We start from the raw sequence: 57,671 nt of genomic DNA on the forward strand, positions 1-57,671 counted from the left end.
GGTGGAAAAAGAAGCGTACGACTTGCATGTATTAGGCACGCCGCCAGCGTTCGTCCTGAGCCAGGATCAAACTCTCATAAAAAGTTCGAACAATCTTGCGATTGTTAAGCTCAATTTGTTTGCTAGCATATTGCTTGCTTGTTAAAAAATGTTTGTTGTCTTGAATTGAATCAAGACGCCCTACACATTTGGTTTGTCTTACTTTGTTCAGTTTTCAAAGGTCTAATCTTTTTGTTTCAACAACTCTTTAATCTTATCAGATTCAGAAGAGAATGTCAACAACTTTTTTGTTTATTTTTTCTAAATGTCTTTATCGCTCATTAGCAGCGACTTGATTATCATATCATTTCGATTGTTATTTGTCAATAACTTTTTTAAAGTTTTTTTCGATAAAATCAAGCTTTATAAGCTTTCTCATCTAAGCGACTTCGTTATTATAACATGATATCAAAAATGCGTCAACACTATTTTTTATAATTTTTAGCGACACCTTAAAGGAATCATTTAGAACAAATAATAATATAGCAATCTCTTTATAAAATTGCAATAGAAAATTTCCTATTTTTCTTTATTATTTTTAAAGACGAATATTAAAGTATTTTTATTGTTTTTTGTTCACCTAAAAGCTATTTACAATTTACCAACGAATGTTATTCTATTTTATTGTTCGCTAAATTTCTTTATAATAACCATCCCAAATTTCTTATCTGCTTGTATTTGGCTTCTTCTTTCTTAATGGATAATATAAAAAAACAAGCAAAGCACATGCTTTACTTGTCTTCTGTTTTTGCGATAGGAATAAAAATTCTAAAGATAGTCCCTTGCCCAACTACGCTTTCTGCTAAGATACGACCTTTGTAGTTTTCAACCAATTGTTTTGCGATAGACAATCCCAGACCATTTCCGCCCTTCGTTCTAGCCCTCGCTTTATCCACACGATAAAAACGATTGAAGATCTTATTAAGGTCTTCTTTGGGTATTCCTTCACCAAAGTCCTGTATAGCAATCTCAAATTCATTCAGAGTAGAAGAAATAGAGATATGGACTTCTTTTCGTGTAGTTGAATATTTTACTGCGTTATCCAATATGATAATGATTAATTGCTCAAAGTGATTACGATAAATTTGCAGGGTCACTTCTTTTGTCAAATCATCATCTAAAGTAATCACATAGTCCGGGTATAATATCTTGAAATTATTATAAACTTGATAGGTGACTTCTTTTCCTTTAGTTGTTTCATTTGCATAATGGACATCTACTTGTTCTGCTCTAGATAAGTCTAGCATCTCTTGAACTAAGCTTTTCATGCGGCTGATTTCTTGCATGCTGGCGCTTAATGATTCTTCCAATATTTCAGGATCATCTTTCCCCCAACGATTTAGCAGACTAAGATGCCCTTCAATAATTGCTACAGGAGTTCTTAACTCATGAGAGACGTCTTCCACGAACTGCTCTTGTTGTTCGATATACAAACGCATGCGGTCAAGCATCTCATTGAATATTTCAGCTAAATCTGCCAATTCATCATTCGTGTCGATTTCAGGCATGTGGATATCTGATTGCGGATCTTTACGTATAGTATCCATTGTATCTCTGAGTACCTTGAGTGGTTTCAAGAAGTAAGAAGATAAAAAGAAACCTAAAATACTACTTAAAATCAAAGAAACGACTTCTAAAACAATAAGAGTCAATAATAGCTTATTTCGGATATCATAGAAAGAAGATAATTCATAGAAGCTTTGCGCATAACCAATCTTTTCTCTTGTTCCTTTAGAATATATAGGCTGTATAGATAAAAAGCCAGTTTTCCCTTCTAGTGTAACAATCGTTGGCACTTTACGTGTTGTTTGGATCAAGTTTCGACTGTTTTCGTGAGTTTTGAAAATCAAGTTCTCATCTAAATCATACACATAAAGCTCCATCGAAGGCTGCCCTAGCTCAGCTATAAAGGAATCAATCTTCATTAAGTTTCCTTCGACCAGTGAAGTATGATCTATGACCTCATCTCCGTCATTTGTCGCTTTTGTCAGATTACGATACGTATTCACTAATGTCAGTTCTTCATCCGAGTTAGCCAAACGAGAGGCTACTTCTGAAATCGTACGTTCTACATTGTTTCTTTCTTTTGCAACAATCAGATTGATAGATGATTTATAGGTAATGACCGCAAAAATTGTAAACACGACGAATATGAAGAAAGAACTCGCAAAGGCCCACTTGATTGTCAAGGAGGGCCCTTTCAGTTCTCTTTTTTCCGATTTTTTCGGCTTTATCACGAGCGCATCACATAACCTGTTCCGCGGACAGTTTGGATATAGCTTTCCTCCCCTGGAACGTCAATTTTATTGCGAAGATAACGAATATATACATCCACTACGTTTGTTTCAACTTCCGTTTCGTATCCCCACACTTTATTTAGTAAAACATCACGTGCTAATACCACGTTCACGTTTTCCATTAAAGTAAGTAGCAATTCGTATTCTCTTTTTGTTAGTTCAATTACTTCGTTTCCGCGACGTACGACACGGTTTTCTTTTTCGATAGTCAAATCACGATAAGTAATAGTGGTTTGTTTTGCCACATTTTTGTCACCTTCAATATCGATTCGACGCAACAATGCTCGAAGACGCGCTAATAGTTCTTCGATAGCAAATGGTTTGACGATGTAGTCATCTGCTCCATGGTCAAGTCCCGATACACGATCGATTACAGAATCTCTTGCAGTCATCATAATGATTGGTGTATTTTTGACTTGGCGTACGCGTCTGCAGACTTCTAAACCGTTCAATTCTGGAAGCATCAGGTCCAACAATATGGCATCCCACTCATTATTTAATGCCGCATCTAAACCAGTACGACCGTTGTAATGGACTTCTGCGTTATACCCTTCATGCTTCAACTCTAGCTCGACAAATCGAGCTAAGTTCTTTTCATCTTCAATGATTAGAATATTACTCATTTATTATTTTATCCTTTCTATCTACTGGCTTTTTAAAAACTCTATCATTATACCGATAATCTGCTTAAAAATCTATAGTCATTTTATCATGAATAGCAGTTTTAAAAAAGAGCTGAAGTCTACTCATAACAATCGACTTCAGCTCTTTCGTCCTCTTTTTATTTTCTCATTTCCTAACAGCCGAAAGACTATTATTCTTCATGGTACCATGAGTAATGGAAGATTCCTTCTTTGTCGACACGTTCATATGTGTGTGCGCCAAAGTAATCGCGTTGGGCTTGGATTATATTTGCAGGCAGACGTTCTGCTCTGTATGAATCGAAGTAAGCGATGGCTGATGAGAAAGTTGGTACAGGTACGCCAGCTTGGACAGCCAAGGCAACGACGTCTCGGACTGATTGCTGATATTTTTTCGTGATTTCAACGAAATAATCATCTAGCAATAAATTTTCGATCTCAGGATTTTTGTCATAAGCATCCGTGATTTTTTGCAAGAATCGAGCTCGGATGATACATCCAGCACGCCAGATTTTTGCGATTTCGCCAAATGGCAAATCCCAATCAAATTCTTTTGAAGCGACACGTAATTGAGCAAATCCTTGGGCATAACTCATGATTTTACTGAAATACAACGCTTCTCGGATTTTTTCGACCAATTCTTTTTTGTCTCCTGTGAACTCAAAATCGTTCGTACGAGACAAAATTTTACTTGCTTGTACGCGTTCTTCTTTATAAGCAGAAATGTAACGGGCAAATACAGATTCAGTAATCAATGGAAGTGGCACGCCTAAGTCAAGCGCACTTTGGCTTGTCCATTTACCTGTTCCTTTATTTCCAGCTGCATCAAGGATCACATCTACGACTGGTTTACCTGTACCTTCATCGTCTTTTCGAGTCAGGATGTCAGCTGTGATTTCGATCAGGTAGCTGTCTAATTCGCCTTGATTCCATTCTTTAAAGATATCAGCCATTTCTTCTACTGAAAGGTCTAAAATATTCTTCATCAAGTCATAAGATTCAGCAATCAGTTGCATATCTCCATACTCAATACCGTTGTGTACCATTTTCACATAGTGTCCGGCTCCGTTTGGGCCAATATAGGTAACACATGGTGCTCCATCTTCTGCTTTTGCAGAAATTTGCTCTAAGATTGGTGCAACTAGCTCATACGCTTCTTTTTGTCCACCAGGCATGATTGAAGGTCCTTTTAAAGCTCCTTCTTCACCGCCGGAAACGCCTGTACCGATAAAGTTAATACCAGAGTTGGCTAATTCTTCATTACGACGCATCGTATCTTTAAAGAATGTATTTCCTCCGTCAATCAGAATATCGCCTTTATCAAGGTGAGGAAGCAACTCTTGGATTGTTGCATCTGTTGCCGGTCCTGCTTTGACCATCAGAAGAATCCGACGCGGTTTTTCGATTGATTCTACAAATTCTTCGATTGTGTACGTTGCTTTGAAATTTTTATCTGGGTGTTCTTCTACTATAGCGGTTGTTTTAGCCCCTGTACGGTTAAATAAAGCCACTGAATAGCCGCGGCTTTCTATATTCAAGGCTAGATTTTTACCCATAACGGCCATACCGACAACGCCGATTTGTTGTTTTGACATATGAACTCCTCCTACATACGGGATTTCTCCCTAATCTCTTACATTATAGCTTAACACGGCTACATTGCAAACTAAAGAACAACATATTTTTTATTTACCGCTTATAAAAAAATAAACCTCAAGGCTCCATGGTTAGCCTTGAGGTTTTACATTTTCTAATTAAAATGTATTAAGCTTCTTTTGACATTACGTCCTTACCATCATAGTAACCACAATTTGCACATACGTGATGGCTTTTTTTCATTTCACCACAGTTTGGACATTCGTTTAATCCTTTGATTGTCAACTTGTAGTGTGTACGACGTTTTGCTTTTTTAGCTTTTGATGTTCTTCTAGCTGGTACTGCCATTTTGCTACACCTCCTTGTAAAGTCTTGCACCTATAATAGATACAATATATTCCAATCTTACTTGTTATCGTCGTTTTTTGATTCAGAATCAAAAAGTTCAGATAGTTTTGCAAGACGAGGATCAATTTTATTCTCGGCTTCTTCCATTTTTCTGCGTTGGTATTCTTCTTCGGAAACAACTTCCCAATCATTGCCTTTTGGAAGTTCTGTCGCTGCTTCCTCTTCTTTTGTCAATACCCGCATCGGAATCGCCAATAAGATGTTGTCTTCAATTGACTCTGCTAAATTCAATAACGGACCTTCAATCAGCAAAATCTCATCTGCAGACATTTGCTCATCTCTGCTTTGGAATTGTTCTTCTGTCATGAATACTTCGTCTACAGAAAAATCCATCGGCAGTTCAACAGGTTCTAGCGAACGTGTTGAAGGAACTGTCAAAGTCGTCTGCACAGTGTAATGAACGATATAGCCTTTCTTATCAACTGAGACCAAACCTTCGACTTCCACTGGCGCAACATCAAGTATTAAATTGTCTCGCTTCATGAGAGCGGCTTTCAAGTCGAGCGTCTCATGAAAAGTTAACGGTGTCTCCTGGTATTTTCTCAATTCCAATAAAGACCATTTCATTTTTCATCACTCCTAAGCAACAAAAGCAATTATACAGGGCAAAAACCATGTTGTCAATGAAATTTTCTTGACACCTTGCAGTTCATAAAAAAACAGAAATATCTTTAACAGAAAGCCTCTGTTTGCTATCATCTTCAGAATCATTTACAATAATCATTATTCTATCAAAGGAGCGGATGATCTTTATGAACACGAAAGATATTGAATACTATGTCCAAATCGTCAAACAAAAAAACTTTACGAAAGTGGCTAATTATTTCCGTGTGAGCCAACCTACTATTACATATGCATTACAACGTCTTGAAAAAGAGTTTGACGCCATACTTATTACAAGAGATCGTTCGCATCACGAATTAATCGTCACACCTTCTGGAAAGCAGCTGTTTCTCCATGCACAAGCTATTCTCCAAGAGATTTCTACTGCAAGGGCTGAAATCACTCAGTTACAAAAGAAAAAGCTGCGTTTTGGCATGCCGCCTATTATCGGCAATGAGTACTTTCCAAAACTGTCAGGTTACTTTATCAAGCATGAATTGATGAATCAGATTGAAATCACCGATGGAGGCTCTCGGGACTTATATGGAATGATTCGTCAAGGGAGGATCGATTTAGCCGTATTAGGCTCAACACAGCCAATCGTAGATCAATATTTAGAAACAGAATTACTTTTGGATAAACGTTTCATGATCGTCGTTCCGCCTACTCACCCTCTTGCCCAGCAGAAGGCAGTCTCTTTCAAAGATATATCAGATGAACAGTTTGTGTTATTGAACGAACATTATGTCCACCCAGCAGCATTCACTAAACTTTCTAAACAAACACATACTCAACCAAAAGTTGTTTATCAAAGCAATGATTTGACGATTTTAAAGAGTATGATCCGTGAAAATGTTGGTATCGGTTTTTTGGCAGAGATTGCTGTCCATCCTGAAGATCATTTAGTTTGCCTGCCACTTTCAGATGAAGTTCAGCCTCGCTTCTTGATTTCATTGGCAAAACGAACACAGCAGCTTGTCACACCGCTTCAAGAACAAGTAGTCCAAGTCATCCATGAATTCGTTACAGCACAAAAAACAGCTCTTCGTAAATGAAGAGCTGTTTTTATTTTGTATTAAGCTAAATTAGATAGCTGTTGTTTCGCCACGGTAAACGATGCCGCGACGTGAATCAACAGTAATCAATTCGCCATCAGTAATTGTTGTTGTTGCGCCTTTAGCACCAACGATTACAGGAATATCTTGTGCAATTCCTACAACTGCAGCGTGAGAAGTCAATCCGCCTTCTTCAACGATAACAGCAGCTGCTTTTTCGATTGCAGGCATGTATTCTTTGTCAGTTGATGGTACAACTAGAACCATTCCGTCTTTTGCTTTTTTTACAGCTTCTTCAGCAGATGAAGCAATAACTGCATTTGCAACGACAGATTTTTGTCCAACGCCTTGAGCTTCTAATAATTTAGAACCAATCATTTGAATTTTCATCACGTTAGTTGTTCCGCGTTCGCCAACTGGTACACCAGCAGTGATCAAGATTAAATCACCTTCTGATGCGAAACCTAATTCAACAGCTTTTTTAGCTGCTAGTTCAAACATTTCATCAGTTGTTGATGGTTTTTCAGCAACTGTTGGGTAAACACCCCAGTTTAACATCAAACCGCGTTTTGTGCGTTCGTCAAAAGTAACAGCCAAGATATCTGCATCTGGGCGATATTTTGAAATCATTTTTGCAGTGTAGCCTGATTCAGTTGCAGCAACGATTGTTTTGACGCCTAGATTTTTTGCAGCACGAGCTACAGATAAACCGATTGTTTCAGTTACATCTGTTTTATCGAATTCGTTCAATTGGAATGTACCTAATTCTGATAATGCATTTTCAGCTTCTTGGTCGATACGTGCCATTGTTGAAACAGCTTCAACTGGGTAGTCTCCGTTTGCAGATTCACCAGATAACATTGTTGCATCTGTTCCGTCAAATACAGCATTGGCAACGTCAGAAGCTTCCGCACGTGTTGGACGTGGGTTTTCTTGCATTGATTCTAACATTTGTGTAGCAGTGATAACTGGGATACCAGCAGCGTTACATTTTTTGATGATACGTTTTTGAACCATTGGTACTAGTTCAGCTGGGATTTCCACACCCATATCTCCACGGGCAATCATAACACCGTCAGAAACTTTGATGATTTCGTCAATGTTGTCGATACCTTCTTGAGATTCGATTTTAGGGAAGATTTGAACATGAGTCATGTCTTTTTCTTCTAAAATTTCGCGAATATCTAGAACGTCTTGTGCTTTACGTACAAAACTTGCAGCGATAAAGTCGATATCGTTGTCTAAACCAAAACGAATATCGTCCGCATCTTTTGGAGTAATACCTGGCAAACTGATAGAAACGCCTGGTGCATTTACCCCTTTACGTGATCCTAGCATACCTGCATTTTTAACTTCTACGACTAATTCACGGTTTGCTTCGTCTTTTTCAATGATTTCCATGTCGATCAAGCCATCATCGAATAAAACGTGTCCGCCTACGTGAACATCGTCAAATAATCCTGGGTAAGTAACCGCGATTTTTTCTTTTGAACCTACATGTTCAGGATCCATAGAGATGCGTGTTTGATCTCCTACTTCAAATTTGATGTATCCTGCACGACCAAAATCAGCTTCTGTTGTGCCTTGAACAGTTGTACGGATTTCAGCTCCTTTTGTATCTAAAAGAATACCGACATCTTTTCCTGTCTTTTTAACTGCTTCACGGACCATAGTCATACGTGATAATTGTTCTTCATGGTCACCATGAGAAAAGTTAAAGCGGAAGACATTTGCCCCAGATTCAATCAATTGAGAAATAATTTCTACTGAGTTACTTGCTGGTCCTAATGTACTAACGATTTTGGTTTTTTTCATTTAAAAAACTCTCCCATTCAATTTTGTTTATTTAAAGCTGTACACAGCTTAAATAGCTTGGTTTCTTTCACTCTTAAAATGAAAGTGAATTATTTAGATCATATAATGATAAGTCTGGTTTATGCTTGTTGTTTTCTAGTGTATCAATGATGTCAGCTGCAACGATTTCGTTGTCATGGATACCGACACATAATCCACCTTTTCCTTCTTGAAGCAATTCGACAGCGTAAGCACCGAATTTACTTGCTAAGACGCGGTCGCGTGCGCTTGGTGCTCCACCACGGACAACGTGTCCCAAGATAGATACACGTGTATGATAGTCGCCAAATTCTGAAAGTTTTTCAGCGAATTCATTTCCGCCCATTACACCTTCAGCCAAGATGATCAAGCAATGTTTCTTCCCACGATCACGGCCTTCTTGGATTTTTTTAGCAACTGAAGCCATATCAAAATCATGTTCTGGGATGATGATTTCATCTGCTCCGCCAGCTACACCTGACCATAAAGCGATGTCACCTGCATTGCGTCCCATTACTTCGATAACGAATGTACGAACATGAGAAGTCGCTGTGTCACGAATACGGTCAATTGATTCTAGCACTGTATTGATTGCTGTATCAAAACCGATTGTGAAGTCAGTACCAGGAATATCATTATCGATTGTTCCAGGAATACCTACTGCTGGGAATCCACGTTTTGTCAAAGCCATTGCGCCATGATAAGAACCGTCTCCTCCGATAACCACTAGACCTTCGATCCCGAATTTTTTCAATTGTTCGATTCCTTTTAATTGACCTTCTTCAGTTGCAAATTCTGGATAACGTGCAGAATACAAGAATGTACCACCACGTTGGATCTTGTCACCTACATCTGCCACATCAAGACGACGAATATCTCCAGCAACTAAACCGGCAAACCCATAATTGATCCCGTATACTTCCAGTCCTTCGTAAATACCTTTACGAACAACGGCACGAACAGCTGCATTCATTCCAGGTGCGTCTCCGCCACTGGTCAAAATTCCGATGCGTTTCATAATAAACATTCACCTCATTAAAATACTTTATCCTAAGTATAACTTAGGTTTACAACCATTTTTGCGTTAACCACGACTAACATTCTAACATTATTTTTCTCGCTTGTCTTGATTTACGGATAAAAAAATGAAAAAAAATGAAAGCAAGTAGTATTTTTTACCGTAAGTTATTTGAAAACCACATTATCTTCGCCAAGTAGAGAAACAAGTTGCCCCTTTATACTCTTGCTGTCATCCACCCAATAAGCATCCGACAGAACAACTTTTCGTTGTGTTTTTTCGTGGTACATAATTACTGGAATATATCCTGGGTGTTTCTGAAAAATCCCTTGTAATTGTTTCATTATCTCAGGATCTTCCCGTTCTTCTGTAATACGCAAATAGCACGTTTGTGAAGGATACTGTGTTTCTAACTGACGAGGATCAGCAAAGCTTTCTCCAATCAATTGTAGTTCCTGGTTATATTTGCTGATTTCGCTACGCCCTTGAACAAAGATCACTTGATCAACTGCAAACAGGTTACGATATTTTCGATAAAGAGTTGGAAAAACCGTGACAGAAATTTCTCCGCTACTATCGGTTCCTTCCACGAAGGCCATCAGTTCGCCTTTTTTTGTCCGAATCTCTCTAACTTCCTTTATCATCAATAGTAAATTGACTGGTTGATTAGGAACGATATCTGTAATCAGCTGAACCTGTTTAGCTAAACGAAGCCGGTCAAACCCTTCTGCAGGATGACCTGACAAATAAACACCTAAGTATTCCTCTTCCAGCTTCAGTCGTTCTTCTAGTGTATAGTCAGCGACTTCTTCTTCTTTTAATGCCATGATTCCTAGCAAATCTAGACTGCCACCACTGTAAACGATATTTTGGATTTTTCCTTCTAGATCAAGCATCAATTGTTTCCTGTTAGGAGATAATTCATCAAAAACGCCTACTGCTGTCAGTGATTGCAGCAACTCTAATTTCAGCCACCGCTTATCGATCCGTATGAGGAATTGATCTACTGACTTGAACGGGCCATTTTGTTTTCTTTCATTCAATACATCTTCTACAAAATCACGTCGAATGCCTTTTATCGCTGTCAGCCCGAATCTGATTTCTTCCTTATTGACCAACTCAAAACTATAATTGCTTTGATTGATGGATGGTGAAGAAAGTTTGAGTTTATTTTTACGTGCTTCAGCAATATATTCTTTCAATTTCGTTGTGTTATGCCGAACAGAATTCATTAGACTAGTGAAGAAAGCCCCTGGATGATGAGCCTTTAGATATGCCATTTGGAATCCCACGAAGGAATAAGCAAATGCATGCGACCGATTGAATCCATAGTTTGCAAATTTTTCAATATATTCATATACAGTCACTGCTGTTTTTTCCGAATATCCTTGTTGTAATGCTCCTGATACAAAATGCGACTTTTCTTCATCTAATACGTCTTTTTTCTTTTTACTAACTGCCCGCCTCAAAATATCTGACTGTCCTAATGTAAATCCAGCCATAGTCGAGGCGATCTGCATGATTTGTTCCTGATAGACAATCACCCCGTATGTGTTTTTCAAAATCGGGATCAGTGAATCATCGGGGTAGCGAATAGCTTCTTTTCCTTTTTTTCTGGCAATGAAGGTATCGATATTTTGCATAGGACCTGGACGATACAACGCATTGACTGCGGCAATATCTTCGATGTTTTCTGGTCCTAATCTTCGTAAAACGTTTCGAATACCAGCAGATTCAAATTGAAATACTCCTGAGGTTTCGCCTCGTTGAAACAAGAGTAGCGTTTTTGCATCATTTAATGGAATCTCTTTTAATCGGATTTCCTGCCCTTCTACTCGCTTAACAGCCTTTAAAGTAAAATCAATAATCGATAAATTGCGTAGTCCTAGAAAGTCCATTTTCAAAAGACCGATGGCTTCTACCTCATTCATCGTATACTGGGTCAGAAAAGCTTCATCAGAACCGCGTTGGAGCGGTACTAATTCAAGTAGATTCCTATCGCTGATAACTACCCCTGCTGCGTGAGTCGAAACGTGTCTTGGCAATCCTTCTAAAATCACTGCGGTTTTGAATAAAAGCTGGTTTTTTTCGCTTGCCTGAACTAATTCTACTAGTTGACGCGATGTTTTATAGGCTTGGGTCAATGTGATTTTCAGCTGGTTTGGTATTGCTTTTGACCAGCGGTTTGCTTCACTTTGTGACAGACCAAACACTCTAGCGGCATCTCTAAGAACCATTTTTGCAGCCATTGTACCAAATGTCGCGATTTGCGCCATGTGATATTGTCCATACTTTTCTCGAACATAGTTCAATACTTCCTCACGTCGGTTGTCAGGAATATCCAAATCAATATCCGGCATCGTAAAACGTTCAGGATTTAAAAATCGTTCGAATAGCAAGTCATACTCTAATGGATCCACATCTGTGATTTCTAACACATAGGCTACTAATGAACCAGCAGCAGAACCACGGCCTGCACCGGTAACGATTTTATTTCTATGAGCAAAAGCCATTACATCCCATACGATCAGGAAATAATCATCGAATCCCATTTGATGGATGACAGATAACTCATAGTCCAAACGTTCTCGGTACTCCTTTGTATAATCAACAATCCGATGTTCTACTTGCGAGTAGCATAGCTCTCTTAAATATTCTCCAGCTTGTTTTCCTTGAGGGACAGGATAGTGTGGGAGTAATTTCTGATGAAACTGAAATTCAAATGAAATCGATTCGGCTAAGCGCTGAGCACCTATTACAGCTTGTGAAAGGCCTGCTTCTTCGAATCGTTTGATCATTTCTTGTTCTGAAAGCAGGTAACCATTTGCTGATGGTAAAGATGCAGATAAACTTTCTAAAGGCATCTGACTTCCCTCTTTGATATGCTTCATCACTTCAAGCGCAAAAAGGTCTTCTTGCTGTAAACTAGCGATTGGATGCAATGCACAAAGCGGATAATTTTCTTTTGTCACATACTGATACCATTCAGGCAATTGATCAGGCGTATTTTCTGACAATCCGATATAAAAATCTTTAGCGAAAACATTTTCAAGCAAAAACTGCCAATGACTGAAAAAATGTTCCTCTTTATTGAAAGCCTCAGAAACAGAATGATTTGCCGGAACGACAAACACTAGATGGTCGGTTTCTATCATATCATCAAGTGCCATTTTTTCTTGGATCATTTTTCGACTGGAAAGTTTCATCAGCTGCTGATAACCTGTCTCATCTTTTGCGTACGCAAGCAAACCATAATTTTTTTCTTCATAAGTATAACTAAGATGTAATCCAATGATTGGCTGTATTCCTTCTTCTACACAAATACGATAGAATTCAGGTGCACCGTATAAGACATCTTTATCCGTTATGGCTAATGAAGTGTAGCCTTGTTTTTTTGCTTCTTGTACATATTCTCGAATACGGATCGTACTTTGTAAAAGAGAATAAGAAGTAATTGTATAAAGTTGTGGGAAAAACATCTTGCATTCCGCCTTTTTTTTCGTTAAAATTCACTAGCGTTAAAAGGTCTGATCCTTTTACTTTCATTAAATAACAAGTGCTGAAGTTGATTATTCTACTTCATTTGCTTGCTTCTAGTCTGTAGGAATGAGTTCTTTCACAAGAACTCGAATTTTATTGAGATTTAGTCTCGTTTCTTTACATTCAAAGAAAATCTGGTAAAATTAAGATAGAAAAGAGGTGTTCTTTATGCGATATATCGTTACATTATTCTGGGCTGTCGTTCTAGGTCAAGTAGTCGGTTATATTGGTGCTGCATTAACAAGCGGAACATATGATTTTACTTTGACAACAATCATTTCATTAATTGCGGGTGTCATTATCCTTTTGATTGGTGCAGTTGCGCCAAGAAAAGAAACCTCTGCCCATTCGTAAAAAACCAGCCAAGAGCTTGAGATATCTCAAGCTCTTTTTTATTTCCAATTTTCACCACTATTATAATCTACTGCGAAGAACTTTACGAAAATTGAATAGAGAAAGAAGAATATTTGACAGGACGAATAAACTTGTCACAATAAAAACAGCACTGTAATTATAAGCATGCGCAACTGTCGACCCCAGCATTGGTCCTAGAACCTGTCCAAAGTTACTGAACATCTGATTATAGCTATAGATTCGGCTAACCCCTTCTTGTGGCGTGATCTTACTGATCAGTGTATTGACAGAAGGCATCAAAGCACCAGTTGAAAAGCCTAAAATAAAACGAAGTATACCTAATTGGAGTGGTGTCGTGACAAACGCCATGGGCAAATAACAGCAAAATGATAAGATGAGTCCGCCAATTAAAACTTTTTGATTCCCAATCTTATCCCCTAGTTTTCCTAGTTTTGGTGAAGAAAAGACTGCAGAAACACCAGCTATCGAAACAATCAAGCCGCTGACAAACAGGATATTTTCTGTACTTCCGCTTAATTCACGAATATATAAGGTCAAAATAGGGCTGATCGTAGTGATCCCTATCTGTAAAATCAAGGTCGTGATGAAGAGACCAATCAAAATAGAGAGATGATCCATTTTTGAAAAAATTTCTTTGGTGCTTATCAGATCTTTTTTCTCGATTGGATGGAAATCTTCTTTGACTAAGAAGATGGTCAGCACCGTTGTGATCATCAACAAAGCCCCTGTGATCAAGAATACATTTTCCATACCAAACCACTGAGCCAATGCACCGCCCATTGAAGGTCCGATCAGATTCCCAGCAATCGCTCCGGTGGATAATGTTCCTAACGCCCATCCGCTCTTTTCTCTAGGCGCTTGTGAAGCGATCATTGCTGTTGCATTTGGAATATACCCAGACAAAATCCCGTTCCAAAAACGCATGATCAAAAGCCAATACGCGTTCGGCACAAAAGCTAAAGAACCCATCGTCAACGTCATCCCAGCTGCTGCACGGATCATCATGAGTTTTCGACCTTTTCGATCAGCTAGATTTCCCCAGATTGGTGCAACCACGGCAGATGCAAAAGCAGTAACAGAGATTGCTAGTCCCGAAAACAATTCGATTTGATCTTTTGGTGTTCCTAGTTGCTCAACATAAACTGGTATGAATGGCATAACTAAACTAATACTTGCACCAGTGAAAAAACAGCCAATCCACGCAATCACTAAATTTTTTCTCCAATTAATCTCCATCTATCATCCCTCTTTCGTCTCTTTTATCATACCTATTTTCGAATAAACAAGCAACGATCTCGCTAGTAAAAAGAGAAAAATCCCGCAAAGATCATTTTATATGTAACGTTCTTTTTATGTAAAACAAAAAGAGACCAGAACAAATGCTGTTCCAATCCCTTCTCTTTATTTAAATCGTTGCTAGAATGATGAAGTTGATGATGAATAAAATATCAACAATCCACAAAGCAACAGAAACTTCATTGAATTTTCCTTTGATTACTTTGACAATTGTATAGAAAATAAATCCTGCTGCAATCCCATAAGAAATGCTATAGCACAATCCCATAAAGATCGATGCAAAGAAGGCTGGTAAAGCTTCTTCCATATCTAGCCATTTGATGTCTGCAAAAGAAGCCATCATCATTACCCCGACCAAAATCAGTGCTGGCGCAGTTGCTTGATTTGGTACGATAGCGATCAGCGGGGAGAACAAACTACTTAATGCGAATAGCACTGCCACTACTACTGAAGTCAAACCAGTACGTCCACCGGCCCCGATCCCAGCTGCAGATTCGACATAAGTTGTTGTATTCGATGTACCAAAGATAGCACCTACGGAAGTAGCGATTGCATCGGCAAATAGCGCTTTATCCATTTTTGTTTTGAACCCGCGACCATCTTCCAATGCGATCTCGTCCTCTTTTGAGAAAATACCTGTGCGGCGTCCTGTACCGATAAATGTTCCGATCGTATCGAATGTATCAGATAAACTGAATGCGATGATTGTCATCAATACTTGAGGGATCTTGGAAGAATCACTGAATAAAGATTGCATTCCTTCAGAACCAAATGCTGCACCGAACGTTGTTCCTAATTCTTTAAATGAATTGCCTAACGAATTCGTTTGCCAATCAATGGAACTTAAATCAACCACACCCATAAAAATCCCAAGGACTGTGGTCGCTACGATACCGATAAGAATAGCACCACGGACGTTTTTTACAACTAAAATGGCTGTCAGTACCAAACCAATCACGGCTAACAAGATAGGTGCGTTGTCAAAATTGGCTAACGCGGGAACGATTCCGCCATTTATCGTAACATTTGTTGCTTTTCCACCTTCAACGACAGAACTCGAAATAGCAGATTGGTCTGCTGAAAAAGATAAGAATCCTGCATTTTTGATCCCGACATACGCAACGAAAATACCGATTCCGCCACCAATCGCATGTTGAAGACTTTCAGGAATCGCCCGAATGATCATCTTTCGGATATTTGTAACAGTAATAAAAATATTGATTAATCCGCAAATAAAAACCATTGCCAGGGCTTGTTGCCAAGAATAGCCAAGCCCGAAAACGACCGTAAAAGTGAAAAATGCGTTCAATCCCATACCAGGTGCCTGAGCATATGGGACATTCGCGAACAATCCCATGACTAGCGTACCAATGATTGATGCAATGATTGTGGCTAGAAATACTGCTTGGAACGGCATACCTGATGCTGATAAAATCGTCGGATTTACGAATAAGATATAACTCATGGCAAAGAATGTCGTTACTCCCGCCATTATTTCAGTTGATACATTTGTATTGTTTTTCTTTAAACCGAAAAACTTTTCCATAAAAAGTTCCACTCCCTGAATTTTTTTCTGATGGAAAACTATAATAATAATAAATATGCAAAATATGGCAAATCCATCGAACAATTTCAAATTATATAGACGTTTCATTCGTTTTTCAACGTTTTTTTAACAAAAAAACCAAAAACAATACTTAATGTTCGTGTTTAGCTCGTATTCATTTATTTACATAGCCATAACTGTATTTTTTGTTAGGAATAACTGATTGCTCTTGTTAATTACCTAAAATATGCTAGACTAAAACAAATGCTAGTTGAGGAAGGAAGGACCTTTATTGAATAAAAAATTAATTGCCATCGATCTGGACGGAACCACCCTCAATCAAGATTCGATGATTACCTCTAAAACAAAAGAGACCCTGAAAAAAGCAATCAATGCTGGTCATCATGTCAGTATCGCTACTGGACGCCCATTTCGAATGAGCCATCAATTTTACCAACAATTAGAGTTAACAACACCGATGGTTAATTTTAACGGCGCACTGGTGCATATCCCTAATCAACATTGGGATGGCGAAAGAGAAACGTTGATTAATCGTGAAATTGCTTTTGAAATCTTATCGCAAAAAAAACAATTGAATCTAGACTTTATCGCTGCTGAAAATCGGGATACTTTTTTTATCGACAGCTTTGACTTCTTTGATGAAAAAATTTTTGCTTCTTCACGTCCTGGAGAGAAAAACTTGCTTTCTCCTAAAAATCTGACGACAAATCCTACATCTTTGCTTGTCCGAACAGACAAGCGTTTTGCAGAAGCTGTATCTGCTGAATTAACACGTCAATTTGGCAGTTATGTGGATGTTCGTACATGGGGCGGTCCCACGGCGATCTTAGAGATTGTTTCAAAAGGAATCCAAAAAGCAAAAGGTGTGCAAGAGATTGCTAACTACCTATCGATTGATCAACAAGACGTGATTGCTTTTGGTGATGAGCATAACGATTTGGAACTGCTGGATTATGCAGGATGGGGAGTGGCTATGGCTAATGGTACTGATCAGCTCAAAGGCATCGCAAATGATGTCACTCCTTTGAGCAATCAAGAAGACGGTTTAGCTGTTTATCTGGAAAAATTACTTAAACTACAATAGAGAATTAGATTCCACTAAAAAAGGTTGTGACAATTTTTGTCACAACCTTTTTTGCCGAGTAAACGGTGCTCAATCAGCTGTCCTTCGGTATTAGCTCAAAAACGGCAAAATATGAGAAGCTATTTTGCCGTTTTGTTTCTCTAATACTCAGGTCAGGGCGCTAATTTCACAACCTCTTCTTTAAACGGTGTTCAAAAGCCAGTTTCTCGGTATGAAGTCAATTTTAAGCAAAAATGTGAGAAGCTATTTTCACAAAATTTTTCTTCATACTCGAAACTAAGCTGCTTTTTCACGACCTCTTTTTTATTTTGCCATGAACATATCATAATACGCGTCCATTATTTCTTTAGCAATCGTCAAGTTCATGTGGTCTTGTTCATCTAATAAGTTCGGCAAGACAACACTGATTGCGATTTCCGGATTGTCTGTTGGTCCGTATGCCACAATATTACTATTGACTGTCGTAATATCTGGGTGACCTTCCGCAACCGTTTCTGCAGTCCCTGTTTTTGCAGAAAGGTCCATTTTCGCACTGGCTAATGGTTTAGCTGTTGTGTAAGGGTCGGTACCATGAACAACCTGATGGAATCCTTCACGGAGGATTGCCATATTTTCTGCAGATATATTGACCGTATTTTCTGCTGTCGTGCCAATTTCTTTTTTCACTTCACCCAAATTCCCATTTTCGTCATTGCCATAGATTGCTTTGACTAGGTGAGGCTGTACTCGTTTCCCGCCATTAGCGACTGTTGAAGCATATTGAGCTAATTGGATCGGTGTATATGTGTCAAACTGTCCAAATGCCAAATCGGTAAAGTTACCTGGAGTATACCATTCTTTGCCATTATCCGCATTGAACTTCTTCATATACTCAACAGAGCGTGAAATCCCAGGAGATTCATTCGGCAAATCGATCCCAGTCGTTGTACCAAGACCAAACTCTTTGAAAGAGTCTCTCAATTGTTGATAAGCTTTAGCTTCTTCGTCTAAACTAGGTAGTCCCATTCCAGGAGTATAGTCTAGCCCTAGCATCTTTAATGCCACTTTGATCATATACGTATTAGAAGACAATTCCAATGCTTTGACTGCATCAAGAGCAACTTGTCCGTTTCGGTTAAAGACAGAGCTTTTTTCTGAAGCACCTTGTAGACGAATCGGTTCATCAATCAACACTTGATTTCCGCTGATCGCGTTACTTGCCCAACCTGCTGTCAAAGTACCGGCCTTGACTACAGACCCTGGAGCAAAAGCGCTAGTGATTGTGCCCAAAGCATTCTCGGTGATTTCCTTGGAACCTTGCTCATGACTGAAACCAGTCATGGCTAACACTTCTCCTGTCTGAGGATTCATGGCTACTGCATAAGCACCAGGCGAGTACTGTGCTTTACCGTTATTGATCAATGTTTGATAATTTCTTTTTAAGATTTCTTCTACTTTCGATTGGAATTCTGCATTCATCGATAACATTAAATTAGAACCTTTTTCCCCAGAGAAGATTTCTTTTTGATTCGAAACATTGCCTTCATTATCAAGAGAAACTTCATATTGGGTTTTGGTTCCTTGTAGGACATCTTCATATTGTTTTTCCAAATAACTTTGTCCCACACGATCATTTCGAGAATACCCTTTTGCTAAATACTTCTCTGCTTCATCTGCCGGAAGACCTTGTTTTTCAGTCGTCACACTACCTAAAATACTTTTCAGTGAATCTGCTGCGTTATATTCGCGTGTCCAGTCTGTGCCTGTCGAAACTCCTGGAAGCTCAGAAGCACGTTCCGCCACAACAGCTAATTCTTGGTCAGTAACACCAGAGTTCTTGATATAGACTGTGTTTAATTCGTATGCACTGTTCATCCGTTTAAAGATGGTAGCAATCTTTAATTGTTCCTCGTTCAAGTTGATCTCATCATCTGTTACTTTATTGACCATCGCGCTGTATTGTTCGCTGTTTCCTAATTGCTTTTCTTTTGCCGAAAGTCTTTTTGTGGCTTCCTTCAAATGTTCCGGATCAGCCAGCCAAAAATCTTTTTTATCTCTATCTGTCAGATTTTCATCTGCCGGCACATCAATCAGCGAGTTCAGCTTCGTTGCGATTTCAAGTAGGTCTTTAGCCGTCACTTGTGTGCCCCTCGTATAGGTGATTGCCTGATTCGCTTTATTTGTGACTAACGCTTTTCCTGTGGAATCGTAGATCATTCCACGAGGGGTACTTTCTTGGACTGTAATCGTAGAAGTAGATTTCACTCGCGCTTCCATCTCTTCACCATTCACGATCTGCAAATAGCCCAATCGAGCAATCAACGCAACAAATAACGTAAATATAATGAAAAAAAGAAAATTTAAGCGAAAAGGAACATGCGACCGACGAAACGTTTTGTTTTTAGGCTCTTGTGCCCCTTTTCTTATTTTTTCTATCCAAGAAGTATTTACTATTTTTTTCATAAAATCTTTCATCATTTCCTATCCTTCCGCCTATTTACATTCATGCTTCATTGTACCCAAAAACTTCTTAATAAAAAAGAAAAAATGAGCGGAGCAAGAAATTCTTTACCTAATTTCAAGATAAAATCAACTTTTTGTTTCACAGCAAACCTCTGAAGTTGCATATCCAACTATTTTTTTCATTAAAAACTAAACTTATTTTTGAAAATTATGCTTTCTAAAGTCGTGAAACACTTTAATAGAACATTTCTTTGTGGAAAACTATAAGTTGTTATTCTAAAAAAACTTATATCAAAAATAGTAAGGTAAATTTAGTTTTTTTATTTTGAATCCATAAAATAGTCTTGGATTGCTTCTCTTGTTTTTTTCACTTTTTCACTAAGTGATTCGTTTTTAGCCATATAAAAATAAAAAATGATATCAATCGTAGCGAATTGGGCCAAAAGTGAATTGGTTGCCGCACTTCGATTGGTGATTTCTTTCGGTCTTGATGTTTGTACGAGTACATCGGCTATCTTGCTAAGTGGGTTATTTCCAAATTGCGTCAACGCAATGATCTCGATATTCATATTTTTTGCTAGCTCAGCTAATGCAACTACATCTGCGCTTCTCCCTGAGTTCGAAACAAGCCAAAGTACTTTCTTCTTCTCATTGCTGACAAGTTGTGGGAGCAAGACATGGATATCTTTTTCAAAAATGATTGGCTTACCGACACGAGACCATTTTTGCAGAATGTCTTCTACCACTAAAGAAGAGGCACCAACACCATATAAAAAAACAGACTCAGCCGATTCCAAACATTCTACGACTTTTTGGATCGTTTCTTCTTCCAGAATATCTACTGTTTCTTTTATCGCTACTTGCGCATTGTTCCCAAGTTTGTTTTTGATAGAGTAAAAGGACTCATTTGCTTCGATATCGCTAAATCCTTCATCGATTCCAGTCTGTAGTTCTGTTGAAATTGTGATTTTGAAGTCCGTCAAACTTTGAAACCCGATTTTTTTTGAAAAACGTACAACTGTCGGCGCACTCAAACCTGAAGCTTCCGCTAATTCATTAGCTGTCATTGTGGGGACCTTCTCAATATTTCCAATAATGTAGTTGGCCAACTTTTTTTCTGCTGAAGAATAATCTTCCATCATACTTTCAATACGACTAATTACGCTCATAAGTTCCTCCATCCTTTTAATAATCGTCTATGTAAGTATACCATATCAGTTCCTTGTTAACGGTCGTGTACTGGATAAAAAAACAAAAAAACAATCCGCACGATAGGATAGCTCATTCCATCAATCCCACAAATTCTATTGACCATCTGTGGGATTGTGGAATATCTGTTCTCTATTGTTTGGATTGTTTTTTATTTAGTGCTTTTTTATAGATGTTTTATCTATTTGTTTTCTCTGCTGTAATTTTTGACTTCTGCTTCCATAGCATCAATAAAGATATTCAAATCTTCTACAGCTGTTTCTTTGCTTCCGTAACGACGTACATTCACTGTTGCATCTTCCAATTCTTTATCACCGACAACTAATTGGTAAGGAATTTTTTGTGTTTGAGAGGCACGAATCTTATAGCCCATTTTTTCATTGCGGTCATCGACTTCTACACGTAAACCTTTCATTTGCAAGCGTTCTTTGATTTCATAAGCATAATCGCCATGTGCATCAACAGAAACAGGGATGATTGTCGCTTGTATTGGTGCTAGCCATGTTGGAAAAGCACCTTTGTATACTTCTGTCAAATAGGCGACAAAACGTTCCATCGTAGAAACGATTCCGCGGTGGATAACTACTGGACGATGTGTATTTTCCCCATCTTCTCCAACATATGTCAAATCAAAGCGTTCTGGCAATAAGAAGTCTAATTGTATAGTTGACAATGTTTCTTCTGTCCCAAGAGCTGTTTTGACTTGGACATCTAATTTTGGTCCGTAAAAGGCTGCTTCACCTTCTGCTTCAAAGTAATCTAGCTCTAATTCATCCATAGCAGCTTTCAGCATTGCTTGGGCTTTTTCCCACATTGCATCATCATCAAAATATTTATCTGTATTGTTTGGATCGCGGTAGCTTAAGCGGAAACGATAATCTGTAATATTGAAGTCAGCATATACTGCGACCATCAATTCAAGCGTACGCTTAAATTCATCTTTGATTTGGTCAGGACGAACAAATGTATGACCATCGTTCAACGTCATTTCTCGTACACGTTGTAAACCTGACAAAGCACCTGATTTTTCATAGCGGTGCATCATTCCTAATTCAGCGATACGAATTGGTAATTCACGGTAAGAATGGATGGCGTTTTTGTAGACCATCATGTGATGAGGGCAGTTCATTGGACGAAGAACAAGCATTTCGCCATCTCCCATATCCATTGGCGGGAACATGTCTTCTTGATAATGATCCCAGTGTCCAGATGTTTTGTACAACTCAACATCTCCCATGATCGGTGTATACACATGTTGGTAACCTAGACTAACTTCTTTGTCTACGATATAACGTTCGATCGTACGTCGGATTGTTGCCCCTTTTGGAAGCCAGAATGGCAAACCAGAACCAACTTCTGGAGAAACCATAAACAAGTCAAGTTCTTTCCCTAGTTTACGATGATCTCTTTCTTTTGCTTCTTCACGCAGACGGATATATTCTTTCAAAGCTTTTTTATCAAAAAAGGCTGTTCCGTAAACTCGTTGCATCATTTGATTGTTTGAGTTTCCACGCCAGTAAGCACCTGCCACTGATAATAATTTGAATACTTGTATACGACCAGTAGACGGAACATGTGGTCCACGGCACAAATCGATGAATTCACCTTGTTGATAGGCAGTAATCACTTCTTCTTCTGGCAATTCACTAATCAGTTCTACTTTGTACGGGTCACTTGCAAAAATTTCTAATGCTTCTTGTTTCGAAAGAACACGGCGTTCGATTGGCAGATTTTCTTTGACGATTTTCATCATCTCTGCTTCGATTGCGGGAAGATCTTCTGCAGTTACTTGATTTTGTCCATTGTCTGTATCATAGTAAAACCCTGAATCAATAGCTGGCCCAACACCAAAGTGGATATTTGGATAGAGGCGGCGCATTGCTTGAGCCATCAAATGAGCTGCTGAATGTCGGACTAATCCAAGTGCATCTTCATGGTCTGGTGTGACGATCTCAATACTTGCATCTTCCTCGATTGGACGAGTCAAATCAATAAGTTTGCCGTTCACTTTACCAGCTAAAGCTTTTTTTGCTAAGCTTTTTGAAATACTTTCAGCGATTGCCAATGTTGTTGTACCAGCCTCAAATTCTTTGACTGCACCATCTGGAAAAGTAATTTTTATCATAATAGTTTCCTCCTTGAAATGTTTTGATTGATCAGATCATCAAGCTGAAAAACAAAAAATCCTAGCATCTCTTGAAAAGAGATACTAGGACGAAAAGTTCGTGGTTCCACCTAATGTTCAAACGCACATGCGTTCCTCAAACGTTGTAACGGTCCGACCGCCCTTGCTTCAACAAGGGTTTCGAAAGTGGTCATCCTTTGGTTTTCTCCTGGAAAAGTTTCAGCCTAGCTTTTCCTCTCTTATCGAAGACTCTCAAATTCAGTTGGCTTTCTCATCAATCAATTATGTGTTTATTTAACCACTAATAAATAGAAAAATCAAGTGTGAAACCAAACTTATTTTTTCCATTCCCCATTTACACCGTATGTTCCTTTTTTCATCTCGTTGATGATAACATGGATGTGTTCTTTTGGTGCTTGCGTGTTTTTATGAACAGCTTCCGTGATATCTTTCATCATATTTTCTAATTGTTCCGGACTGCGACCTTCTACTAATTCGACATGTACGAATGGCATAATGTTCTCTCCTCTTTCTGATCGTTCTTTTTTCATCTCGATTCTATCATACTATGTTTGTCTTGGGTACTGAATCCGGAAAAATGGCTGGGTCTTTTTTTGCTCTCAGCGCACTCAGGATAGAGACCGTATCCACGACTTCTTGCAAAACAGCCCCGAATAACGCAGGAACCAGACCCGTACTTGCAATTAACATCAAAAAAATACAAATAAAGATGCCAATCAGTACAGATTGTTTCGCTATTCTCATCGTATCTTTTGAGATCACTACTGCTTTTGCTACACGTAAAAGATCATCTTTCAAGATGACCGCATCTGCACTTTCACTAGCAGCTGTAGAACCATGAGCGCCCATTGCAATGCCGATATCTGCAGCAGCAAGTGCTGGTGCGTCATTCACGCCGTCTCCTACCATCGCCACAGGTCGTTGATCTTTAGGGATACTTTCTAAAATAGTCAATTTGTCTTGAGGCAAGCAATGAGCATGTACAGAATCTAATTTGACTTCCTCTGCAATCGCTTGAGCAATGGCTGATCCATCTCCGGTAATCATCATCAAATTTTTCACACCAAGATTTCTTAGCTCTTTGATTGTCCTTGCTGCTTCTGAGCGAATCTGATCCGAAAATAGGATGGTTCCTGCAAAGGATTGATCAATGGCTACATAGATTGCTGTTTCAGAAGTCTCGATTTCTTCCACTGAAACAAAAGAAGCGCGTCCAATCTTTACGTCATGATTATTGACTACTGCTTGGATTCCTTGACCTGTCACTTCTTTCAGTTGACTAACAGGATACAGTTGGCTGTTTTTCACGTTGTTCACTAACGAACGAGCTAAGATATGGCTAGATTCCTGTTCTGCACTTGCTGCATACATAAGTAGCTCTTCTTTTTTCATTCCATTGACTGGTTGAATCGCCTCTACTTCTAATATTCCTTTGGTAAGCGTTCCTGTTTTATCAAAAGCAATCGTTTTTGTACGTGCGAGCTTTTCAATCGTTGTTCCAGTTTTAACAACAATCCCGTTTTTACTTGAACGGCTCATCCCAGCAACTAAAGCGATCGGCGCAGCTAAAATCAATGGACAAGGCGATGCTACGACCAATACTTCTGCAAAACGCAAAGGATCTTTTGAGAACCACCAAGAAATACCGCCAATCAAATATGCGATCAATGTAAAGGGAACCGCATAACGATCAGCTAAACGGACGAATCGGGCAGGTTTTTCTTTTGATTCTTCGACTAATTTAATGATCATTTGATATTGGCTATCTGCAGCGCGTTTTTCAGCAATCATTTGGATTGATCCGTCTCCATTTAAAGACCCAGACATGATCTGATCTCCAGGTTTCTTTGTTTCTGGACGAGACTCTCCTGTCAAAGAAGATTCATCGACTGATGATTCTCCTTTGATCACTCGACCATCAACTGGTACAAGCTCGCCAGGCTTGACTAGCAGCTGATCATCCACATTTATTTCATCAATTACTATATCCTGCCATCTTCCTTCTTTGAATCGATGGGCGATTCTTGGGGTGTTGTCTAATAAAGATTGCAATTCTTTACCTGCTCGTTTATTCGCGTAATCTTCTAGACTATCTCCACCTGTAAGCATGATCAATATCATCAAACTAGCCCAATATTCTTTGACGGCTAATGTTGCAAGGATTGCGGTAATCGCTAATATATCTACACCATATCTTCCTGAACGCAATGTTTTGATCATTTCCAAAAACATCAAGAAGGCGAGAATCCCTCCAGTAAATGCAACAATCATAAAAGCAAGTCCCGGCTGATGGAAAACAAATTCACTTAACAAAGCTACTCCGCCAATAAATAAAGTAAGTAAAAATTTTTTAAAATGTGTCATAGTTTCTTCTCCTCTTTTTTGTGACTTAGAGGTTAGTCATCCATCTTCAATTGCCTCTCTTTCTCTTAAGCTTAGTCCTTGCTTAACACTTTTTAAAACAATAGGCCTTAATTGAAAACAACTATCACTATCAGCGTTTCCAATAGTCGCCAGTCCGACAAACGAATCTATCGAGCAAAGAGGACTTTTTTCGATTCATCCGTTAAAAAGTACCTTTTTTCGAAAAACTGTGCTATACTTTTAATTCGTTATTTACGGCGGAAGGAGCAAACATGTGATGAATGAGAAACAACTAGAACAAACGCACGTGGATGAAACGATCGAACTAATCCAGATCGAACAAAATATGCTGGATACAAAACAACGAGAATTGACTCAAGAAATGAATCATTCGACAAAAGACACAGCTAATCACAAGATTCGAGCTGGTTCCAATGAAACTTTTTATGAATCTGCTGTTGAATATCGCCAACATGAGCAAGAATTGCTTTTAAAATATCATACTCTTGAGGCGCAGCAAAAACGCCTACAAACGTTGTCTGTTATGAAAGACAGTCCTTACTTTGCCCGTATCGATTTTAAAGAAGACCGTGAAACAGAAACATTGTATCTAGGTATCGCTTCTTTAAGAGATCTAGCAGAAGAAACAATTGTTATTGACTGGCGCGCACCAATTGCCAACCTTTATTATGAAGGTGAGATTGGTCCCGCATTTTATGAAACTGAAACAGATAGAATAGATGTCGATCTGCAGTTGAAACGACAATTTAAAATCCAAGAAGGACGTATTTTATCTATGGTAGATACGTCGGAAGTAATCAACGATGACTTTTTGCTAGAGATATTGGACGAAGCATCAAGCAACCATATGAAAAATATCGTCTCTACGATACAAAAAGCACAAAATGCAATCATTCGGGACACAACAAGTAAAGTGATGCTGATTGAAGGAATCGCCGGAAGCGGAAAAACGTCTGCTCTGCTTCAACGTATTGCTTTTCTGTTGTATCATAATCGCAAATGGCTAGAGGCAGAAAACGTGCTTCTATTTTCACCAAACCATTTGTTTTCTGATTATATCTCGACTGTATTGCCTTCATTAGGTGAAAGCGGTGTGCCTACACAAACATTCAAAAATTATATTTCACAGCTGTTGCCAGAGTTTTCTTTATTAGACGAACAGCAACAAGAAAGTGGTTTTTTGCTAGGCGAAAAAGATCCGATACAAGTGATGAAAAGCGGATTGACCTTAGTGGATCAGATTGATCGCTATATCCAAAGCATCACAAGCTACGGTCCCTTGTTCCGTGATATGAAAATAAATGGCCGTACGATCCTATCAAAGGAATCGATTCGCCAATGGTATAAAGAAACAAATGAACAACTTCCCTTGCATCACAGACTCTCTCTATTACAAACAAAACTACTGAAAAAATTAGGCGGTCTGCAAAAAGATGAAACACGTCAGCAATGGGTCAAAGATCTCGCGGAAGAGCAGCTCCAAGAACTATACGCAACAGATCCTAATCTTGAATATACAGAACAAAAGGAGCGTTCCTTACGTAAAAAACTGGCTAACCAAATCGTACGTAAACGATTCCGTCGAATTCATCGAGGAATCATGAATTATCAATTTGTCAATATAACGAAACAATATCTCCACTTTTTACAAACTGTGCCACTTTCTCTTCTGACACGGCATAAAATCAGCGAGACCAGATGGCAAGAACATTTAGCAACTATTCGTACACATTTGCGTCAAAGAGAGTTGCCCCAAGAGGATGCTGTCCTATTCTTTTTACTGATGCGCCGAACGTATCCGGTGACGGTCACACACAAAGCTCGCTATATCTTTATTGATGAAATGCAGGATTTCGCACCATCACAAGTCGCATTGTTGCAAGCCTTGTTCCCAAAAGCAAATTTGACTTTCTGTGGAGATCTAAATCAAAATGTCTTTGGAAATGAAACAATCGTGGGATCATTGGAAGAACTTTTCGTGGACCGTGAAGTCACCCGTTTCCAATTAACGACAAGCTATCGTTCCACAAAAGAAATCACTGATTTTGCTAATCACTTTATTGCAAAAGAACATCAAGTAGAGACTACAGCAAGAAAAGGCGATTTGCCTTTGCTCATCCAAGGAACAACTGATGATGTCAAACTGAATTGGTTAGCAGATACCATTCGAACGACTCAGGGAAAAGCCCGGTATTGGCGTACAGCAATCATTGCTAAAACCCAAGAAGAATGCGAGACTCTTTATGCTCAACTGCCAGACGAGTTGAAACAACAAGTCCAGCTGATTTTAAATGAGAGTGATTTTATGAAGCGTTCCATTATTTTACTTCCGGCCTTTTTAGCAAAAGGTCTGGAGTTTGACCGAGTTTTCTTGTGGGATGTAGATGCAGATCATTTTTCTTCTCAACAAGACAAATTGATCCTTTACACCATGTGTACACGTGCGATGCATGAATTGACACTTTTTACCTCCAATAATGAAAGTCCTTTGTTAAACAATATGGATATTTCATCTTATGAGAAAAAAGTATTGTAACTAAAAAGACAACTGCTATCGTTAATGTTAGCAGTTGTCTTTTTAGTTACAGTAATAATTGCAGAAAAAGTAATTCTATCATTTATTCTATATATAAATCCAAATCTGTTTCAGGATATTTTAATTTGACAAGCGAAATAATCATTTTCAGTTCTTCCATGTTTTCTGGATATTCTGGGTCAAATACCTTACTATGACGTCCAATACCGCCATTGTCGATCAATCGGTAAATTCGGTTCCATTCAATGAACTGATCGATTGATTGGAAATTGCTGATTGGATACCCCCCACAATCCAAAATTTCTGATACACGAAATGCTAGGTATGCACTATCGACCACTTTATTTTTTTTCGTATCTATCTTCTCATTTCTTTCGATGAGAATTTTTTCAGGATGATGCTTTAAGCTCCACTCCAATAGTAGAAAGAAAGCCTCCATCCGATACTCTTCTTCAAATAACCGAAAGGCTGAATCAGAACGACGAAAAAGCAGCGGAATCAAATATTTTTGTCTATAAATCAGCATTGGTGCGCGGTCCACCATACACTCTAAATAACGGTTCAGATACCCTGTACCGACATAGTTTCCTAATCGATAGCCTTCAACGCCGAATCTTGCGTATTTTTGCGCTAATTTTGAACAATCAGTTACGTTCACTGCTAACTCTTCTACTTTGCGGTAACCGCTTAAGATACGTTCAAAAGGTTCTAAAGTGATTTTTGCTTCCATATTCTTCCCCGTCCATCTTCCACATACTTCATATCATTTCATATGATACTTATGCTCTCATCATACCACAGGTTGAATTAGAATAGAAAATAAATCACACAAAAAAACAAGACAATCTGTTAGTGAGATTGTCCTGCTTTTTGAAAAAGACTGAATGCTTTTCGTTAAAACTGATTGCTTAGTCTTCTAATGCCACATTATGGAACACATGCTGTACATCTTCTAGATCTTCTAGCGCATCAATCATTTTTTCAAATGTTTCTTGGTCTTCTGAAGATAATGTAACTTCGGTTTGAGGAATCATTTGGATCTCAGCAATTGAAAAATCAGTGATTCCTTTTTCTTTTAATGCTTCTTGGATACTATGGAAATCCGCTACTTCACCGTAAACGATGATTTGTCCATCTTCTTCTATCACATCACGAACGTCGATGTCTTTTTCCATTAGATATTCAAGGATCTCATCAGCGTCTTCTCCTGCAAATGCAAAGATCGCTGTATTGTCAAACATATAAGAAACCGCTCCAGAAACACCCATGTTCCCGCCATTTTTCCCAAATGCTGCTCGTACGTCTGCTGCTGTTCGATTCACATTGTTTGTCAATGTATCAACGATCACCATTGAGCCGCTTGGTCCAAATCCTTCATAACGTAATTCAGAGTATGTTTCATCTCCTGCACCTTTTGCTTTTTCGATTGCTCGGTCAATAATATGTTTTGGTACATTATAAGTTTTAGCGCGATCAATGACGAAACGTAGTTTTTGGTTTGCATGCGGATCAGGATCACCTGATTTTGCTGCCGCGTAGATTTCAATCCCAAATTTTGCATAAATCCGGCTATTATTAGCATCTTTAGCAGTTTTCTTTGCTACGATATTTGCCCATTTACGTCCCATATTTTCACTTCGCTTTCTGATTTGATAGTTTCATAACGCAAAAACGTCCTGTTCCATTATACTTGTGAATCACGATTCTGTGAAGCTTTTTTTCTTTCTTCCTTCATTCTTCTCATTTTCAGTCAAAGGTCTATACTTGGATTGGGATTTGTCCGAAATTCTGTTCTGGAATATTGCCTCCCAATTGATAGATTTGATCACTTCTAACTAACAGTTCCGCTTCTTGTGCCTCTTTTTTTCCGATTCGGGAATAAATAGAAATCTCTTTTTTTTCTTTTAAGAATCTTCTTCCAGCATCGGTAAATCCAAGTAGTCGAAGATAATTTTTATTTTGTTGGATAGGAATCTCTTGCTTTTTGATATTCAGCAAGACATAACAAGATAATCGTTGGATCCGCGTCCATGTATATCTCTTTGTTTTTACTTTTGATACAAAATCTGCAAAACCGTTAGCTGTTGCAGCTGCTGTCTTCATGCGAGTTTCTATTCCTTCGGTCATCTGATAGATATCTGTCAATTCCATCAAAGTAGAAGATAACAACCGATAACGCAAATACGGCCAATAGGATTCCCAAGTCTGTAACGAACAAGTGGAAAGATCTTCTTCTGTCTGAAATGGCACAAGTCCAGCGATCCTTTTTCCTTCTTCTAACGCATGGCGAATGGCTGTTGCACTGGCTATTGTTTGATCTTTGATTGTTTTTTCATGATAGCCTGCACTTTTACGCTGGATCGGATGTAACTCCATAGGGTGGATATACTTAGCATTTTCTTTTGCATAACTTAATCCTAAAATATGATTGGGTGAAGAAAAATCAAGCGCAATATCGGGATACAGACTGCGAAAAACTGCAGTCATTTTTTGCGGATAACTATACGTTTGATCAGACAGTTCGTGAAAAGACTCTTCTATCTTATCTTGATTCTGTTGAACAAATCGGCCGAAACTACCATAGTCAAACGAGGTCTCTTCTTCTGTTCCAAAACACAAACTGTCACAGTCCAATGCTTGCAAGATTTTCACTGCACCTTTAGCGAAATAATCAGCTGACTGAACCGCCCATTCGACAGGAAGCTCTACTACTAAATCCACACCATTTTGCAAAGCTTCATTCGCACGATGCCATTTATCGATGATAGCCGGTTCGCCTCGTTGCAAAAAATTCCCGCTCATTACAGCAATGACGACCTCTGCTCCTGTTGTTTTTCGTGCCATTTCAGCATGATAGCGATGTCCATTGTGAAATGGATTGTACTCTACGATAATCCCGCAGCTTTTCATGTCCGTCCTCCTTCATAGTTTATCGATAAAAAAACACTAGAGACAAGTAAGGAAAAGTCAAAAATCAGAAAAAATACCCGAACTATATAAACTATTCTCGCAAACACAATACTTCTGCGAAGAAAAGCTGCACCGCAAGAGCAATGCCTATATCGTTCGGATATATAATTTATGTTGAAGATTTATTCTTTTTCTTGTTAACTCGAGCAGGCAAAATTGCTAGTCTTTGTATGCTACGAAGAACCAGCGCTTTGATTTCTCTGATGCTGCTTCGTCTGTAAAATCAGAAAATGCTTCGACTTTCGAAAACCCACTGTTTTCCAGCATTCTTAAATAGCTTTCCAATGGATAGGTACGCTCTTCATGTAGTTCATCTTCACGGATAAATCGCCCAGATCCTTCTGGTTCCTCAACGAAAAAAGTCAAAAAATGTTCGATGCTGTGTTTCTCACTTCCTGGATAGCTATCCCATAAAAAAGCAAAATTATCCCCTTGATAATGATAGCTATATTCTGGAAAAACCTCGTCTACTTGATAGGTGGAGTGCACGTCAAATAAAAATCGGCCATTTTCTTCTAACGCTTGATAGACTTCATCAAAAACTTGCTGTACCTCTTGTCTATTTTTCATGTAGCACAACGAATCAGAAAAACAAGTAATTGCTTGATATTGACCGATTTCTGATAAATCGAGCATATTGCCTTCTACAAATTGGATCGATGCGTCTTCTTCATATGCTCGCTGGCTTGCGATCATCAACATCTCTTCTGAAAGGTCTAACCCTGTCACTTCATATCCATCTTTTGCAAAGGCAACCGCTAATGCTCCAGTACCGCACGCCAGTTCCAAAATATTTTTTGTGTCTTCTTGCAAATGACGTTTCGAAAAAGCTAACCACTGCTGGTAAAGCATTTCGTCCATCACTTCATCGTAAATGAAAGCAAATGTTTCATAAGCCATGTTAATCCAACCATTCATTAAGATCGACTAACGGCGCATCTGACCATAGTTTTTCCAAATTATAGAAGCTTCGTTCTGGCGCATGGAAAACATGTACGATCAAATCTCCAAGGTCGATCAATACCCATTTTCCGCCTTCTTTTCCTTCAATACGTTTTACTTCATATTTGTTTTCTTCTTCTTTATCAATGATTTCTTCTGTAATTGCGTTGATTTGACGTTCACTATTTGCTGAACAGATCATAAAATAATCTGCTAACAAGGAAACATTTCGAACGTCTAAAGCGATAATGTCTTCTGCCCGTTTTGAATCTGCTGCTTTAACCGCAATTTTTAATTGTTCTTTACTATCTATGATGATTTCCTCCTAATATTGAGTGGCTTATTTTTTTGCTACCCAGTAATTATATGTTTCGATTGTTTTTGGATAAATCTGTTGTTCTTGTGCAAGTAGATGGGATAGCGTATGTTTTGTTTCAAATGCTACTGCTTCATCTAGATCAACCCATGCAATTGTCCGTGCATCTTGCACCCCAGGAAAATCCCGACCTGGTTCAATATAATCTGCTACATAAATGATTTTGTCCAGGAGACTCATTTTAGCAGCGCCAGTCGTATGCACTCGTATCGCGTGAAGAATCTCTGAATCAGTGATTCCTAATTCCCGTTCTACAAATGAAGCACCAACAAGCCCATGCCAGATAGCATTATTATAATTCAATAATTCTGGATCAAAACCGTCTCTTACGATCACCATTTTGAACTCCTCATCTGGTCGTTCTTTCGCATAATCGTGTGTCAATGCAGCGATACTAGCTTTTTCAGGAGAAGCACCGTATTTTTTGGCAAGAGCAACAGCTGTTTCTTCTACTCCAAGCACATGCTTGAAACGTTGTTCGCTCATTCTCATCTGTATTTTTTGCATCAGGTTTTCTCTAGAATAAGCAGTATATTCATTACTATAGTCCATCTTCATACAACCCTTCATTTTGGATATAATCAATTACTTTATCTGGAACAAGATAGCGGATAGAACAGCCTTCTTTGATCTTTTGACGTATTTTTGTGGAACTTATGTCGATTTCAGGTACATCTACCCAAATCACAGGATATGGCGTATCTGTTGTGTAACCTGGTCGACGTATGCCCACAAAATTGACCATCGAAGTCAACTCATCAATTTTATACCATTTTGGCAAATATTCTACCATATCCCCGCCGATAATAAAGTAATAATCTGTATCCGGATTGTTTTGTGTCAATTCCTTCATCGTATCATAGGTGTAGCTTTTCCCACCACGAGCTAATTCAATCGTTTCAATCTGCAAAAAAGGGTTGTCTTCCACCGCTAATTCCAACATGTTGAGTCGGTGTTTTGCATCAATCGTCTCTTTCTCATCAACATGAGGCGGCTGATAAGAAGGCATTAAAAATACGCGGTCAAGACCTAAATTCCGGCCAGCTTGTTCAGCCATCACTAAATGAGCAAGGTGAACGGGATTGAACGTTCCACCTAGGATCCCTACTTGCTTTTTCTTCTCTAAGAATTGAGGCATTTCTTTAGGAAATAGTTGTGAATGAACAAATGTCTTAGCTTGCGTATTCATCATGGTCACTCCTTATATTGCTTTTACTTCATTTGATAACCTTTGATACTTTTCTTTTGTAGAAGGTTTGTATAATACGATCACTCGTCCAATGATTTGGACGATTTCACAATCGATTTCTTTTTCTAATACTTGAGCTGCTTCTTCTGCAACCTCATCTGTATTTTGAAGTAGAGATACTTTGATCAGTTCTCTTTTTTCTAAAGCTTCTTCAATTTGGACGATCATTGCTGAATTAATTCCACCTTTACCGATTTGAAAAATCGGCTGAAGATGATGCGCTTTGCTACGTAAAAAACGCTTTTGTTTTCCTCTTAAACTCATAATTTTCCTTCTTCCTTAAATCAATGCTTTGCGTTTCAATACATCTACACCCTTTGGCGCCCAGCCCGCAATTACTGCTGGCGCTGTTACAGTGATCCAGCCTAGACCGGCAAAAACGATGTCTGTTTTTTCTTTCACAGAAAACTCAAAACGAACAAGCTCCGGAAATGCCTCGACTTCATCAGGACGAGGAGGCTGTAATAATCCACCTACATGTTTTTGATAAAATTCGTCTGCTTTTTCCAGTTTCGTTCGATGAATATTTACATCATTTGACACATAAGCAATAAATGAAGCACGATTGCCGCTGATAAAATCAAACCTTGCAAGTCCACCCAAGAAAAGTGTTTGCCCTTCATTCAGCTGATAAACTTTAGGTTTGATTTCTTTTAACGGGGCAATGATCCGCAAATCTTTTTTACCTAAGTAGTGCGCCATTTGATGTCGATGGATGATCCCCGGTGTATCAATCAAAAAATGTCCATCATCTAAAGGAATCTCGATTTTATCCAAGGTCGTTCCGGGAAACTGTGAGGTTGTGATCACATCTTGTACTCCCGCTGTATTTTTGATGATTTGATTGATAAGCGTTGATTTCCCTACGTTTGTTACTCCGACGATATAGACATCCCGTCCATCGCGGTATTCTTCAATTTTTTCTAATAGTTCCGTCATCTCATGAGATTTCTTAGCACTAGTTAGTAATACATCTACTGGACGAATCCCTGCTTCGTGAGCACGTTCCTTCATCCATTGTGTTAATTTAGGTTTTTTCAATGATTTCGGTAATATATCCACTTTGTTTCCCACTAAAAGTACTGGATTATCACCGACAAAACGGTGTAGTCCTGGAATCAGTGAACCATTGAAGTCAAAAATATCCACCACATTGACAATCAATGCATCTTTTTGCCCTAATTCATTCAGTAAGCGTAAAAAGTCGTCATCCGTCAATGAGACATCTTGGATCTCATTATAATGGCGTAATCTGAAACAACGCTGACAATAGACTTCCCCGGAAGCTAACCCTTTTTCCAAAGCCGTTTGCGGCGTGTATCCTAATTCACCGGGTTTGCTTGTTTGTATAACGGCACCACAGCCGATACATTGTAATTCTTCTGTCATTCGATTCCACCTCGCCAGCCCATATCAGGGTATTTTGCTAATAGATAGGCCATAATTCTTTTTTCCCAAAAACGATTAAATTGTGTCTTCCAACTATCTGTTGCGATGATGGGTTTTACAAGGATGCTACGTATCCCTGCACGGTTGGCTCCACGTATATCAGTCATGATCTGATCGCCTACCATTACTATCTCATCATCTGCTAAATCCAATTGTTTCTTTGCTATGTTGATCCCTCTTGCTAAAGGTTTCATTGCTCGTGCAACATACAAAAGATCAAATTTTTCAATCGCTCGCGCGACACGTTTTGAATTATTGTTTGAAACAACAACAACAGGGATTCCTGCATTTTTCATTTCTAAAATCCACGTAAGCAACTCTTCTGTTCCATCTGGATTATTCCATGCAATCAACGTATTGTCTAAATCTGTCAATACTGCTTTGATGCCTAGATTCTTTAATTGGGCAGGTGTAATCTGATAGATGGCTTCTACCATCCATGTTGGTTTGTAATTTGAAAACATGTTGTCTCCTCATCTGCAAAAAATGAAGGAGCACATAAAGTACTCCTCAACCCCGTATTATACTGCATATCAGCAAAAAAAACTACCTCTATACTCGTTCCTCTTTCAGAAAAAGCATTTCTTTACAAAATGACCAAAAATAAAGATTGATCACAGAAAAATTTAGAAACAAAAAACAACTAAGCGAGCAAGAATCATTCTTTACTCTTTGCTTAGTTGTTAAACACCTAATATTGGCGGAACCTCTTGTATCGTTTTCCCAGTAGTTCATGCTGGTCGAATCGAACAAGTTCCGTCAATTTTTCAATCAACGCTTTTTTCATGATGTGAGCAACTTTTTGCCGTGGCAACTGCTCGCCGTTGAACGTTTCAGGAATCACTCGATCCACGATTCCTAGCTCACGTAGTTCTGGTGCAGTAATTTTCATCAACTCGGCTGCTTCTGCAGCGCGACTGCCGTCTTTCCACAAAATCGAAGCAAACCCTTCTGGGGAAAGTACAGCATAGATCGTTTCTTCTAGCATCCAGACTTCATCCGCTAAACCTAGAGCAAGGGCACCGCCACTTCCACCTTCACCAATGATGACGGCGATGATTGGTACTTTTAAATCAGACATTTCGAGCAGATTTTTGGCAATTGCTTCTCCCTCGCCACGCTCTTCTGCTCCTATACCGCAATAGGCACCTGCTGTATTGATCAATGTAATCACCGGTCTATTGAACTTTTCCGCTTGCTTCATCAGTCGTAAAGCTTTGCGATAGCCTTCAGGATGAGGAGAACCAAAATTTCTGCGGATATTTTCCTGAAGATCCCTTCCTTTTTGAATACCTATCACTGTTACTGGTTTGCCATCTAATCGAGCGATGCCACCAACAATCGCTTCGTCATCTGCAAATAAACGGTCACCATGGCATTCCTCGAAAGAATCGAAGATCTCTTCAAAAAAGTCCAAGCTAGTCCATCGTTCTTTAGCTCTTGCTAACTGAACGACATCATGTGCTGTTTTATCCACGATCTATCCATCCTTTCTGTGTATGCAATTCAAGAAGCGTATGGATTTTCTGCTTCAATTCCATGCGGGGAACAATCTGATCGACGAAACCATGAGACAATAAGAATTCGGCCTTTTGAAAATCTTCTGGAAGTTCCTGCTTGATCGTCTGTTCGATGACACGTCTTCCAGCAAAACCAATCAAGCTTTGGGGTTCTGCTAAAATGATATCACCTTCCATTGCAAAACTGGCAGTTACTCCTCCGGTCGTCGGGTCTGTCAAAACAGTTAGATAAAAAAGGCCTTCATTACTGTGCCGTTTGACAGCAGCAGAGATTTTCGCCATCTGCATCAGAGAAAAGATGCCTTCTTGCATCCGAGCGCCTCCTGAAGCCGTGAACAAAACGACTGGGAGTTTTTCCTTTGTTGCTCGTTCGAATAACCTAGTGATTTTTTCTCCAACAATCGTGCCCATACTTCCCATGATAAAATTGGGATCCATCACTCCAATAATGAAGGGGATTCCCTGAATGGTTGCTTTACCAGTGAGGACTGCTTCATGGAGCCCCGTTTTATCTTGCATTTTTTTTATTTTTTCCGTATATTCAGGAAATGCTAGCGGATCTTCGGTTACAAGATCCGTATCCCATTCTTCAAAACTTTTTTCATCAATGATCAAAGCTAGACGCTGCCATGCACCGATTCGAAAAGCGTATCCGCAATGGGGGCATACTTTTTCTTCACCGATGTCTTTCGTATAAAGGATATGTTTGCAATTTGGACACTTCGCCCACATGTTATCGGGAACAGATGGCGAGTTAGCAGGTTTGCTCTCTCTATTAGGATTGATCCGAATATATTTCTTTTTCTTAAACAGAGCCATCTATGCGCCTCCTATCTCCGTTTCTGGTGTCCAATTCGGTAAAAATTCTTCTTGTAAAAATGCTGTGCTGTAATCACCTGCTATTACTGCTGGATGACTAATCAAATCCATCTGAAATTCTGCGTTCGTAATGACCCCTTCTGTGATAAATTCACTTAAGGCTCGCTGCATCTTCATCAATGCTTCAAAACGTGTATTTCCATGGACAATAATTTTCGCAATCATTGAATCATAATATGGCGGGATCGTATAGCCTGGATAAACCGCACTGTCTACCCGCAACCCCATCCCACCTGCTGGAAGTAGCAAGTTTTGGATTTTCCCTGGTGAAGGAGCAAAATGAAAAGCGGGATTTTCTGCATTGATTCGGCACTCGATGGCGTGTCCTTGGAATACTACTTCTTCTTGACGCACATTCAAAGGTTCGCCGGCTGCTATCTCCACCTGTTTTTTTACTAAATCGATCCCTGTGACCATTTCTGTGACGGGATGTTCCACTTGGATTCGAGTATTCATCTCCATGAAATAAAAATCGCCTTCTTCATCCATCAGAAACTCGATCGTTCCGGCATTTTCATAATTGACTGCTTTAGCTGCTCGAACAGCAGCGTCTCCTAGTGCTTCTCTTTTTGATTGTGAGATCACTACAGAAGGAGATTCTTCCAGTACTTTTTGATTGTTACGTTGCAAAGAACAATCTCGTTCACCTAAATGAATGACATTGCCAAAATGATCACCTAAAATCTGAACTTCTATATGGCGAGCAGGATAAATGATTTTTTCCAAATACATATCATCATTTCCAAATGCCGCTGCTGCTTCTTGCTGAGCTGAAGAAAAATGCTGTGGAAGTTCTTCTTTTGATTGAACTTTTCGAATGCCTTTCCCGCCACCGCCTGCAGCTGCTTTCAGCATCACTGGATAACCGATCCTGTCTGCTATTTCCAATGCTTCTTCTACAGTAGATAATACACCAGTACTTCCTGGGATGACCGGGACATTTGCTTCTTGCATCAATTGACGCGCATTGATTTTATTCCCCATTGCATCAATTGTTGCGCTTTTAGGACCAATAAATGTGATATTGCACTCTTCACACATGGAGGCAAACCGGCTATTTTCAGATAAAAATCCAAAACCTGGATGAATTGCTTCAGCTTTTGTTACGATTGCAGCGCTCAGTACTTCTTGAACATTCAGATATGAATCAACCGCTTTTGCCGGACCAATACAGATTGCTTCATCTGCTAGCTGTGTATGAAGTGCTTCGGCATCTGCCTCTGAATATATCGCTACGGTTTGGATCCCTAATTCGCGGCATGCACGAATGATACGCACAGCGATTTCGCCACGGTTAGCTATCAAGACTTTAGAAAACATATTTCACCTATCCAATCATAAAGGTTAATTCCGCTTCGGCTACTTTTTTACCGTCAACCTTAGCGATTCCTTTGCCTATTCCGGCTGAGGCTTTCACTTTCAATATCTCAACTTCAAGATATAAGGTATCGCCCGGTGTAACTTTCTTACGGAATTTTGCTTTGTCTAATCCGCCGAAGTAAGCCGTTTTACCCTTGAACTGTTCAAGAGAAAGTAATGCGACTGCTCCTGCTTGCGCCATTGCTTCAACAATCAGTACCCCTGGCATAACAGGCTCTTCTGGAAAATGTCCTTGAAAAAAGGGCTCGTTGATCGTTACATTTTTCTTAGCAATGATCCGTTCTCCTTCAACCATCTCTTCCACTCGATCAATCAAAAGCATTGGATAACGATGCGGAATAATTTCTTTGATTTCTTGTATGTTCATTTATTTCCCTCTTTCCTGCTTTGCTTATTTTGGCTGGATCCTAAAGAGTGGCTGCCCATATTCAACAACTGACTCGTTTTCTACAAGGATTTCTGTGATTACTCCATCGGCCTCACTAGTTATCTCATTCATTAGTTTCATCGCTTCAATAATGCAGATAACTTCTCCTTTGGCAACTTGATCACCTTCTTTTTTGAAAGCTGATTTGTCTGGTGCCGGTTGCAGATAAACGATTCCCACGATTGGCGAAACAACCTCGATTCCATCAAATACTACCGATTCTTTTTCCTTCGTTGGTTCTGGAACAGTTGTTGCTTGTTCAGGCATGGCGTTAACTGGCTCCGAAACTGGCAACGTTTCGTTTGTTTGAACCATATTCATGCCTCGACTTGTTTTATTTTTATTCATGTACAATTCAAATTGACCTTCACGCAAGTCAAATTCCGTTAGCGAAGATTGATCAAATTGACTAACTAATTCTCTAATTTCATTGATATCCAAAATTATTCCTCCCAGCGTTTCATACAAAGAACCGCATTATGTCCGCCAAACCCTAATGAATTGCTCATTGCATAAGTAAAGCTTGCAGGTTTGCTTTCGTTTTTGACAACTGTCAAATCAATCTCAGGATCTTGTTTTTCTACATTGATCGTAGGTGGGATAAATTGATGTTCCAATGCCATCAGAGTGGCTAATGCTTCGATCCCGCCGGCTGCTCCCAATAAATGTCCAGTCATTGATTTCGTACTGCTGACATAAGTATCTCTGAAATTTTCACCTAGTGCGAGTTGGATTGCTTTTGCTTCTGCCTGGTCATTAGCTGGCGTACTCGTTCCGTGCGCATTGATATATCCAACTTGCGCCGGCTGTATACCAGCTTCTTCCATCGCAAGCTTCATTGCTTTAGACGCACCAGAACCATCTGGAGTAGGGGCTGTCATATGGTAAGCATCACAATTTGAACCGTATCCAACGATTTCTCCATAGATTTTGGCACCGCGAGCTTGTGCATGCTCTAAAGATTCAAGAACTAGAACACCTGCTCCTTCCCCCATCACAAAACCATTTCGATTTTCATCAAACGGGATCGAACCACGATTAGGATCAGTTGATTCCGAAAGTGCAGTTAAAGCTGCAAATCCAGCAATCCCCATCTCACAAATCGTTGCTTCTGTTCCTCCAGCAAGAATGACATCTGAATAGCCATGTTTGATGTTACGGAATGCTTCACCGATTGAATTCGTTCCGCTAGCACAAGCTGTTACGATAGCTGTACAGATACCTTTTGCGCCTACTCGTAAAGCAATATTTCCAGCTGCCATGTTGGCAATCGCCATTGGCACGAACATTGGAGAAACTCGTTTTGCGCCTTTTTCATGCAGACGGATAACTTGATTTTCGATTGTCGGAAGACCACCGATTCCTGATCCGATGATGACACCAAACCGGTCTTGATTCATTTTTTCTTTATCTAAACCGCTTATCTCCATTGCTTCTAAAGCAGCGTAGATCCCATAGATCGAAAACATATCCATTCGTTTGCTATCTTTTTTAATAAAATATTTATCGTAAGGGAAATCTTTGACTTCACCCGCTAAGGTAATCCCTGTTTCTGAAGCATCAAATTTAGTGATCGGTGCGATGCCATTCGTACCCTCTTTTAAGCTATTCAAAAAGCTGTCTGCGTCATTTCCAATAGGTGAAGTGACTCCATAGCCAGTAATTACCACTCGATTCATTTATTTGCTCTCCTTTTCTTATCCGTGCATGACCAATCCGCCATCGACATTGATGACTTGGCCGGTGATATATGGATTTTGTGCTAAGAAAACTGCTGTTTGTGCAACATCTTCTACTTGTCCGAAACGTTGCATTGGAATTTGCTTTTCCGCTTGCTCCTTGACTTTATCTGCTAAAACTTCCGTCATATCAGTTGTGATGAATCCTGGTGCAATGGTGTTGCATGTGATACCTCTAGTCGCAGCTTCTCGTGCAACCGATTTTGTCAATCCTACGACACCAGCTTTGCTAGCTGCATAATTTGCTTGTCCGATATTTCCAATCAATCCAGATACACTAGAGAGATTGATGATGGCCCCTTCTCGCTGTTTCATCATTTTTTTCAAAACGTGCTGCGTCATATTGAAGGTACCGATCAAATTGATATCCAGACATTTTTTGAAATCTTCTGCATCCATCCGCATCACAAGTTTGTCATTTGTGATTCCGGCATTGTTTACTAAGATATGGATCGATCCAAGCTTTTCTTCTGCTTCTTTGATCATTTGTCCTGCTTTCTCATAATCAGAGATATCGCCGGAAACTCCTACGCATTTTACACCGAATGCTTCAATTTCTTCTATCTTTTCTTTTGGAATCTCTCCGCGCCCATTCAAAATAATATTTGCTCCAGCTTTTGCAAAAGCTAAGGCCATCGCTTTGCCAATTCCTCTTGTGCTACCTGTGATAAATACATTTTTCCCTTTTACATCCATAACCTTCCTCCTTATAATTTTGCTATTGTTTCATCAAATGTCTGCTTATTCTCAACACGCAGAACTGGTATCGTTTTATCAATTTTTTTCATAAATCCGCTTAATACTTTTCCGGGACCGACTTCAATGACTTGCTCGATACCGATTGTTTTTAATTTATGGATACTCTCGTAGAAACGAACAGGTTGCATGACTTGCTGTTCAAGTAGTCCCGCTATCGTCTCTTTCTTCATTATTTCCGTTGTTGTGTTGCTGATGACTGGAAAAGAAGGGTCAGAAAATTGAATATGACTTAGATCCTTCGCCAGTTTTTTTGATGCTGGTGCTAAAATAGCTGTATGGAAAGGTCCACTGACATTTAGTGGGATCATCCTTTTGATTCCTTTTTCTTTTAAGAGCAAAACAGCTTCATCTACGGCTTTTTCTTCGCCACCGATCACGATCTGCTGAGGTGTATTGTAATTAGCAGGAGACACGATGCCGTACTTGCTTGCTTCATGACAGCTTTCCTCAATCGTCTCAATCGGTGCATTCATTACTGCGACCATTTTTCCGCTTCCAGCTGGGGCAGCTTCCGTCATATAAGCGCCTCTCTTCGCTACTAGTGCAACGGCTTCAGTGAAGGATAACGCATCACTGGCTACTAATGCCGAATATTCTCCTAAACTCAGTCCTAAAGCTGCATCTGGGACGATTCCATGCTCCTTCAATAAGCGATAATACGCAATGCTGACTGTTAGAATAGCTGGCTGTGTATATTGTGTCTGATCCAAACGTTCATTTTCTGAAAAGCAGAGGTCGGCCATATAGTAGCCGAGAATCTCACTTGCTTCATCAAATGTCTGCTTTACAACGGCTTCTTCATATAAATCTTTTCCCATACCTTGATATTGTGCACCTTGGCCACTAAATAAGAATGCTGTTTTCATGTTTTTCTCCAATATATCCAGAATATATGTTTGATTCTTCTTATTCAAAAAGGCCGAGACATCCCTATTTCAGGAAATGTCCCAGCCCCCAACCTAATTTTAATGATTATGCAGTTTGTTTTTCTACGTAAGTCACTAAATCTTGAACCGTTTTGATTCCGTCTTCTGTTTCGATTTTTACATCAAATTCATCTTCAATTTCATTGATGATTTGGAATAAATCCAAGCTGTCAGCTTCTAAGTCTTCTTGGATGTCAGTAGTCAATTTGATTTCTTCAGTTTCTTTTCCTAATTCTTCTGCAATGATTTCTTGAATTTTTTCGAATACCATAATAATATATTCCTCCGATATTGTTTGCTTTTTTATTTTTATAATTTAACAGTTTACAGCTCCATGAGGATACTTCCCCACGTTAAACCTCCGCCATAGCCTGTAAATATTACTTTCTGTTGTTTTCCCAAGGTGATCTTTCCGCTAGAAACTGCTTCATCCAATAAAATAGGGATACTTGCAGCAGAGGTATTCCCGTACTTATCCATATTGGTCAGGAATTTTTCTTGCGGCATCTTTACTTTTCGGGCGATTTTCTCAATGATCCTGAGATTTGCCTGATGCAAAAGCAGATAATCAACTGGCGTGTCTATCATAACTTCTTGGATATTGTTTGCAACATCTCGAACGGCGAAATCAAAAATATCTCTGCCGGTCATTCGCAAATAATACGAACCTTCTGAATCTTCTGAATAGAACGGGTTTTTATTTTGCTGGTAGCCAGCAGTCAGTGAGGTACTTCTGGTACCATCAGTTGCTAATTTTTCTTTCAGCAATTTTTTTTGTGGGTTTGCTTCTAAGAGAACCCCGCCTGCTCCATCACCAAATAATACAGCAGTCGTGCGATCAGACCAATCGATTAGCTTAGACAGTGTTTCACCACCAATTACCAATCCTTTAGTTGAGCCGCAGCGGATCATTTTTTCAGCCATGCTTAACGCATAAACAAATCCTGAGCATGCCGCGCTGATATCGAAAGCAATAGCATTAGCTGCTCCCAATTTTCCTTGTACTTGTGCTGCTACAGATGGTGTCGTGTAATCGGGCGACATTGTTGCTACTAAGATAAAATCCAAATCTTTAGGGTTCAGCTTTTTTTGTTGCATCAATTTTTCCGCCACTAAGATGCATAAATCAGATGTCTCCTGATTTGTTACACATCTTCGTTCACGAATACCCGTCCTTGATGAAATCCATTCATCCGAGGTATCCATCATCTTGGAAAGATCATTATTCGTAATGATCTTTTCAGGAAGGACGCTGGCTGTTGCAGTAATCATTCCAAATTGTTCCATTAAATATCCTCACTTATAGTCTTGCAAGAAGTCATGCAAGTTTTTCAGTGCATCCAGCAAGGCATGCTGTTCTTCCGTAGCCATTCCTTCTAAGATGTTCTTGACCATTTCACGATGAAAATGCTGATGGACCCGAAACAGTAACTTTCCTTTTTTCGTTAGTCCCAACTTTACAACACGACGGTCATCTTCACTGCGGATACGTTCGACATAGCCTTTTTTTACTAACTTGTTAATAGCAGTGGTCAAGGTCCCAACAGTAATTGATAGTTCTTTGGCTACTTCTGAAGTTGTTTTTTTCTTGTACATCCCGATTGCCTCGATCGTGTGCATCTCTGTGATTGACAGATCTTTGAATTGAGATTTTTTCAACTCAGACTCTTCGATTGTCAAAATATCATTGAAGACACTAACAAGATAATCATTTACTGTTTTTAAATCTGGTTCCATGTTCCACCGTCCACTAATTAGTTTGATTATCAAATCTTTTGATGTTCAAACTATATCTTAACTTTTTTCAAAATGCAACCGTAAAAGTTCATTTTTTTGCTATATGAGTTTATTTTAAGATTTTACTCATTTAAAAAAACTGATAGATCAGCATTTTTTATTTACTTTATTAGAAAAACTATTATACTGACATATTTTGATTATCAAAGTATTTCTTGTTGATAGAATGATCCAATTTCCTAAAACTTGTCCATTATTTCAAAATTTGTTATAGTCTTTTTATTCAAAGCGTGAAAGGAGACCCTATGTTAAAAGAAAAAATAAAAAATCTCCCCATGCTGCCGGGTGTCTATCTTATGAAAAACCAAGAAGGGATGGTCATCTATGTTGGTAAAGCAAAACGGCTCAAAAATAGAGTAAGCAGCTATTTTCATCAGAATAAACAGCATTCAAAAAAAGTATTACGTATGATTCATCATATAACAGATTTTGATTTCGTCGTAGTAGATACAGAATTAGATGCTTTGTTGCTTGAGTGTCAACTGATCCAACATTACCGTCCTTTTTATAACCGACAAATGAATTATTTCAGTAACTACAATTATGTACATATTTCCAATAAGGGATTTGTATTAACAGATACTCCTACGGCTCGAACATACGGGCCTTTTCGTCTCTATAAAAAAATGCCGTCTATTTTGCGTATAATGGAAGAAACGTATCAAATGCCTTGGTTGTCTGAAATCAGCTTATTAGCTTTGCGAGTCCAGCTTCCTGACTTACAGGAAATGACTTTTGAACAGAAAAAGAAGGAGATCCAAGGACTGTTTCAGGGTCGCAATAAAAAACTGCTGACTTACTTGAAAAAGAGACAACAACATTTCATCTATCAGCTGAATTTCGAAAAAGCTGGCATGCTTCAAAAAGATATCGAATTAGTTACTTATTTCATCAGACGGATCCAAGAACAAAAGCAGTTTTTAAGAACACCATCCCTCACATTCAGCATGCCACTGGCAGCGGATGAAAGTCAGAAAAAGCACTACCTTATTTGTTACGGACAGCTTGCAGAAACAATGATTGCTTCTGGGGACAATCCACCTGACTTTTATTATGAAAAAAAAGAAGCTCATTTATCTTTGAAACGCCAATTATCAAAAGAAGAAATCGATCCTGTACAAATTTTGATTAGTTACCGCAAAAAATTAGGAAAGGAACAGATCGAAATGGAACAATTAAACAAAAAAGAAGCTGAAAAGCAACTAAATTAGCTGCTTCTCGGCTTCTTTTAGGCATCTTCAACTTCAAATGTCAATTATCCTAAAATTTATTGGATTAAGTCATAGATTTCCATCGCTACGATATCGATATTATCGAATTCGTATTGCTGATGAGTATCTGTTTCAGTTAATTCAAACGTATCGGTCGCTTTATCATAAGTTACTGTACACTTTTCTACGCCTTCTTTTTCAAAACGGCGAACTTGCAGTTCATTATCTGCTGACTCGACCATAGCCTCCAGTCGTTTTATGATTGCGACTAATTGTGAATGTGTCATCGGAGGTCCTCCTTTTCTTATTTCTGTTATATTGTATCAAAAGCATAGCCTACTTGCATTGATTTTCTCTAAAAAAACTCGTTTTTTATGATTTTTTTTCTGGTATTTTCCCTTCAGGCCACCAAAGTTTGATCAACGCTTGTGTTCCGTCATTCTCAAAACCTTTATCTGCCAACTCTTCATATAGTTTCAATGCTTGGATGGTTGCTGGCAATACAAGGTTCATTTTTTCTGCTTCTTCTAATGCAATCTTTAAATCTTTGATAAAATGTTTGACAAAAAAACCAGGCGTGTAGTCTTCTTTCAAGATACGTGGGGAATAATTACTTAAAGACCAGTTAGCTGCACTTCCTCCCGAAAGTGTCTCAATCACTTTTTCTAAATCGAGACCGTTTTTTTGTGCATAGACAAGCATTTCCGTCATTCCTGTCATCGTGCCTGCGATCATGATTTGATTGGCCATTTTCGTATGCTGACCTTTCCCAGCAGAGCCATGCAATGTAAATGTCGTACCAAATTCCTTGAATAAAGGAAGTACTTGATCATAGACCGATTCTTCTCCACCTACCATGATTGTCAGTGTGCCATTCTTTGCTCCTAAGTCACCGCCTGACACCGGTGCATCTAACGCATCTGCACCTTTTTCTTTTGCTGTTTTTGCAATTTTTTCTGCCAGAGTTGGTGTACTTGTAGTCAAATCAACTAAAATACGTCCTGAGACATCTGCAGAAAAAATCTCCGATTCTCCATAGTAGATTTCTTCTACATCTTTAGGATAACCTACCATTGTGAACAGAATATTGCTTTGTTCTGCTACAGCCTTTGGTGTATCCGCCCAGACAGCTCCTTCTGTTACTAAAGGATCAGCTTTTGCTTTTGTCCGATTATAAACAGCGACTTCGTGACCTGCTTCTAGTAGATGGCGTACAACAGCACTTCCCATAACGCCTGTTCCGATAAAACCTAGTTTCATTCTTTCGACCTCCTAAAAATCAAAAATCCTTGCTTCTATGCTAGTATACGCTAGAAACAAGGATTTTTTTATAAAAAATGTTTGAATTTTATCTTTTAAATGAATTTAATTTGATTTTGATTCGTTCAATCGAATCTTCTTCTTCTTTTCTTCGCATCTCTTCTTCATGGTAAACAACCATATCTTGATAAAATTCGATCATGGCTTCGCCGAAATGAGTAGACGAAATGTCATAAAGTTTGGCTTCTAAAACCTTCGAATCTCTAGGGACTTCACTGGAAATATAATCAATAAGTGCGGGTGCAAAGTCTTCATCGGTTTCAAAAGTTTTCCCTAATGAAGGATGATCGAACAATCGGTTCAAATAAGCATTTCCTTCTACGACACAAGGCGTGCCGGCTGCCATCGCTTCGGTATAAGTAAGCCCTTGTGTCTCTGAAGTAGAAGCACTGACAAAATAATCTGCCGCTTTATAATAAAGGGCTACATCATTATTGTCCACTTCTCCTGTGAACTGCACAAATTCTTCTAACTGCAGTTCGGAAATCAATTCCTCTAACTCTTCTACATAAGGACCTTTTCCTACAATAACTAATCTGGCATTAGGGTAAGCCGAGATAACCTGAGGAAATCCGTTAACCAATGCTTGGATATTTTTCTCATAAGAAATCCTGCTTAAAGAAAGAATCATCAGATGATTTTCCTGAAGTCCTAACGACTCCCTTAACTTGTTGATATCCTCCTGAGTGATATCAGAACGTTTGAACTTCTCAATGTCGATACCAGTAGGAATCACACGAAGCGGTGCTACTACACCATAGCTACGTAATGTATCAATAACACGTTCACTTGGACAGACTACACCTGTCGTATGATTGGCAAATAATCTGGATAAGTATTTTACATGGGATTGCCTGATCACTTTTCCTTTACCGATATAATGAAGGTAATCTTCATACATCGTATGGTAAGTATGGATCAGGGGTAATTTCAACTTCTTAGCTACCATCTTCCCGAGTATTCCTGCTCCGAATTCTGTATGGGTATGGATCAGATCTAATTCTAGTTCTTTGGCAACCAAATAAGCATACCACATGCCTCTAACAACAACTCTTCGATCCTTGAAAGAAATAAACGGTACACTTGGCATTCGAATCACATCTTTTTCCAACTTGTCCGCATTCGGATCGGTTGTCGTAAAGATATAGACTTCATGCCCATGTTTTTCTAATTCTTGTTTTAATGTTTTGATCGATGTAGCCACTCCGCTGACTTGCGGAAAGTAGGTATCGGTAAAAAAGCCGATTTTCATGTTTTTCGCCTCCAAACTAGTCCTTTGTCTGATGTACTTTTTTTAATTTGCTAGAGACTTTTTCATTCAGCACACTTTCATATACGTTTTTTAGTTCTTCACCGATTTTATTGATACTTCGTTCTTTTGCTGTTTGATAACCGGCTTGTGTCAAACTCGGTAGCTCTTCATTGGTAATCTGTTGAATCAGTTGGATAAACGCTTCGTTTGTCTTCCCCATATAGCAGTTCTTGCTATCTTCTAACCAGCCATTATACACTGGAATATCTCGAACAAGTACATTTTGCTTGCTTGCTAAAGCTTCTAAAACAACGATTCCTTCCGTCTCTTCATAAGAAGGAAAAAAGAATAGATCTGCACCTGAATATGCTCCTTCGATGATTTCCCCTCGTATATATCCAGGAAACAGAACATTCTCAGGATGGTCTTCTTTTACAATTTTTCGAATGTTTCGAGGAATCGAGTACATCGGAACATGACCAAACCAAATGAATGTATAGTCGGGCATCTTCTTAGCAATTTCTACGAAATCAATGATTCCTTTACGTTCGAAAAACAAACCGACACAAATGATTACTTTTTGATCCGGAGATAGTTTGAAATACTCTCTGAACTTTTGTTCTTTCATTGGATCAGGGCGATATTTCTCTAGGTCGATCCCATTGGAAATAGCTTGAATCGGTACACGGATACCATAGCTTTCCAACAACTGTTTTGAATAAGGTGTTGGCGTGATCAAATAGTCCGCTTTTTGGTACAATCCAACCAAATATTTTTTTACAATAGGAGAAAGCTGGTTCGATCCGATAAAGGAATTTCGGAAGTCTTCCTCTGTTGAATGCGCATGATAGACAACTTTTTTACCTTCTCTTCTGGCTTTATTGACCATATTATGACTATTGATTCCGTATGTATTGATGTGCAGGATGTCATAATCATCTTTGTCGTCTAGTGTATAAGAGATACCGACTTCCGTCAGAGCACGTTTTTGATGATCAAGCGCACGCCCGATGCCAGATTTTGCAAGCATCTTTTCACTTTCAAAATATAATAATACCTTCACCTTACGTCCCCCTTCATTTATATAGTATAACATAGCCTCCAAACTGTCACTCAAACTTAAGCCCTATTTTTGTCTAATCTTGCTGACAAAAACGTTTTCTTAAAAAAGAACAGAAAACAAAAAAGCTGGCGTAGCTCTTTTACAAGCTACACCAGTTTTTGATACGTTGTTTATTTTACATATTCATGAACAAGTTCAACGACTTCTTCCATCGTATCGCATTCTTTCAATGCACGATCAGCAAGTTCAGCCATTTTCGCTGTGTCCAAGCGTTTCATTAAACTACGTGTTTTAAGAATAGATGTCGCGCTCATTGAGAACTCATCTAGACCCATACCTACTAGCAACGGAACAGCGGTTTGATCTCCAGCCATTTCTCCACACATACCTGCCCATTTTCCTTCAGCGTGTGCTGCATCAATTACATTTTTGATTAAACGTAAGATTGATGGGTTATATGGTTGGTACAAGTAAGAAACGCGTTCATTCATACGGTCTGCTGCCATTGTGTATTGAATCAAATCGTTCGTACCTACGGAGAAGAAATCCACTTCTTTTGCAAACTTGTCTGCTAAGACTGCTGCTGCTGGAATCTCAATCATGATGCCGACTTGGATTGTATCAGATACTTCCTTGCCTTCACTGATCAATTTTTGTTTTTCTTCTTCAAAGATCGCTTTTGCTGCGCGGAATTCTTTGAGCGTAGCTACCATAGGGAACATGATACGTAAGTTACCATGAACAGATGCACGAAGTAATGCACGCATTTGTGTGCGGAACATTTCGTCACCTTGTTCAGATAAACTGATACGTAATGCACGATATCCTAAGAATGGATTCATTTCATGAGGTAATTGCAGATATGGTAGTTCTTTATCCCCGCCGATGTCCATTGTACGAACAACAACTGGTTTTCCTTCCATACCTTCTAATACAGCTTTGTAAGCTTCGTATTGGTCATCTTCTGTTGGGAAGTCCGGAGAATCCATATATAGGAATTCAGTACGGTACAGACCAACTGCTTCTCCACCATTGTTATGAACACCAACTAGATCTTTTGGTGTTCCGATGTTTGCAGCTAATTCAAAATGCTTGCCGTCAGCTGTGACAGTTGCTGCATTTTTTAGTTTTTCCCATTCTGCTTTTTGTGCTGCGTAATCCGCACCTGCTTTTTCAAATTCAGCTTTTTGTTCCTCTGTAGGATCGATGATCACATCGCCTTCGATCCCGTTAACAGCCAACATATCGCCTTCTTTGACTTTAGCAGTGATTTCTTTTGTCCCAACAATCGCTGGGATTTCTAAAGAACGTGCCATGATAGCAGAATGTGAAGTACGTCCACCAATATCTGTTACAAACGCTTTTACAAAATTGCGATCTAATTGTGCTGTATCACTTGGAGTCAAGTCATGTGCAACAACGACCACTTCTTCGTTGATCATTGATGGATTTGGTAAAGTAACGCCTAATAAGTGCGCTAAAATACGTTTAGCAACGTCACGAATATCTGCAGCACGCTCTTGCATGTAAGCATTGTCTTCCATTGCTTCGAACATACCGATATACATATCCGTTACTTCTTTTAGCGCTGATTCAGCATTTACGCTGTTGTCTTTAATGTTTTGCTTGATTTGACCTACCATTTCTGGATCTGAAAGAACCATCAAATGGGCATCAAATACTTGCGCTTCTGCTTCACCTAAGCTTTGCGCTGCTTTTTCACGAATTTGCTGCAATTCTTCAGTAGATTTAGCTAATGCAGCATCCAAACGAGCTTCTTCAGCCGCAGTATCTTCTACTGTTGCCTTACTGAATGTTAAATCCGGTTGAACTAGCAGGTAAGCTTTTGCAACGGCTACACCGTCACTAGCGGCAATCCCTTTTAGCATTTCAACCATTATTCAGATAAGCCTTCTTTCTTCATTGTTTCAACGATTGCTGCCATTGCGTCAGCTTCGTCAGCACCTTCTGCAGTGATAGTAACATCAGAACCTTGACCTACACCTAAAGACATAACGCCCATGATTGATTTCAAGTTTACTGATTTACCTTTATACTCTAAGTTTACATCAGAGTTAAATTTGCTTGCTGTTTGTACTAATAATGTAGCTGGACGTGCGTGGATCCCAGTTTCTGCTACTACGTGAAATTCTTTCTTTTCCATATTAATCGGTCTCCTTTAAGTGAGTGTTGTTTTTATGTGAGGGTTTTCTTTTTTAGTAATTCAGAGAATCCTAACAAGTGTCACCCTTTCATCTGTAAAGATTAACATTTTTTTTCGTTAGATACAACAGTTTTCATTCAATTTCAGATAAAAGTATTCAAATTATTCCGGATTCTTTTTCATCCTTTTCTTCACATTTTATAACAAACGTGTTTATTTTCTTTTTCTTGTCGCTATCTCTTCTCCTGACGTTCATCATTCTTTCCTTTGACCTTCTTTGTTTTTATATGAAACGAATTACTTGCTTCCCTTTCGATTTTTAGTATAATAAGAATCAAAGGTCAGGAATGGTCAATAGGCATTTTACCTTTACTACCTCATAAATCCCTAAAAAATAGGGGTTATTCTTTTACCTCATGAAAAACGAGATGTAAAATATGGATGTACCCATTTTTGTGAAAGGACGTGAATGATTCATGCTTTGTCAAAACTGCGGCAAGAATGAGGCAACGATTCACTTGTATGCCACTGTCAATGGTCAGCGGACACAACTTGATTATTGTCAGAGCTGTTATCAAAAAATCAAAAATCAGCAAAATGGAGGTCTAACTAGTATGGCCCAAAACGACCCATTTGGATTTGGCAGTTTGGACGATCTTTTCCGTTCCATGTCTCGCCAAATGCAACAGCAAGGAAACTATGAGCAAACACCGCCAACACAATTTGGTGGAAACAACAACTTCAATGGTGGACAACCACCTCAAGGAAATACGGAAGGTTTACTAGGAGAATACGGAATCAACATCACTGAACAAGCTCGACAAGGGGATATCGACCCTGTGATCGGTCGTGATGATGAAATCAAACGTGTCATCGAAATTTTAAATCGCCGAACTAAGAACAACCCTGTCTTGATTGGTGAACCTGGTGTTGGTAAAACAGCAGTTGTTGAAGGGTTAGCACAAAAAATCGTAGATGGCGATGTCCCACAAAAATTAATGGACAAAGAAGTCATTCGTTTAGATGTCGTATCCTTAGTCCAAGGTACTGGTATACGAGGTCAATTTGAAGAACGTATGCAAAAATTGATTGAAGAAATTCGTCAAGCAGAAAATGTGATCCTATTTATAGATGAAGTGCATGAAATCGTCGGCGCTGGTTCCGCAGGCGACGGAAACATGGATGCTGGTAATATTTTAAAACCTGCTTTAGCTCGAGGAGAATTGCAGATGGTTGGTGCTACTACCTTAAACGAGTACCGCATCATCGAAAAAGATGCTGCCTTAGAGCGTCGTATGCAACCGGTACGAGTAGATGAACCAACTGTCGAAGAAACGATCAGTATCTTGAAAGGACTGCAAAAACGTTATGAAGACTATCATCATGTAAAATATACTGATGAAGCCATCGAAGCAGCCGCAACTTTATCCAATCGTTACGTCCAAGATCGCTTCTTGCCGGATAAAGCCATCGATTTGCTAGATGAAACAGGTTCTAAGAAAAATTTAACGATCCAAATCGTTGATCCTAAAACGATTGAGAAAAAACTGCAAGAAGCGGAAGAACAAAAAGTTCTTGCTTCTCGAGAAGAAGATTTCGAAAAAGCGGCTTATTACCGTGACCAGATCAACAAACTTCAAAAAATGAAAGAACGCCAGCTCACTGAAGAAGAAACACCTGTCATCACCGAAAAAGATATGGAAAAAATCGTTGAACAACGAACAGGTATTCCAGTGGGTGAATTAAAAGAAAAAGAACAGACACAATTGAAAAACTTAGCAGATGACTTGAAGGCTCATGTCATTGGTCAAGATAACGCTGTAGACCGTGTAGCGAAAGCGATTCGCCGAAACCGTGTTGGATTGAACAAACAGAATCGTCCAATTGGCTCCTTCTTATTTGTCGGACCAACCGGTGTAGGTAAAACAGAACTTGCCAAACAGCTTGCCTATGAATTATTCGGTTCACAAGATTCAATGATTCGTTTCGATATGTCTGAATATATGGAAAAACACAGTGTCTCTAAATTGATTGGTTCTCCTCCAGGTTATGTTGGATACGAAGAAGCTGGTCAATTAACAGAAAAAGTTCGGAGAAATCCTTACAGTCTTGTCTTATTAGATGAAGTTGAAAAAGCTCATCCAGATGTTTTGCACATGTTCTTGCAAATCTTAGATGATGGCCGATTGACGGACGCACAAGGAAGAACCGTCAGCTTTAAAGATACGATCATCATTATGACAAGTAATGCCGGTACTGGTAAAGTAGAAGCAAATGTTGGCTTTGGTGCGGCACGTGAAGGTGTTACTCGTTCGGTATTAAATCAATTGAATAATTACTTTACACCAGAGTTTCTAAATCGTTTTGACGGAATCATCGAATTCAGTGCTTTGTCAAAAGAAAACTTGATGACCATCGTTACACTGATGCTAGACGATGTCAATCAAATGCTGGCAGCACAGCAACTTCATATCGAAGTTCCTACGAATGTCAAAGAAAAATTAGTTGACTTAGGTTATGATCCATCCATGGGTGCTCGTCCCCTTCGACGAACAATCCAAGAACAAATCGAAGATGGCATCGCTGAATTTTACCTTGACCACCCTTCTATTCACGAGCTGAAAGCAAAATTGGATAAGGATGGAAAAATCATCGTGACTTCTAAACCAGAACGTTTAGCAAAAGAATCAACCGAAGAAACGGCTGAGTAAACCTAGTATGTATATAGAGGCTGGGACAGAAGCGTTTAACTCCAAGAAATAAGAAGGAATTCACGAAAATTGCTTTTCAAATTTTTGTGAATTTCAGCTTATTTCAGAAGGAGTTGCTTCTGCTTCCGCCGTTTATACGTGTTTAGAGCGTGAGACAAAAGTGTTATTTACTTTTGTCCCACGCTCTCTTTTTTCAGAAAAGTCAAAATACTGTTCATTTTATAAAAAAGAAATTATAATAAGAGAAACAAGCAATTAAAAATACATAAAAGAGGTGAGCGCCATGAAATTGGTAAATGTAACAAACAGCCATTCCCGTCTTGTATTGAACCAGCTTGAAAACACTGATGCCCATCTGGTCAAAGTCTACACAGCCGGAAATACCACTATTGTCTACACTGAAGCCCCTGAACATAATGAAATTTTGTTAATCAATGATAAACGTAAAATCCAGCCGAAAGAAATCGAAGAAGCTAAAAATTATTTCTTGGATAAAATCAAAGATGCTGTTTACCACGAGGATGAAATCAAAGTAATCGAATTGGCCGGGCTTGTTGAAATCTCTATTCCAAAACACGAATTAGGCGCGACGTTAGCCGTTTAATCAACTTTTTGAACATAATTAAAGAAGCAAATGAGACGATTCACGCCTCATTTGTTTCTTTTGCTTTCTGGCTCTTTATTTTTTTACGCTTCTTTTGTGTCTTTCTCTTTTCATTTTTTGATCTACTCGTATCTTTATTTTTTACTTTTTCTTCTTTCTGGATGATTGATCGCACTTCTTGTGCAATCTGCTCGTTTTTGTCCCAGTCTTTTACATCCAACAATCGACATAATCGTAACATTTCTGCTTTTTTCTGTTTTTTTCTTTGACGCCTTTGCCATTCTGTTTCCATTTCACAAATCCTCCTCTCTTTAATAGTATGTACGCAAAGTAATTTTTATATTTTTTTAGATTAGATATTTTTTATAGTTTTAAACGATAAAAAGAACCGTAACGGAAAATCCGTCACGGCTATCAACAAAGTATAAGAATGTATTTTCAAAATTTTTATTTGCACTTGAAACTGAGTGGCAGACTCATGGTTTCTTGGTAAACGGTATTCAACCAAATCCAAAACAGGAGAAGCTGTTTTTGTTTGGCTTTCCTTATTACTTGATGCAACGCAATTTTTTTACAACCTCTTTACATCAAACTTTTTAATTTTACATTAGGATATTTATCCGCAAACCACCGTTCTGCGAATTGGTTTTCAAATAAGAACAACGGCTGATCAAAACGATCACGCGCTAAGATATTACGGCTTGAACTCATCTTCTCATCCAAATCTTCCGGATCAATCCAGCGAGCAATTTTGTGCCCCATCGGAGACATGATGACTTCTGCATTGTACTCATTTAACATACGATATTGGAATACTTCGAATTGCAGCTGACCAACAGCCCCAATGATATATTCTTCCGTTAGATATGTTTTATAAAGCTGAATCGCTCCTTCTTGAACCAATTGATAGATTCCTTTATGGAAGGATTTTTGTTTCATGACATTTTTAGCAGTCACTTTCATGAACAGCTCTGGAGTAAATGAAGGAAGTTCTTCATAAGCAACTTTTAGTTTGCCTTCGAACAATGTATCCCCAATCTGATAATTACCAGTATCATATACACCGATAATATCACCTGCTACTGCTTTTTCGACATTCTCTCTCGAATCTGCCATAAATTGCGTAACATTGCTTAATTTCAATTTTTTATTTGTACGTTCTAACCAGACATCCATTCCTCGCTCGAATGTTCCAGAACAGATTCGGACAAAAGCGATTCGGTCACGATGGGCTGGGTTCATATTTGCTTGTATCTTGAATACGAAACCTGAAAATTCTTCTTCATAAGGGCTTACCATCTGATCATCTTGTGTTTTATGCCCATAAGGAGCTGGTGCTAATTCAACGAAAGTTTCTAAAAAAGTCTGTACACCGAAATTAGTTAATGCAGAACCAAAAAATACTGGTGTCTGATCGCCACGAGCAATTTTTTCTTGATTAAATGCATCTCCAGCTTCTTTAAGTAGTTCTACTTCTTCTAAAACTTGTTCATATAAGGAATTTTCAGTTAAAGGATGATTATCAGGAAGCAGACCATCTTCATCCAATTCTACTAAACGTTCTCCTTGATAATTTTCCGGACGATAAAACTCTACACGATTATGGTAAATATCATAAAGACCTTCTAAACCTTTTCCCATACCAATTGGCCAATTCATCGGATAAGACTCGATATCTAACAACTCTTCTAATTCTTCTAACAGTTCTAATGGTTCGCGACCATCACGATCTAGTTTGTTGATAAAAGTAAAAATCGGGATGCCACGTTTTTTAACCACTTGAAACAATTTCTTTGTCTGTGCTTCGATCCCTTTGGCACTGTCGATTACCATGACCGCACTATCCACGGCCATCAAAGTACGGTAAGTATCTTCAGAAAAATCTTCATGTCCTGGCGTGTCCAAGATATTTACTCGTTTTCCTTGATAATCAAACTGCATAACAGAACTAGTGACAGATATTCCACGTTGTTTCTCGATTTCCATCCAGTCTGATTTGGCAAAATTACCTGTTTTCTTTCCTTTTACAGTTCCAGCTTGACGGATAGCTCCACCAAACAATAGTAATTGTTCTGTAATCGTTGTTTTCCCCGCATCCGGATGGGAAATGATCGCAAATGTTCTGCGATTGTCCACTTGCTGCTTTAATTCTGGATTATTCATAACCTAACTCCATTTCTTCCATTCAATTATTTATCTTTTTCTAGACAGATTGTCTGTTCTCTTAAGGAAAGACAATTTCATATAGGGCTGTGACAAAAGCCGTGTCGCCGTCCCTTTTTCCGAGTAAACGGTGTTTAAAAGCTTGCATCGGTAATAATCCCCACCAACCCAAAAACAGGAGAAGCTGTTTTTGCTTGGCTGTTATTATTACTTGATACAGGACAGCTTTTTTACAACCTCTGTTAACTACTACAACTGAATCAGTATAGCATGGATTCAGCGAATGAAAAAGCCACCAAATCATAAGAGTCAAATATTTTTGTCAGCTGACTAAAGAAAAGACATGTTGCTTGTTTATTCAAGCAACACGTCTTTCTTTTATAACCAAGTTTCCAATTATCTTCTTGGTTCGTCATCTTCGAATTCTTTTCTGAAGTATCTGCGTTCTTCTTCAGGTTCCGCTTCTGTTTCTTCCGGATCATGAAAAATGACACGGATTTTAAGGATTCGAGAACCTTCCATTTCTTCAGAAACCAGCGTAATATTATCGACATCAAACGATAACTTTTCTCCTTCATCCGGAATCATGCCTAATGCTGTAATCAAATAACCAGCCATCGTGTCTACATCACTCATATGCAAATCACTGTCAAAAGCTTCATTGAATTCATCAATCAGCATTCGTCCTTGGATAATATAT

Annotated in this window: 52 protein-coding genes and 1 rRNA gene (1 of these 53 running past the window's edge); 7 read left to right on the forward strand and 46 right to left on the reverse strand. The window is 38.9% G+C overall.

The genetic code is table 11. The features are described 5' to 3' along the window. The 6 genes from KFO35_RS10585 to KFO35_RS10610 form a co-directional block, all read right to left on the reverse strand. A 16S ribosomal RNA gene (locus KFO35_RS10585) occupies nt 1-82 on the reverse strand; the annotation flags it as partial. Nucleotides 83-770: 688 nt separating this feature from the next. Next, nucleotides 771-2,276, reverse strand: a complete 1,506-nt coding sequence (locus KFO35_RS10590; protein WP_002315270.1) for a HAMP domain-containing sensor histidine kinase — start codon at nt 2,274-2,276, stop codon at nt 771-773. Continuing rightward, nucleotides 2,273-2,959, reverse strand: coding sequence for a response regulator transcription factor (locus tag KFO35_RS10595; RefSeq protein WP_002290973.1), 687 nt, complete (start codon nt 2,957-2,959; stop codon nt 2,273-2,275). Before KFO35_RS10595 ends, KFO35_RS10590 begins: the two co-directional genes overlap by 4 nt. 191 nt (nt 2,960-3,150) lie before the next feature. Beyond that, nucleotides 3,151-4,572, reverse strand: a complete 1,422-nt coding sequence (gene gnd, locus KFO35_RS10600) for an NADP-dependent phosphogluconate dehydrogenase (protein WP_156272305.1) — start codon at nt 4,570-4,572, stop codon at nt 3,151-3,153. 169 nt (nt 4,573-4,741) lie between these two features. Further along, nucleotides 4,742-4,921, reverse strand: a complete 180-nt coding sequence (gene rpmF, locus KFO35_RS10605) for a 50S ribosomal protein L32 (RefSeq protein WP_002290970.1) — start codon at nt 4,919-4,921, stop codon at nt 4,742-4,744. A gap of 57 nt (nt 4,922-4,978) precedes the next feature. Next, complete coding sequence (locus tag KFO35_RS10610) at nt 4,979-5,548, reverse strand: YceD family protein (protein ID WP_002290967.1); 570 nt, start codon at nt 5,546-5,548, stop codon at nt 4,979-4,981. A gap of 185 nt (nt 5,549-5,733) precedes the next feature. Here KFO35_RS10610 and KFO35_RS10615 point away from each other — a divergent pair, with 185 nt between their 5' ends. Continuing rightward, nucleotides 5,734-6,639, forward strand: coding sequence for a LysR substrate-binding domain-containing protein (locus KFO35_RS10615; RefSeq protein WP_002315271.1), 906 nt, complete (start codon nt 5,734-5,736; stop codon nt 6,637-6,639). Between the two features lie 30 nt (nt 6,640-6,669). Here the strand turns inward: KFO35_RS10615 and pyk are convergent, their stop codons facing one another. The 3 genes from pyk to dnaE form a co-directional block, all read right to left on the reverse strand. Further along, entirely contained in the window at nt 6,670-8,454 is a 1,785-nt protein-coding gene (pyk, locus tag KFO35_RS10620) for a pyruvate kinase (RefSeq protein WP_002290965.1), read from the reverse strand. Nucleotides 8,455-8,527: 73 nt separating this feature from the next. Continuing rightward, entirely contained in the window at nt 8,528-9,490 is a 963-nt protein-coding gene (pfkA, locus tag KFO35_RS10625) for a 6-phosphofructokinase (protein ID WP_002310395.1), read from the reverse strand. A gap of 167 nt (nt 9,491-9,657) precedes the next feature. After that, the gene (dnaE, locus tag KFO35_RS10630) at nt 9,658-12,969 is read right to left on the reverse strand and encodes a DNA polymerase III subunit alpha (protein ID WP_156272307.1); all 3,312 of its coding nucleotides are present in this window, start codon (nt 12,967-12,969) and stop codon (nt 9,658-9,660) included. Between the two features lie 229 nt (nt 12,970-13,198). Here dnaE and KFO35_RS10635 point away from each other — a divergent pair, with 229 nt between their 5' ends. Further along, the gene (locus tag KFO35_RS10635; protein WP_002290959.1) at nt 13,199-13,384 is read left to right on the forward strand and encodes a YjzD family protein; all 186 of its coding nucleotides are present in this window, start codon (nt 13,199-13,201) and stop codon (nt 13,382-13,384) included. A 60-nt stretch (nt 13,385-13,444) separates the two neighbouring features. Here the strand turns inward: KFO35_RS10635 and KFO35_RS10640 are convergent, their stop codons facing one another. Both KFO35_RS10640 and KFO35_RS10645 read right to left on the reverse strand, forming a co-directional pair. Continuing rightward, a complete protein-coding gene (locus KFO35_RS10640) occupies nt 13,445-14,641 on the reverse strand; it encodes a multidrug efflux MFS transporter (RefSeq protein ID WP_002290958.1) in 1,197 nt (398 codons plus the stop codon). 169 nt (nt 14,642-14,810) lie between these two features. Further along, nucleotides 14,811-16,247, reverse strand: a complete 1,437-nt coding sequence (locus KFO35_RS10645; protein ID WP_002310391.1) for an NCS2 family permease — start codon at nt 16,245-16,247, stop codon at nt 14,811-14,813. A gap of 292 nt (nt 16,248-16,539) precedes the next feature. Between KFO35_RS10645 and KFO35_RS10650 the strand changes: the two genes are divergently transcribed. Continuing rightward, on the forward strand, nt 16,540-17,352 hold the full coding sequence (locus KFO35_RS10650; RefSeq protein ID WP_002314169.1) for a Cof-type HAD-IIB family hydrolase: 813 nt from the start codon (nt 16,540-16,542) through the stop codon (nt 17,350-17,352). Nucleotides 17,353-17,655: 303 nt separating this feature from the next. Here the strand turns inward: KFO35_RS10650 and KFO35_RS10655 are convergent, their stop codons facing one another. From KFO35_RS10655 to KFO35_RS10675, 5 genes are all read right to left on the reverse strand, one after another. Further along, nucleotides 17,656-19,809: a peptidoglycan D,D-transpeptidase FtsI family protein gene (locus tag KFO35_RS10655; protein WP_156272309.1), complete on the reverse strand. Its 2,154-nt coding sequence runs from the start codon at nt 19,807-19,809 to the stop codon at nt 17,656-17,658. A 305-nt stretch (nt 19,810-20,114) separates the two neighbouring features. Then, nucleotides 20,115-20,963 carry a MurR/RpiR family transcriptional regulator gene (locus KFO35_RS10660; RefSeq protein WP_002290869.1) on the reverse strand — a complete coding sequence of 283 codons (849 nt, stop codon included), beginning with the start codon at nt 20,961-20,963 and terminating at the stop codon, nt 20,115-20,117. 221 nt (nt 20,964-21,184) lie between these two features. Then, nucleotides 21,185-23,128, reverse strand: a complete 1,944-nt coding sequence (gene thrS / locus KFO35_RS10665; protein ID WP_002290867.1) for a threonine--tRNA ligase — start codon at nt 23,126-23,128, stop codon at nt 21,185-21,187. A gap of 335 nt (nt 23,129-23,463) precedes the next feature. Further along, a complete protein-coding gene (thmT, locus tag KFO35_RS10670) occupies nt 23,464-23,643 on the reverse strand; it encodes a 2-hydroxymuconate tautomerase (RefSeq protein ID WP_002287649.1) in 180 nt (59 codons plus the stop codon). A 46-nt stretch (nt 23,644-23,689) separates the two neighbouring features. Beyond that, the gene (locus KFO35_RS10675) at nt 23,690-25,513 is read right to left on the reverse strand and encodes a heavy metal translocating P-type ATPase (protein ID WP_002315274.1); all 1,824 of its coding nucleotides are present in this window, start codon (nt 25,511-25,513) and stop codon (nt 23,690-23,692) included. Between the two features lie 277 nt (nt 25,514-25,790). Between KFO35_RS10675 and helD the strand changes: the two genes are divergently transcribed. After that, nucleotides 25,791-28,070 (forward strand): RNA polymerase recycling motor HelD, encoded by a 2,280-nt coding sequence (gene helD / locus KFO35_RS10680; RefSeq protein WP_024635883.1) that lies wholly within the window; start codon nt 25,791-25,793, stop codon nt 28,068-28,070. 82 nt (nt 28,071-28,152) lie between these two features. On the opposite strand, the gene KFO35_RS10685 is transcribed toward helD, so the two are convergent. The 21 genes from KFO35_RS10685 to fabT all read right to left on the reverse strand — a co-directional run bounded on the left by KFO35_RS10685 (nt 28,153) and on the right by fabT (nt 44,423). Continuing rightward, nucleotides 28,153-28,800, reverse strand: coding sequence for a hypothetical protein (locus KFO35_RS10685; protein WP_002290861.1), 648 nt, complete (start codon nt 28,798-28,800; stop codon nt 28,153-28,155). Between the two features lie 178 nt (nt 28,801-28,978). Next, a complete protein-coding gene (locus KFO35_RS10690; protein ID WP_024635881.1) occupies nt 28,979-29,698 on the reverse strand; it encodes a YebC/PmpR family DNA-binding transcriptional regulator in 720 nt (239 codons plus the stop codon). 130 nt (nt 29,699-29,828) lie between these two features. Then, on the reverse strand, nt 29,829-30,980 hold the full coding sequence (locus tag KFO35_RS10695) for a nucleotidyltransferase (protein ID WP_002315277.1): 1,152 nt from the start codon (nt 30,978-30,980) through the stop codon (nt 29,829-29,831). A gap of 219 nt (nt 30,981-31,199) precedes the next feature. Continuing rightward, a complete protein-coding gene (locus KFO35_RS10700; protein WP_002315278.1) occupies nt 31,200-31,940 on the reverse strand; it encodes a class I SAM-dependent DNA methyltransferase in 741 nt (246 codons plus the stop codon). 1 nt (nt 31,941) lies between these two features. Further along, a complete protein-coding gene (gene rsfS / locus KFO35_RS10705; RefSeq protein ID WP_079997869.1) occupies nt 31,942-32,301 on the reverse strand; it encodes a ribosome silencing factor in 360 nt (119 codons plus the stop codon). Nucleotides 32,302-32,322: 21 nt separating this feature from the next. Continuing rightward, nucleotides 32,323-32,916, reverse strand: coding sequence for a bis(5'-nucleosyl)-tetraphosphatase (symmetrical) YqeK (gene yqeK / locus KFO35_RS10710; RefSeq protein ID WP_002314176.1), 594 nt, complete (start codon nt 32,914-32,916; stop codon nt 32,323-32,325). After that, nucleotides 32,900-33,550 (reverse strand): nicotinate-nucleotide adenylyltransferase, encoded by a 651-nt coding sequence (locus KFO35_RS10715; RefSeq protein WP_002316969.1) that lies wholly within the window; start codon nt 33,548-33,550, stop codon nt 32,900-32,902. Before KFO35_RS10715 ends, yqeK begins: the two co-directional genes overlap by 17 nt. A 9-nt stretch (nt 33,551-33,559) precedes the next feature. Next, nucleotides 33,560-33,871: a ribosome assembly RNA-binding protein YhbY gene (yhbY, locus tag KFO35_RS10720; RefSeq protein ID WP_002315279.1), complete on the reverse strand. Its 312-nt coding sequence runs from the start codon at nt 33,869-33,871 to the stop codon at nt 33,560-33,562. A gap of 15 nt (nt 33,872-33,886) precedes the next feature. Then, complete coding sequence (yqeH, locus tag KFO35_RS10725; RefSeq protein WP_002310374.1) at nt 33,887-34,996, reverse strand: ribosome biogenesis GTPase YqeH; 1,110 nt, start codon at nt 34,994-34,996, stop codon at nt 33,887-33,889. Continuing rightward, nucleotides 34,993-35,520 carry a YqeG family HAD IIIA-type phosphatase gene (locus KFO35_RS10730; protein ID WP_002310373.1) on the reverse strand — a complete coding sequence of 176 codons (528 nt, stop codon included), beginning with the start codon at nt 35,518-35,520 and terminating at the stop codon, nt 34,993-34,995. Before KFO35_RS10730 ends, yqeH begins: the two co-directional genes overlap by 4 nt. 227 nt (nt 35,521-35,747) lie before the next feature. Further along, nucleotides 35,748-36,533: an acetyl-CoA carboxylase carboxyl transferase subunit alpha gene (locus tag KFO35_RS10735; protein WP_167513746.1), complete on the reverse strand. Its 786-nt coding sequence runs from the start codon at nt 36,531-36,533 to the stop codon at nt 35,748-35,750. Beyond that, on the reverse strand, nt 36,526-37,395 hold the full coding sequence (accD, locus tag KFO35_RS10740) for an acetyl-CoA carboxylase, carboxyltransferase subunit beta (RefSeq protein WP_002310370.1): 870 nt from the start codon (nt 37,393-37,395) through the stop codon (nt 36,526-36,528). The genes KFO35_RS10735 and accD overlap by 8 nt, the downstream gene beginning before the upstream one ends. Beyond that, the gene (locus KFO35_RS10745; RefSeq protein WP_002315280.1) at nt 37,396-38,775 is read right to left on the reverse strand and encodes an acetyl-CoA carboxylase biotin carboxylase subunit; all 1,380 of its coding nucleotides are present in this window, start codon (nt 38,773-38,775) and stop codon (nt 37,396-37,398) included. Nucleotides 38,776-38,782: 7 nt separating this feature from the next. Continuing rightward, entirely contained in the window at nt 38,783-39,202 is a 420-nt protein-coding gene (fabZ, locus tag KFO35_RS10750) for a 3-hydroxyacyl-ACP dehydratase FabZ (protein ID WP_002310367.1), read from the reverse strand. Nucleotides 39,203-39,226: 24 nt separating this feature from the next. Then, the gene (accB, locus tag KFO35_RS10755; RefSeq protein WP_002315281.1) at nt 39,227-39,703 is read right to left on the reverse strand and encodes an acetyl-CoA carboxylase biotin carboxyl carrier protein; all 477 of its coding nucleotides are present in this window, start codon (nt 39,701-39,703) and stop codon (nt 39,227-39,229) included. Between the two features lie 2 nt (nt 39,704-39,705). Further along, on the reverse strand, nt 39,706-40,941 hold the full coding sequence (fabF, locus tag KFO35_RS10760; protein WP_002315282.1) for a beta-ketoacyl-ACP synthase II: 1,236 nt from the start codon (nt 40,939-40,941) through the stop codon (nt 39,706-39,708). Between the two features lie 18 nt (nt 40,942-40,959). Continuing rightward, complete coding sequence (gene fabG, locus KFO35_RS10765) at nt 40,960-41,697, reverse strand: 3-oxoacyl-[acyl-carrier-protein] reductase (protein WP_002315283.1); 738 nt, start codon at nt 41,695-41,697, stop codon at nt 40,960-40,962. 11 nt (nt 41,698-41,708) lie between these two features. Further along, the gene (gene fabD / locus KFO35_RS10770) at nt 41,709-42,626 is read right to left on the reverse strand and encodes an ACP S-malonyltransferase (protein WP_002315284.1); all 918 of its coding nucleotides are present in this window, start codon (nt 42,624-42,626) and stop codon (nt 41,709-41,711) included. Nucleotides 42,627-42,732: 106 nt separating this feature from the next. Further along, nucleotides 42,733-42,957: an acyl carrier protein gene (locus KFO35_RS10775; RefSeq protein ID WP_002287614.1), complete on the reverse strand. Its 225-nt coding sequence runs from the start codon at nt 42,955-42,957 to the stop codon at nt 42,733-42,735. Nucleotides 42,958-43,010: 53 nt separating this feature from the next. Continuing rightward, nucleotides 43,011-43,973: a beta-ketoacyl-ACP synthase III gene (locus KFO35_RS10780; RefSeq protein ID WP_002315285.1), complete on the reverse strand. Its 963-nt coding sequence runs from the start codon at nt 43,971-43,973 to the stop codon at nt 43,011-43,013. Nucleotides 43,974-43,982: 9 nt separating this feature from the next. Then, the gene (gene fabT / locus KFO35_RS10785; protein WP_002310362.1) at nt 43,983-44,423 is read right to left on the reverse strand and encodes a fatty acid biosynthesis transcriptional regulator FabT; all 441 of its coding nucleotides are present in this window, start codon (nt 44,421-44,423) and stop codon (nt 43,983-43,985) included. 305 nt (nt 44,424-44,728) lie between these two features. Here fabT and KFO35_RS10790 point away from each other — a divergent pair, with 305 nt between their 5' ends. Then, nucleotides 44,729-45,694 carry a GIY-YIG nuclease family protein gene (locus KFO35_RS10790; RefSeq protein WP_025477264.1) on the forward strand — a complete coding sequence of 322 codons (966 nt, stop codon included), beginning with the start codon at nt 44,729-44,731 and terminating at the stop codon, nt 45,692-45,694. Nucleotides 45,695-45,750: 56 nt separating this feature from the next. Here the strand turns inward: KFO35_RS10790 and KFO35_RS10795 are convergent, their stop codons facing one another. The 6 genes from KFO35_RS10795 to KFO35_RS10820 all read right to left on the reverse strand — a co-directional run bounded on the left by KFO35_RS10795 (nt 45,751) and on the right by KFO35_RS10820 (nt 51,493). Continuing rightward, complete coding sequence (locus tag KFO35_RS10795; protein ID WP_002287607.1) at nt 45,751-45,981, reverse strand: YkuJ family protein; 231 nt, start codon at nt 45,979-45,981, stop codon at nt 45,751-45,753. 85 nt (nt 45,982-46,066) lie between these two features. Beyond that, complete coding sequence (locus KFO35_RS10800; RefSeq protein WP_156272311.1) at nt 46,067-46,954, reverse strand: NAD(P)-dependent oxidoreductase; 888 nt, start codon at nt 46,952-46,954, stop codon at nt 46,067-46,069. A gap of 88 nt (nt 46,955-47,042) precedes the next feature. After that, the gene (locus KFO35_RS10805) at nt 47,043-48,266 is read right to left on the reverse strand and encodes a glycosyltransferase family 4 protein (protein ID WP_024635878.1); all 1,224 of its coding nucleotides are present in this window, start codon (nt 48,264-48,266) and stop codon (nt 47,043-47,045) included. A gap of 16 nt (nt 48,267-48,282) precedes the next feature. Continuing rightward, the gene (locus KFO35_RS10810; protein ID WP_002315289.1) at nt 48,283-49,329 is read right to left on the reverse strand and encodes an LTA glycolipid anchor biosynthesis glycosyltransferase, IagA/BgsA family; all 1,047 of its coding nucleotides are present in this window, start codon (nt 49,327-49,329) and stop codon (nt 48,283-48,285) included. A 170-nt stretch (nt 49,330-49,499) separates the two neighbouring features. Then, on the reverse strand, nt 49,500-51,227 hold the full coding sequence (gene ptsP / locus KFO35_RS10815; protein WP_002315290.1) for a phosphoenolpyruvate--protein phosphotransferase: 1,728 nt from the start codon (nt 51,225-51,227) through the stop codon (nt 49,500-49,502). Continuing rightward, nucleotides 51,227-51,493, reverse strand: coding sequence for a phosphocarrier protein HPr (locus tag KFO35_RS10820; RefSeq protein WP_002287602.1), 267 nt, complete (start codon nt 51,491-51,493; stop codon nt 51,227-51,229). The genes ptsP and KFO35_RS10820 overlap by 1 nt, the downstream gene beginning before the upstream one ends. A gap of 476 nt (nt 51,494-51,969) precedes the next feature. On the opposite strand from KFO35_RS10820, the gene KFO35_RS10825 reads away from it, so the two are divergent. After that, complete coding sequence (locus KFO35_RS10825; RefSeq protein WP_002315291.1) at nt 51,970-54,204, forward strand: ATP-dependent Clp protease ATP-binding subunit; 2,235 nt, start codon at nt 51,970-51,972, stop codon at nt 54,202-54,204. Nucleotides 54,205-54,487: 283 nt separating this feature from the next. Further along, complete coding sequence (locus KFO35_RS10830) at nt 54,488-54,808, forward strand: DUF1827 family protein (protein ID WP_002315292.1); 321 nt, start codon at nt 54,488-54,490, stop codon at nt 54,806-54,808. A gap of 40 nt (nt 54,809-54,848) precedes the next feature. Here KFO35_RS10830 and KFO35_RS10835 read toward each other — a convergent pair whose 3' ends face one another. From KFO35_RS10835 to KFO35_RS10845, 3 genes are all read right to left on the reverse strand, one after another. Beyond that, nucleotides 54,849-55,100: a hypothetical protein gene (locus KFO35_RS10835; protein WP_002315293.1), complete on the reverse strand. Its 252-nt coding sequence runs from the start codon at nt 55,098-55,100 to the stop codon at nt 54,849-54,851. A gap of 290 nt (nt 55,101-55,390) precedes the next feature. Beyond that, nucleotides 55,391-56,971 carry a peptide chain release factor 3 gene (locus tag KFO35_RS10840; RefSeq protein WP_002343012.1) on the reverse strand — a complete coding sequence of 527 codons (1,581 nt, stop codon included), beginning with the start codon at nt 56,969-56,971 and terminating at the stop codon, nt 55,391-55,393. Between the two features lie 396 nt (nt 56,972-57,367). Continuing rightward, nucleotides 57,368-57,671, reverse strand: the final stretch of a protein-coding gene (locus KFO35_RS10845) for a hemolysin family protein (RefSeq protein ID WP_002315296.1). Its footprint extends 1,073 nt past the window's final position; the window shows 304 of its 1,377 coding nt (coding positions 1,074-1,377); its start codon lies beyond the right edge, outside the window — the gene reads right to left on this strand; it ends in the stop codon at nt 57,368-57,370.

The organism is Enterococcus lactis (assembly GCF_015751045.1).
In the GTDB taxonomy this organism is placed as follows: domain Bacteria; phylum Bacillota; class Bacilli; order Lactobacillales; family Enterococcaceae; genus Enterococcus_B; species Enterococcus_B lactis.

Excerpts from the sequence above, each read along its gene's own strand:
- KFO35_RS10745 (WP_002315280.1), bottom strand. The coding sequence starts at position 38,775 with ATGTTTTCTAAAGTCTTGATAGCTAACCGTGGCGAAATCGCTGTGCGT.
- KFO35_RS10830 (WP_002315292.1), top strand. The coding sequence starts at position 54,488 with ATGAAATTGGTAAATGTAACAAACAGCCATTCCCGTCTTGTATTGAAC.
- KFO35_RS10825 (WP_002315291.1), top strand. The coding sequence starts at position 51,970 with ATGCTTTGTCAAAACTGCGGCAAGAATGAGGCAACGATTCACTTGTAT.
- KFO35_RS10640 (WP_002290958.1), bottom strand. The coding sequence starts at position 14,641 with ATGGAGATTAATTGGAGAAAAAATTTAGTGATTGCGTGGATTGGCTGT.
- ptsP (WP_002315290.1), bottom strand. The coding sequence starts at position 51,227 with ATGGTTGAAATGCTAAAAGGGATTGCCGCTAGTGACGGTGTAGCCGTT.
- KFO35_RS10610 (WP_002290967.1), bottom strand. The coding sequence starts at position 5,548 with ATGAAATGGTCTTTATTGGAATTGAGAAAATACCAGGAGACACCGTTA.
- KFO35_RS10660 (WP_002290869.1), bottom strand. The coding sequence starts at position 20,963 with ATGAGCGTAATTAGTCGTATTGAAAGTATGATGGAAGATTATTCTTCA.
- KFO35_RS10840 (WP_002343012.1), bottom strand. The coding sequence starts at position 56,971 with ATGAATAATCCAGAATTAAAGCAGCAAGTGGACAATCGCAGAACATTT.
- fabF (WP_002315282.1), bottom strand. The coding sequence starts at position 40,941 with ATGAATCGAGTGGTAATTACTGGCTATGGAGTCACTTCACCTATTGGA.
- KFO35_RS10800 (WP_156272311.1), bottom strand. The coding sequence starts at position 46,954 with ATGAAACTAGGTTTTATCGGAACAGGCGTTATGGGAAGTGCTGTTGTA.
- fabT (WP_002310362.1), bottom strand. The coding sequence starts at position 44,423 with ATGGAACCAGATTTAAAAACAGTAAATGATTATCTTGTTAGTGTCTTC.
- helD (WP_024635883.1), top strand. The coding sequence starts at position 25,791 with ATGAATGAGAAACAACTAGAACAAACGCACGTGGATGAAACGATCGAA.
- gnd (WP_156272305.1), bottom strand. The coding sequence starts at position 4,572 with ATGTCAAAACAACAAATCGGCGTTGTCGGTATGGCCGTTATGGGTAAA.
- yqeK (WP_002314176.1), bottom strand. The coding sequence starts at position 32,916 with ATGAAGATGGACTATAGTAATGAATATACTGCTTATTCTAGAGAAAAC.
- KFO35_RS10690 (WP_024635881.1), bottom strand. The coding sequence starts at position 29,698 with ATGGGACGTAAATGGGCAAATATCGTAGCAAAGAAAACTGCTAAAGAT.
- KFO35_RS10835 (WP_002315293.1), bottom strand. The coding sequence starts at position 55,100 with ATGGAAACAGAATGGCAAAGGCGTCAAAGAAAAAAACAGAAAAAAGCA.
- KFO35_RS10730 (WP_002310373.1), bottom strand. The coding sequence starts at position 35,520 with ATGTTTTCAAATTACAAACCAACATGGATGGTAGAAGCCATCTATCAG.
- accD (WP_002310370.1), bottom strand. The coding sequence starts at position 37,395 with ATGGCTCTGTTTAAGAAAAAGAAATATATTCGGATCAATCCTAATAGA.
- yqeH (WP_002310374.1), bottom strand. The coding sequence starts at position 34,996 with ATGACAGAAGAATTACAATGTATCGGCTGTGGTGCCGTTATACAAACA.
- KFO35_RS10635 (WP_002290959.1), top strand. The coding sequence starts at position 13,199 with ATGCGATATATCGTTACATTATTCTGGGCTGTCGTTCTAGGTCAAGTA.
- thmT (WP_002287649.1), bottom strand. The coding sequence starts at position 23,643 with ATGCCATTCGTACATGTCGAATTAGTAGAAGGTCGCAGTCCGGAACAA.
- yhbY (WP_002315279.1), bottom strand. The coding sequence starts at position 33,871 with ATGAGTTTAAGAGGAAAACAAAAGCGTTTTTTACGTAGCAAAGCGCAT.
- pyk (WP_002290965.1), bottom strand. The coding sequence starts at position 8,454 with ATGAAAAAAACCAAAATCGTTAGTACATTAGGACCAGCAAGTAACTCA.
- fabD (WP_002315284.1), bottom strand. The coding sequence starts at position 42,626 with ATGAAAACAGCATTCTTATTTAGTGGCCAAGGTGCACAATATCAAGGT.
- KFO35_RS10655 (WP_156272309.1), bottom strand. The coding sequence starts at position 19,809 with ATGATGAAAGATTTTATGAAAAAAATAGTAAATACTTCTTGGATAGAA.
- KFO35_RS10615 (WP_002315271.1), top strand. The coding sequence starts at position 5,734 with ATGAACACGAAAGATATTGAATACTATGTCCAAATCGTCAAACAAAAA.
- KFO35_RS10700 (WP_002315278.1), bottom strand. The coding sequence starts at position 31,940 with ATGGCTTATGAAACATTTGCTTTCATTTACGATGAAGTGATGGACGAA.
- KFO35_RS10820 (WP_002287602.1), bottom strand. The coding sequence starts at position 51,493 with ATGGAAAAGAAAGAATTTCACGTAGTAGCAGAAACTGGGATCCACGCA.
- KFO35_RS10775 (WP_002287614.1), bottom strand. The coding sequence starts at position 42,957 with ATGGTATTCGAAAAAATTCAAGAAATCATTGCAGAAGAATTAGGAAAA.
- KFO35_RS10780 (WP_002315285.1), bottom strand. The coding sequence starts at position 43,973 with ATGGAACAATTTGGAATGATTACTGCAACAGCCAGCGTCCTTCCTGAA.
- KFO35_RS10675 (WP_002315274.1), bottom strand. The coding sequence starts at position 25,513 with ATGACACATTTTAAAAAATTTTTACTTACTTTATTTATTGGCGGAGTA.
- fabZ (WP_002310367.1), bottom strand. The coding sequence starts at position 39,202 with ATGAACATACAAGAAATCAAAGAAATTATTCCGCATCGTTATCCAATG.
- KFO35_RS10715 (WP_002316969.1), bottom strand. The coding sequence starts at position 33,550 with ATGATGAATACGCAAGCTAAGACATTTGTTCATTCACAACTATTTCCT.
- KFO35_RS10595 (WP_002290973.1), bottom strand. The coding sequence starts at position 2,959 with ATGAGTAATATTCTAATCATTGAAGATGAAAAGAACTTAGCTCGATTT.
- KFO35_RS10795 (WP_002287607.1), bottom strand. The coding sequence starts at position 45,981 with ATGACACATTCACAATTAGTCGCAATCATAAAACGACTGGAGGCTATG.
- thrS (WP_002290867.1), bottom strand. The coding sequence starts at position 23,128 with ATGATAAAAATTACTTTTCCAGATGGTGCAGTCAAAGAATTTGAGGCT.
- KFO35_RS10695 (WP_002315277.1), bottom strand. The coding sequence starts at position 30,980 with ATGAAAAGCTGCGGGATTATCGTAGAGTACAATCCATTTCACAATGGA.
- KFO35_RS10685 (WP_002290861.1), bottom strand. The coding sequence starts at position 28,800 with ATGGAAGCAAAAATCACTTTAGAACCTTTTGAACGTATCTTAAGCGGT.
- KFO35_RS10790 (WP_025477264.1), top strand. The coding sequence starts at position 44,729 with ATGTTAAAAGAAAAAATAAAAAATCTCCCCATGCTGCCGGGTGTCTAT.
- fabG (WP_002315283.1), bottom strand. The coding sequence starts at position 41,697 with ATGGATGTAAAAGGGAAAAATGTATTTATCACAGGTAGCACAAGAGGA.
- rpmF (WP_002290970.1), bottom strand. The coding sequence starts at position 4,921 with ATGGCAGTACCAGCTAGAAGAACATCAAAAGCTAAAAAAGCAAAACGT.
- dnaE (WP_156272307.1), bottom strand. The coding sequence starts at position 12,969 with ATGTTTTTCCCACAACTTTATACAATTACTTCTTATTCTCTTTTACAA.
- KFO35_RS10805 (WP_024635878.1), bottom strand. The coding sequence starts at position 48,266 with ATGAAAATCGGCTTTTTTACCGATACCTACTTTCCGCAAGTCAGCGGA.
- KFO35_RS10645 (WP_002310391.1), bottom strand. The coding sequence starts at position 16,247 with ATGGAAAAGTTTTTCGGTTTAAAGAAAAACAATACAAATGTATCAACT.
- pfkA (WP_002310395.1), bottom strand. The coding sequence starts at position 9,490 with ATGAAACGCATCGGAATTTTGACCAGTGGCGGAGACGCACCTGGAATG.